33 protein-coding genes and 5 pseudogenes (1 of these 38 running past the window's edge) are annotated in these 57,671 nt (G+C 61.7%); 17 read left to right on the top strand and 21 right to left on the bottom strand.

Annotated features, from left to right (window positions below):
- From G3572_RS10100 to G3572_RS10090, 3 genes are all read right to left on the bottom strand, one after another.
- Positions 1–21,543, bottom strand: the 5' portion of a protein-coding gene (locus G3572_RS10100) for a calcium-binding protein (protein ID WP_164611401.1). The gene continues 7,734 nt to the left of window position 1, outside the view; 21,543 of the gene's 29,277 nt are visible here — the first part of the coding sequence; the start codon lies at positions 21,541–21,543; the stop codon falls past the left edge of the window.
- A 219-nt stretch (positions 21,544–21,762) separates the two neighbouring features.
- Positions 21,763–22,323: an AAA family ATPase gene (locus tag G3572_RS10095; protein ID WP_164611398.1), complete on the bottom strand. Its 561-nt coding sequence runs from the start codon at positions 22,321–22,323 to the stop codon at positions 21,763–21,765.
- Positions 22,320–23,345 (bottom strand): methyltransferase, encoded by a 1,026-nt coding sequence (locus G3572_RS10090; protein ID WP_164611396.1) that lies wholly within the window; start codon positions 23,343–23,345, stop codon positions 22,320–22,322. Before G3572_RS10090 ends, G3572_RS10095 begins: the two co-directional genes overlap by 4 nt.
- A 117-nt stretch (positions 23,346–23,462) precedes the next feature.
- Between G3572_RS10090 and G3572_RS10085 the strand changes: the two genes are divergently transcribed.
- A complete protein-coding gene (locus G3572_RS10085; RefSeq protein ID WP_164611394.1) occupies positions 23,463–24,269 on the top strand; it encodes an efflux RND transporter periplasmic adaptor subunit in 807 nt (268 codons plus the stop codon).
- 20 nt (positions 24,270–24,289) lie between these two features.
- A pseudogene (locus G3572_RS10080) lies at positions 24,290–24,382 on the top strand (integrase core domain-containing protein); the annotation flags it as partial.
- A gap of 25 nt (positions 24,383–24,407) precedes the next feature.
- On the opposite strand, the gene G3572_RS10075 reads toward G3572_RS10080, so the two are convergent.
- From G3572_RS10075 to G3572_RS10055, 5 genes are all read right to left on the bottom strand, one after another.
- A complete protein-coding gene (locus tag G3572_RS10075) occupies positions 24,408–24,869 on the bottom strand; it encodes a 3-hydroxyacyl-CoA dehydrogenase family protein (protein ID WP_164611392.1) in 462 nt (153 codons plus the stop codon).
- Positions 24,870–25,210: 341 nt separating this feature from the next.
- Positions 25,211–25,705: a hypothetical protein gene (locus tag G3572_RS10070; protein WP_164611390.1), complete on the bottom strand. Its 495-nt coding sequence runs from the start codon at positions 25,703–25,705 to the stop codon at positions 25,211–25,213.
- Positions 25,706–25,837: 132 nt separating this feature from the next.
- On the bottom strand, positions 25,838–26,545 hold the full coding sequence (locus G3572_RS10065) for a DUF6065 family protein (protein WP_164611388.1): 708 nt from the start codon (positions 26,543–26,545) through the stop codon (positions 25,838–25,840).
- Positions 26,546–26,596: 51 nt separating this feature from the next.
- Positions 26,597–27,325 carry a zf-HC2 domain-containing protein gene (locus G3572_RS10060; RefSeq protein WP_164611386.1) on the bottom strand — a complete coding sequence of 243 codons (729 nt, stop codon included), beginning with the start codon at positions 27,323–27,325 and terminating at the stop codon, positions 26,597–26,599.
- 8 nt (positions 27,326–27,333) lie between these two features.
- Positions 27,334–27,840, bottom strand: coding sequence for an RNA polymerase sigma factor (locus tag G3572_RS10055; RefSeq protein WP_205518683.1), 507 nt, complete (start codon positions 27,838–27,840; stop codon positions 27,334–27,336).
- Positions 27,841–28,048: 208 nt separating this feature from the next.
- Between G3572_RS10055 and G3572_RS10050 the strand changes: the two genes are divergently transcribed.
- The 7 genes from G3572_RS10050 to G3572_RS10020 all read left to right on the top strand — a co-directional run bounded on the left by G3572_RS10050 (position 28,049) and on the right by G3572_RS10020 (position 36,852).
- Entirely contained in the window at positions 28,049–29,467 is a 1,419-nt protein-coding gene (locus tag G3572_RS10050; RefSeq protein WP_164611381.1) for a S8 family serine peptidase, read from the top strand.
- A gap of 212 nt (positions 29,468–29,679) precedes the next feature.
- A complete protein-coding gene (locus tag G3572_RS22285; RefSeq protein WP_164611379.1) occupies positions 29,680–30,684 on the top strand; it encodes a calcium-binding protein in 1,005 nt (334 codons plus the stop codon).
- A 353-nt stretch (positions 30,685–31,037) separates the two neighbouring features.
- Complete coding sequence (locus tag G3572_RS10040; protein ID WP_164611377.1) at positions 31,038–31,340, top strand: tryptophan synthase subunit beta; 303 nt, start codon at positions 31,038–31,040, stop codon at positions 31,338–31,340.
- A 36-nt stretch (positions 31,341–31,376) separates the two neighbouring features.
- On the top strand, positions 31,377–32,294 hold the full coding sequence (locus G3572_RS10035; protein ID WP_164611375.1) for a calcium/sodium antiporter: 918 nt from the start codon (positions 31,377–31,379) through the stop codon (positions 32,292–32,294).
- Between the two features lie 98 nt (positions 32,295–32,392).
- Positions 32,393–32,758, top strand: coding sequence for a hypothetical protein (locus G3572_RS10030; RefSeq protein WP_164611373.1), 366 nt, complete (start codon positions 32,393–32,395; stop codon positions 32,756–32,758).
- Between the two features lie 174 nt (positions 32,759–32,932).
- Positions 32,933–35,563, top strand: coding sequence for a protein translocase subunit SecD (gene secD / locus G3572_RS10025; protein ID WP_164611371.1), 2,631 nt, complete (start codon positions 32,933–32,935; stop codon positions 35,561–35,563).
- A 111-nt stretch (positions 35,564–35,674) separates the two neighbouring features.
- Positions 35,675–36,852, top strand: a protein-coding gene (locus tag G3572_RS10020) for an IS3 family transposase (protein ID WP_240335502.1) whose coding sequence is annotated in 2 segments (ribosomal slippage) — positions 35,675–35,930 and positions 35,930–36,852 — 1,179 coding nt in all. Because the reading frame shifts where the segments join, the coding sequence is not laid out codon by codon here.
- A gap of 24 nt (positions 36,853–36,876) precedes the next feature.
- Here the strand turns inward: G3572_RS10020 and G3572_RS10015 are convergent.
- The 8 genes from G3572_RS10015 to G3572_RS09980 form a co-directional block, all read right to left on the bottom strand.
- A complete protein-coding gene (locus G3572_RS10015; RefSeq protein ID WP_164611369.1) occupies positions 36,877–37,620 on the bottom strand; it encodes a ribonuclease activity regulator RraA in 744 nt (247 codons plus the stop codon).
- Between the two features lie 73 nt (positions 37,621–37,693).
- Positions 37,694–38,437 (bottom strand): SDR family NAD(P)-dependent oxidoreductase, encoded by a 744-nt coding sequence (locus G3572_RS10010; RefSeq protein WP_164611367.1) that lies wholly within the window; start codon positions 38,435–38,437, stop codon positions 37,694–37,696.
- Positions 38,438–38,560: 123 nt separating this feature from the next.
- The gene (locus tag G3572_RS10005) at positions 38,561–38,893 is read right to left on the bottom strand and encodes a cupin domain-containing protein (RefSeq protein WP_240335501.1); all 333 of its coding nucleotides are present in this window, start codon (positions 38,891–38,893) and stop codon (positions 38,561–38,563) included.
- Positions 38,894–38,930: 37 nt separating this feature from the next.
- Entirely contained in the window at positions 38,931–41,273 is a 2,343-nt protein-coding gene (locus tag G3572_RS10000; RefSeq protein ID WP_164611365.1) for a heparinase II/III domain-containing protein, read from the bottom strand.
- An 87-nt stretch (positions 41,274–41,360) separates the two neighbouring features.
- Positions 41,361–42,929 (bottom strand): extracellular solute-binding protein, encoded by a 1,569-nt coding sequence (locus G3572_RS09995; RefSeq protein ID WP_164611363.1) that lies wholly within the window; start codon positions 42,927–42,929, stop codon positions 41,361–41,363.
- Positions 42,930–42,961: 32 nt separating this feature from the next.
- On the bottom strand, positions 42,962–43,843 hold the full coding sequence (locus G3572_RS09990) for a carbohydrate ABC transporter permease (RefSeq protein WP_164611361.1): 882 nt from the start codon (positions 43,841–43,843) through the stop codon (positions 42,962–42,964).
- 12 nt (positions 43,844–43,855) lie between these two features.
- Positions 43,856–44,851, bottom strand: coding sequence for an ABC transporter permease (locus G3572_RS09985; protein ID WP_164611359.1), 996 nt, complete (start codon positions 44,849–44,851; stop codon positions 43,856–43,858).
- Positions 44,848–45,990, bottom strand: coding sequence for an ABC transporter ATP-binding protein (locus tag G3572_RS09980; protein ID WP_354004029.1), 1,143 nt, complete (start codon positions 45,988–45,990; stop codon positions 44,848–44,850). Before G3572_RS09980 ends, G3572_RS09985 begins: the two co-directional genes overlap by 4 nt.
- Positions 45,991–46,109: 119 nt before the next feature.
- Here G3572_RS09980 and G3572_RS09975 point away from each other — a divergent pair, with 119 nt between their 5' ends.
- The 3 genes from G3572_RS09975 to G3572_RS09965 all read left to right on the top strand — a co-directional run bounded on the left by G3572_RS09975 (position 46,110) and on the right by G3572_RS09965 (position 49,667).
- Positions 46,110–47,360, top strand: a complete 1,251-nt coding sequence (locus tag G3572_RS09975) for an enolase C-terminal domain-like protein (RefSeq protein WP_164611357.1) — start codon at positions 46,110–46,112, stop codon at positions 47,358–47,360.
- Between the two features lie 155 nt (positions 47,361–47,515).
- Positions 47,516–48,169 (top strand): GntR family transcriptional regulator, encoded by a 654-nt coding sequence (locus G3572_RS09970; protein WP_240335500.1) that lies wholly within the window; start codon positions 47,516–47,518, stop codon positions 48,167–48,169.
- 160 nt (positions 48,170–48,329) lie between these two features.
- Positions 48,330–49,667: an MATE family efflux transporter gene (locus tag G3572_RS09965; RefSeq protein WP_164611354.1), complete on the top strand. Its 1,338-nt coding sequence runs from the start codon at positions 48,330–48,332 to the stop codon at positions 49,665–49,667.
- A 38-nt stretch (positions 49,668–49,705) separates the two neighbouring features.
- On the opposite strand, the pseudogene scpB reads toward G3572_RS09965, so the two are convergent.
- The 4 genes and pseudogenes from scpB to G3572_RS09950 form a co-directional block, all read right to left on the bottom strand.
- Positions 49,706–50,307: pseudogene (scpB, locus tag G3572_RS09960) on the bottom strand (SMC-Scp complex subunit ScpB).
- A 2-nt stretch (positions 50,308–50,309) separates the two neighbouring features.
- Positions 50,310–50,779 (bottom strand): annotated as a pseudogene (locus G3572_RS09955) (DUF1403 family protein).
- A 73-nt stretch (positions 50,780–50,852) separates the two neighbouring features.
- Positions 50,853–51,005: pseudogene (locus G3572_RS22420) on the bottom strand (Mu transposase domain-containing protein); the annotation flags it as partial.
- Between the two features lie 191 nt (positions 51,006–51,196).
- Positions 51,197–51,976 (bottom strand): FadR/GntR family transcriptional regulator, encoded by a 780-nt coding sequence (locus G3572_RS09950; protein WP_164611352.1) that lies wholly within the window; start codon positions 51,974–51,976, stop codon positions 51,197–51,199.
- Positions 51,977–52,202: 226 nt separating this feature from the next.
- Here G3572_RS09950 and G3572_RS09945 point away from each other — a divergent pair, with 226 nt between their 5' ends.
- The 5 genes from G3572_RS09945 to G3572_RS09925 all read left to right on the top strand — a co-directional run bounded on the left by G3572_RS09945 (position 52,203) and on the right by G3572_RS09925 (position 57,304).
- Entirely contained in the window at positions 52,203–53,147 is a 945-nt protein-coding gene (locus tag G3572_RS09945; RefSeq protein WP_240335499.1) for a TRAP transporter substrate-binding protein, read from the top strand.
- A gap of 150 nt (positions 53,148–53,297) precedes the next feature.
- The gene (locus G3572_RS09940; RefSeq protein ID WP_205518682.1) at positions 53,298–53,756 is read left to right on the top strand and encodes a TRAP transporter small permease; all 459 of its coding nucleotides are present in this window, start codon (positions 53,298–53,300) and stop codon (positions 53,754–53,756) included.
- Positions 53,756–55,030, top strand: a complete 1,275-nt coding sequence (locus G3572_RS09935) for a TRAP transporter large permease (RefSeq protein WP_164611350.1) — start codon at positions 53,756–53,758, stop codon at positions 55,028–55,030. The genes G3572_RS09940 and G3572_RS09935 overlap by 1 nt, the downstream gene beginning before the upstream one ends.
- A gap of 13 nt (positions 55,031–55,043) precedes the next feature.
- The gene (gene dgoD / locus G3572_RS09930) at positions 55,044–56,216 is read left to right on the top strand and encodes a galactonate dehydratase (protein WP_164611348.1); all 1,173 of its coding nucleotides are present in this window, start codon (positions 55,044–55,046) and stop codon (positions 56,214–56,216) included.
- 365 nt (positions 56,217–56,581) lie between these two features.
- Positions 56,582–57,304 carry a transporter substrate-binding protein gene (locus G3572_RS09925; RefSeq protein WP_205518681.1) on the top strand — a complete coding sequence of 241 codons (723 nt, stop codon included), beginning with the start codon at positions 56,582–56,584 and terminating at the stop codon, positions 57,302–57,304.
- Here the strand turns inward: G3572_RS09925 and G3572_RS09920 are convergent.
- A pseudogene (locus tag G3572_RS09920) lies at positions 57,232–57,671 on the bottom strand (integrase core domain-containing protein); the annotation flags it as partial. The gene G3572_RS09925 and the pseudogene G3572_RS09920 sit on opposite strands and share 73 nt — an antisense overlap.

Below are 57,671 nucleotides of genomic sequence, written 5' to 3'. Positions count from 1 at the left end.
CCCCGCCACGGCCTGCACGGTCCTCCCGGACAGGATGGTGATGGTGTCGTAATCCGGGGCTGCGCTTTCGGTCGCAAGCAGCGTGATGTTGGACGTCGCAATGATGTTCGATGACACGGTGATCGGGCTGCTGGCGGTGGTGTTCACCTCTCCGCCTGCAAACTGCCCGTCGCCCGGCCCGCCATCCAGCACCTCGACCAGCAAGGCGCCATCGTTTACCACGTAGGTCGATCCAGTGGTGGAAATCGACTGGATGGTGCCGATGCGGGTGTAGATCGGGTTCAGCGCGGTGCCGATGTTGTCGCGCGCGATCAGGAAGGCGCGGCCCCCCGTCACGTTCGACGCGCCCGCCGCAGCACCGTTCAGGATGCCACCCGCAACCGCCGTCAGGTAGGCGGTCGCGGTCAAACCGGCCAGATCGACGCCGACCCGGTTGATATGCATGTCGCCCGCCGTTTCGATGATGAAGGCGTTTTCGCGGCTTTGGCTGTTCACCACGCCCGACCCGCCACGACGGCTGTCGATGTCAAGTTCGTTGCCGAAAGCCCCGATATACCCCAGCCGCGCGATCAGCGTGATGCTTCCCGCCGCCAGAACATCGGCCTGCAATTGCGAGGTTCCGGTGGGCAGGTTGGCGCTGAGCGGGTTTGTGGGATCGGCGATATCGACCGCATCCAGAATCGACAGCGCCGCCTCCAAGGTCACGTCACCGCTGCGCGACAGGACGTTGCGGATGTTCATGTCGCCGAACTGTTCCGCCAGAACGATGCTGCCTTCGGCGGTGGCCGTGACGAGGCCAAGGGTCGCGCCAGTGTCGCCGCGCGCCTCGATGTCAAGGGCGTTACCGTCGACGCCGATTGTTCCGGTCTGGGCGGTGAGCGTGATGCTGTTGGCCTCGATGTTCACGAAGGCGGTGTTGAGGGCATCCAGAATGGAGCCCTGCGCCACCAGATCCACATCGCCGCTTTGCGAGTAGATCGTGGCCACGTTCATGTTGCCCTGCCGCTCGGTGACAAAGATGCTGCCGCCGCTGCGCGCGGTCAGCGTCGCATCGGGCGACAGGTTGACGTAGATACGGTTGGCACTTCCCGCTCCGCCGATTGCGCCGCTGCCGGCTTCCAGAAGCAGGTTGTCGCTGACCACGTTGGTGGCGGAAGACCCGGTTGCATTGGTGATATTGCCCTGTGCCCGGATACGCAGATCACCCGTGACCGTTGCCTGACCCAGCGCGAGCGGAGACTCAGACCCGATGAAGCTGTCGGCTCCCGCCACGATGTTGAGCGTGCCCGAGGCGATGAGGTCGAAATCCTCGCGCAGCTGGACCTGAAGCGCGGCCAGTTCGACGTAATGTGCCAGCGTCACCGACGCTGCGGTTTCCGCCAGCAGACCCGGCGCTCCGGCCAGCACAATCGACGCACCGTTGACCGACTGGATGGTAAAGAGCGACGAAGCGTCGTTGCCGCTCAGCGTGACTCCGCGCAGGATCAGTTTCATCCCGGCGCGGAAATCTGCAAAATCCCCGCCGTCGGTGCGGGTAATGGTGTTGCCGCCGCTGACGGTGACAACTGCGGGAACCTCCACGCCGCGCGGGCTGAGCGCAAGGCCCGACACGAAGACCGCAACTCCGGCTTCGCTTTGCGTTAGCGGCACGCGGTCCTGATCGATGTAGATGGTGCTGCCGATCACGTTCAGGACCGTAAAGAATGGCCCTTCTTCGGTGGCGTTGGCCGAGTTGCCCTCGACCTGGATCACCTGACCGATCAGATCGGCGCTCCAGACCCCCGACGTGCGGGTGATGGTGCCTGCGGCGGCATCAAAATTCACCGTCGCGCCAAAGCGCTCGGTCGTCAGATAGAAGATATCGTCACGTTCGGCCGAACCGATGATCAAGCGCTGTTCATCGGTCAGGCTGACCCCCGGCTGGATCGGGATATAGACCTGCCCGCCGGTCTGGCCGATGCTGCCGGACACGTCCAGCGTTACCGAGGTGCCGACGATGTTGGGGTCCTCGATGCTGAGGTCGGTGTCGGTGATCGGCGCCAGCAGACCGGCGCCGATGGCGTTGATCAACTCGCTTTCGGTCCAGATCTTGATGGACCCTTCGATTGCGGCGCGTTCTTCGGCGCTCAGGGCGACGACATAGGTGGCATCGAATGTGTCGACGTTGCCATCGCTGCCGGGGTTGGCGCCCCAGACGGCATCGAGCGCGCGGAACTGAACGGTCCGGCTTGTGCGCAGGGTTTGCACGGTGGTATTGACATAGGTCGTCAGCGCCGCGCCGGTCAGGCCCAATTCTATCCCTTGCAGGCGATAGAATTCGATCTCGTCCTCGCTTACCGACAACAGAGCGTTCGCGTCATACGTCGTGCTGCCGGGCCGGAAGATCAGGTGCCGGTTGGCGGCATCGGCCTCAATCTGGGCTTCGGTCAGACGGTTCGCTTCCGGCAGGGTCGGGTTAAGCGCGCGCAGGTAGATCTTGCGCAGTTCGGCCTCTTGCGTGCGCACGGTCCAGTAGGCGCGGTATTCGGCGGTCTTTGCGGTTTCCAGCGTGATGATGGCGTCTTGCACCTTGGCGGTGGCACGGCCTGTAAACACGCCATCTTCGAAATCGGTCAGGCTGAGGTCTGACCAGACCCCCGCGCGCAGTTCCGACACAGCGCGTTCATCGCGCACCTCGGTCGTGTTGGCGTCGACAAGATTGCCCGCCACCACCTGCACCGAAACCGCTCCCCCGGCCAGGATTTCGAACACGCGCAGGTTGCCCGCAGTTTCGGACACATGCACTTCGCCCGCTTCTGCATAGGCGCGCAGCACGTCGCGGGCCGTGGTGCCGGTATCGAGCCGGATTTTGTCGGCCAAGGTGCCGATGTTGCCTGCTTGCGCTGTAAGCGTGATCGCGCCGCCGGTGATCAGATGCGCGCCCGATGCGCGCAGGATGCCGGAGTGGGACGTAAGCGAAACGTCGCGGCCACCGCCTGCGGTGATGGTGCCGACGGTCATGGTGCCGAAGACTTCCCGCAGATGGACTGCCCCGCCCGAAGACGTGGCATCCAGCCGGTTCGACGTGGTCACAAGGTTCGAGAGATCGACCCGGACCGGGTCAAGCCCGGACCCAATGTCGCCGCCCGCGGTGATGCTGATGGTGCGCCCACCGATCACCCCGTTGATCGCACCCGTGGTGGTGCGGATGGTGCCGGTGGTGGAAATGGCGGTATGCCCGGTCGGGTTCTGGATCGCCTGATCCACCACCACATTGGCAGCCCCGCCGTTGATCGTGACACGGCCCGTGGCATGGCCGATAAACTCGACTCCGATGGGCCGGTCAGCCTTGATCGTGTGGGTAACGAAGGTCGTGGTATCGGTGATGGTCGTATACTGGAACCACGTATGGTTGGTGCCATACCACGAAGACCACGTCTTGTAGCCGGTGCGGTTGGGGCCGTCCACGTTGTTGGTCACCGACGTGCGGTTGTAGGTGTAGGTGTCGCCCACCTTGGTCGCATCAAGGTAGAAATAGTTGCTGTCGGGCAATAGAACGCCGGGGAAGGGTAGCACGGTGGTCTTGTCGGGCGAACGGCTGTCGGGCGCGAAAGCGTCGATGCCCAGCCAGTCGCTTTCCCGCCACTCCTCTATCAGCGTGGTGCGGATGGCCTGCGCCAGCGTCCAGCCATAGCGGTAGCCTGTCTGCGGGTTGTAGGTATCGGTCCGCCCGGCAAGCGCGCCGGAGACGCCGTTCACGCTGCGGGTGACAACACCGTTGTCGCCAACGGTGTAGATGACCGTATGCGGAACCTGTGCGCCGACGAGGCCGACAGGGGCCTTGGCCTTGTCCTTGATGATGAGCAGACCTTCGCCGCGCTGCGAGGCGTCCATCCGCTGCACCACCAGTTCCGGCTGTCCGCCGGTGGCGAACACCATCGAATTCGTGATGCGGATATCCGGGTAGCCGCCATTCACGATGATCTTCCCGTTACGGGTGTTCATCACATGGCCGGTGATGTCGACATAACCGCCCGCCGGGCGCAGTTCCGTCACGATGACGCGGCCCTGCCCGTTGTTGCCGGTCGGGTCATAGAAAATCTGGAAATCCGGGTTGTCGGTGGTCAGCGCCGTGATCCGCGTGGCCCCGGCGTTGCGCAGCGCGATGATCTGGTCACGCACGCTGTTGCCGAGCGTGACATGGTAATCCTGCTTGCCGCTCTGGATGATGCCATTCACGTTGACGAATTCGGAATCGATGATGACGCGCCGCGCGTAGATCGAGGGCGTTGTCGGCTGCAGGGCAAGGAAGGCGTCGATCGCGGCCTGACCCAACCGCTCGGCATCCAGCATCCCGGCGTCAGTGGCACCCGCACCGGTCAGCGCCGCGGTTTTCCACTGGCTGTAGGGTTCGCCCGCGACATGGACGATGGTGCCGTCTGCTGCGGGCGGCGCGATGATCGCCGTACCGCCGGTGCGAATGGTCACGGTCTGACCATTGACCTCGGCGGTCGAGATGAAATCGCCGGTGGACCCGCCATATGCGCTGTTGTTGTCGAACAGGATGTTGCCGCCCAGATTCAGCACATTGCCGCGCACAAAGATGTCGGGCCAGATCGGGGTCGTCAGAATCCCGCCGCTCAGTGCCCCCAGAACGATGTTGAAATCGTTGCGTATGGTGATTTCCGGACGACCGTCGTTGGTCAGCAAGGTCTGCGGTGAGAAAGTCAGGGTGGGAACACGCAGCGCAACGGGGGGCAATACGGTTTGCCCGTTGTCGCGAGTCACTGCACTCTGGTTCAGCTCAAGGATCTTGCCCAGCGGGTCGGACTGCACCGAAATGTCGGTGCCGTTGAACAGAATCCCCCCGTTGGTTTCGGGAATCTCGGCGCCATTGATCACAAGGAAGGCGTGGGTCTGGTTCGTGATCTCGATCCGCGCATCACGGGGCGTGTCGTAGGTGCCCGCACCGGCCATCTGGTCGGCCACCACGATCACCCGACCGGCCTGCGCCGTCACCGGATCGACCGTCAGCACCACGACTTCGTTGAGCAACGGCACCACGACACCGGCGACGATATGCGCTTCGCCGTTCGCAAGCATCTCGTCCAGCAGACGCGCCATCTGCGCGTCATAGAAGGCAACCAGATCGGGGTTTACGAATGCCCCGTCTTTTCTGATGGCATAGCGGTTGCGGTTTTCGCGCGCTTCCTCGTATTGCGTGAAGCGCGAGGATTGCAGTTCCTGATCCGACACAGACCAGCCGATGTTTCCCGTACCGGAAGAGTAGAACGTGTTCGTGGCCGGGTCATAGGTGACCGTAAGCGTTTTCACGCGCTGTGCGCCGGTGCGGATGGTGCCATCGTTGATGACATCGGCATAGGCGGTCGCCAGCCCCTTGCCCGCACCGATCTTGGTGTTGTTGCCACCAAGCAGCGAGTCGATGGCGTTGGTGACCGATGAAATCCAGTTCGTCGCCTTCGCGACGGCATCAAGGTTGGCAAGGCCGGACTGTTCGGCGAACAGATTGATGTTGGCATAGCTTTCCAGCAGGCCGCCAGCCATCACGCGGATGGTATTGTCGACCTGATAGATCGCCTCGGTTTCCAGACTGCTGATTGGAATGAGCGAGCCTGCGAAATTGTCGACCCGCGCCTTGATGCTGTTGACGGGAATCCGCAGATCCTTGTCCGTGCCGGCGCTCAGGAACACGTCGCGTTCACCCAGCACAGTGCCGGCGATGTTGATGATGTTGTCGGGACGCAGGTTTGCCTTGGCATAGCCCAAGGCCACGGTGCCCAGACCATATGTCTCGGAGTAGGACTGCAGCGAGATATTGTTGGTGCCCATCGCCTCGAATTCGACCGTGCCGGCCGAGCGCACCCGCGCCCCGGTGCCAACATCGACACGTGCGACAAGATTGTTGGCGTTCAGGGTCACAAAGGCCCCGGCCCCCGAGACGGCGCCAGCGGTGAACAGCGCAACCTCGTCAACCGCCCTGATGTCGTTGAACGCACGCGCAAAGACCTTGCCCGCGCTGTCGGTCACCGTGACAGTCGATCCGTTGTCGAAATCGACAAGCGTCAGCAGGTCGATCGTGATGGTGCTTGTTGCAGAGGCACCGCTGGCAAGACCACCGGCGTCGCCATCGAGGTTTTTGCCGGCGACCGCGGGCTTGTCGACGGTGTTGGTGGCCGTCAACGCGATGTCGCGTGCCGTGACGGTGGCACCTTGGGTGTCATTGTCCTCGCTGCCGATACGGGTGATAACATCGGCATCGACCAGCGTGTTCGCCTCGGCGCCCGTTCCGGCGATCAGGCCATAACCTTCGGTTTTGACCAGAGTGTTGGGCCGCGCGACATGCGAAGCACCCATGTCCAGCCGTCCGGCAGGTCCGTTCAGCGTTACAATGGCTCCGTCGGCGATCAACGCCACGATCTGGGCGCGGGTGGTGCTGGTGGGCGTTGCGCCTGCGCCCGCAACCAATCCGCCCGACCCGGCGGTGGTGTCAGCGATGTTCGACGCTTCGCCATTGGCAGTCACGGCCAGCCGGTTGCCTGTCAGCACCACGTTTTCGTCGACCACGGCGCGCACGGTTGCATTGGATTGCGCAATCGCAACGGAAGACCCCGCGCCGATCAGCCCGACCGCTGCCGAATTGGCATCGGCCTTTTGCGCGATGCGCCCGACAGCCGAAACGTTGACCAGCCCCGAAGACGAAATGTTCGCCCCCGACAGAAGACGCGCCTGCACCGTTTCGTTGTTCGTAACCGTCGCACGGGTCGAGGTGGCGCCCAGCAACAGACCACCGGCCGAAGACGCGGCATAGGCGTCGCCCGTCAGGCGGCCCGCGTTGCGTTCGGTCCGCGCGGTCACGTCCAGATTGCGCACGGTGAAGCTGGAACTGGACCCGCCCACCCCGGCGTTGATCACCGGCGATGTGGTCACATTGACCACGTTCGCCCCCATCGACAACCCTGTCGACACCGACATGCCATAGGCGATGCCGCGGCCATGCACCTGCCCGCGCGCGGTGACGGATACCTCATCCGCGACAACCCGTACATTCCGGACATAGGCATCGACAACCGGAGTTGCCGTGACCTGCACCACGCCGCCCCCCGCGGCCAGTGAGGCAAGGCCAAGCGATACCGACGCGACGCCTGTGCTCGCGGTCAGGCTGGGGGTGGCCGTGGCCGAAACCCGCAGAGATCCGGTCAGGTTGATGAAATTGCCCAAGCCCGAGCCAGACACCTCGGCCGACACCCGGTTGGTGTTGCTTGCTACGGTGCGCGCGCCAGAACCGGACACAGTGACGCCGATGCTGAGCGAAACCGCCACGGCGGCAGCCTCGGCGGCAGCCGTGATGGTTGATGTATCTTGCGCCGTCACCGACACGTCACGGGCCGAAACGCTGGAACCTGTGATGCGGGCCACAACATCGTTGCTGACGCGGTTTTCCGAAAGCGACACCGCAACGGAAGCCGATCCGCCAAACGCGCCGACCGACCCCGCGATGGCCGCGGCCCCAACATAGCTGGAAATCACGCTGGTATCATAGGCATCGACAATCACACGGTCGTCCGCCGCATTGACCGTGCTGCCCGCGATTTCCGCGATCACCGCGTAGCCCAGAGTATTCTTTGCATCTGCGCCTGCGCCTGCGCCCGAAACGGCCACCGCACCGCCCGCCAGAGCGACAGAGAGCGCCACGACGGTCGCATCGATCTGCGCCCGGTCCATGCGGGCGTCCACGATCACGTCGCGCCCGGCTGTGACCGTGCTGCCAGTTATGCGGGCAAAGACACCCTTGCCCGGCCCGTTGCCGACACGGTTTTCTGCCACCGAAACACCGATGGACACGCCCACACCGACTGCACCACCGCCAATCGCGGCCGAGGCGGCAATGATCAGCGCGTTGATCCGTGCATCACCGGTCGCACGCACGATGACGTCGCCCGTCGGGCCCAGCGTCCGCACCGTCGAGGTGGTGATCGCGGCAACGGTCACGGTTTCGACAATGTTGCGGGCGAAGGCGCCTGCTCCGGCAAAACTGATGCCGGCCACGCCAAAACCAATCGCCACCGAAGCCGCCGCCGTGATCGAGTTGATCACTGCAGCATTCGCCGCGCGCACCTCGACATGTCCGATCCGGGCCTCGACAAAGTTGGTCACACCAAGAATTTCCGACCGCACGGTGCTGGTGATGGTGTTCTGGCCGATGGCCACGCCGACCGATACGCCCACGCCCACTGCGCCGGCAGCAAAAGCGATGGCGACTGCCCCGCCAACCGCGTCTATGGATGACACGTCATTCGCCAGCACGGTGACCGATGTGGCCGACACGGTTGTCGATCCACCCTGGATGAACGCCTCGGTCGTGGCATTGATGCGGTTTTCCGCATAGACGCCCGCCCCCGAGATGCCGACACCCACCTTGCCCGCCGCAAGGGCGACGGCACCTGCCACAGTGATCGCACGGATGGACTGGGCGCTGTTCGCCTCGACCACCAGCGCGCCGCCGGACAGGATGGAGGTGTTGCGCGCAAAGGCCGAAACCTTGCCGGAATCCGTGATGATGGTGCCGGTCAGATCGCGACCGATGAAGTTCATCGCAACCGAAACGCCGATGCCGACGCCGATGCCCACGGCACCGGCCCCCACCGCCAGCGAGACCGACAGAACCGCCGCGCTGATCTGGGTGGCCGAGCGTGCGTCAATCACGACATTGCCACCGCCATTGGTGACGATCGTCGCGCCGTCGGCGCGGGCGGTCACGTTGGTGCGGATAGAGTTGAGCGCAATCGCCCCTGCCCCGGCCACGCCGAGCCCCAGAGAGCCGAAGCCCGCTCCGATGGCCGCCGCAGCCGACAGCGCATTGATGCCCGCCCGCTGCACAGCGTAATTGTCGCCATTGCGCTGAAGCGCAAAGGCAGTGCCCTCGGCGTCGATCACCGTCCAGGCCTGGCCTTCGCGGACCACGCTGATGCGCAAATCGCCCACCACGGTCAGCCCCGCGGCAATCATCCGGCTCCGCAGATTGTTCAGGATGTTGCGGTCTCCGGTGACATCGGCGGCGATGGGATTGCCATCTTCATCGGTGTCTACAGCCGCCGCGTCGTTCAGGTTTGCCGCGCTCAGACCGGTCAATACAATGGGTGCCGGTCCGCCAGACAACGGCAGTTCGGGGGTGGAGGCCGAAACCGTCACGCCTGCGCCACGCTCGTTCGTGCCGATGGTGGTGACGGTCGCGCCCGGATCGATTGCGGCGACGACGTTGTTGACGATTTCGTTGATCGCAATCGACACTCCGACCGCAACGCTGATGCCGGTCGCCCCGAAGGCTGCCGAAATGCTGAAGGCGGCGGCGACGGCGTCAATGGTCGATATATCGTCGGCATTCACCACGACATGATGCGCGGTGGTCGTCCCCGGCCCTGCGATACGGGCGGTGACGTTGGTGGCGATACGGTTCTCGATGCCCGCGCCGCTGCCCGAAACCGCGACGCCAACCGAGCCTGCCGCAATGGCGACCGACCCGGCCACCGTGGCGGCCTTGATCGATTGCGCAGCCCTGGCATCGACCGTGACCGCCCCCTGCGCCGTGACTGTAGATCCGACGATTTCGGCCGCGATCACGGCCCGGCTTTCGCCAAGGTTGATCAACCGCCACGCGTTGACGTCGGAATAATCCTGACTGTTCAGCGCATAAGCCCGCCCGTCATTGTCCGACAAGCCGACCGTGTCGCCGATGTAGCGATAGACATCGCCTTTGCGCGCGCCTTCCAGAATCCGGACCGTGGTTACATTCTTGGTCAGCCCGTCCACCGATTGCTCGGTGGTGTTCACAGCGGCAACGTTGGTCTGCTGATATCCGATCAGGTTGCGCGCGACGGCCACGCCGATGGACGCGCCGACACCGGTCGAGCCTGCCGCGATGGCTGCCGAAGCCGCCAGCACCAGCGCACGAATTTCGCCTGTCGCGTCAGCCTCGACCGTCACGGCACCCGCCGGAGCGCGGAGGTCACTGCCGGTGACATGGGCCCGTGTGGTTGTGTTGATGCGGTTGGTGGCTTCCGCGCCTGCACCGCTGATGGCGACGCCGGTTGATCCGAAGCCGGCGGCCAGCGACGCGGCGGCAGACAGAACCGAGATCTTGGCGGCATCTTCGGCAGCAACCGAAATCCCGCCGTTACGCGCGCGTACCCCGCCGTTGGCATTGAGCACCCGCGCCTCGACCGCACCACCGATCCGGTTCTGTGCCAGCCCCAGCCCCACAGACACCGCGATGCCGGTGGACCCAAGCGCCACTCCGATCGAGGCCGCTCCTGCAAGAGCCGTAATCTCGGATGCGTTGCGGGCCGATACGGTGATCAGGCTCGCATCCACGTTCAGGCCCGGTGCCGATGGCAACGCGCCATCAATGGCCGCAAGCACGTTAACATTTACCGCATTTTCGTTCCAAACGCCCGACCCGCTGACGGCCACGCCGGTCGATCCGGCAGCAATCGCAGCCGAACCGGCAAAGGTAAGCGAGGTGATGTCCTGCGCCGCGTCGGCGGTGATGGACAGGCCCCCTCCGCTGCTGACCACACGGGAATTCGACGTATAGGCTTGCACAAGCATCGCATCGGGCGCGCCGGTCCGGGTCTGCCCGATGAAGTTGCGCGCAATGGCCACCCCGATGGACACGCCGACGCCGGTAGAGCCGGACACCGACAGTGCCAGCGAGGCGGCAACGACAGCGGCATTGATGGTGGACTGGTTCTCTGCCTCTACGACCACATCCCCGACAGCCGTCACGTCAGAGCCGGTGATGCGCGCAACCGCGCCGCCGGTGATGACGTTTTCGGCATAGGCGCCCGCACCGCTGACCGCCACCGCACTTTGCGGCGAGAACGACGCCCCGATCGACGCTGCAAAGGCTATCGAGTTGATCGACGCGCGCTCGGCGACGAGACGCCCGCCTTCGAACCGCAGGTTGAAGCTGCGGCCGTCCTCGGTAACCGCGACCCATGCGCCGAACCGCGATTTCGACAGCTTGAGCTGGCCTGTAATCTGTTCGGCCGCCCCGAGTTGTCCGTTCAGAAGCCCGCGCAGGGTGTTGAGAATGTTCACGTCCCCGATCAGATCCGCGGAATCGCGGATCACGGTTCTGTTCGGACCTTCCAGCATCGCCTCTTCGGCGGCATCATCAAGCTGCGCGGCGGTGACGGTGGGGGAGTTGATCTGCAGACGCACGCCGCCCGCGACATAGGCGCCGACATGCACCGAGGACGGGGTCGGTGTTCCGCCCGTCCCTCCGCCTGTGCCGGTGCCGGTCGCGGCCAGCGTAGCGTTGGTGATATGGGCCGTCGCCAGATTGGAAATCTCGTTCAGCGCTATGCCAACGCCCAAGGAGATAGACGTTGCCGCACTGCCGCCGCCGATCTGTCCGGCGACCGAGGCCGCGCCGGTCAGCGCGTCGATGGACGAGCGGTCAAACGCCTCGATCCGCGCGCTGTTCACTGTAAGCGCGGCGGGACCCTGCCCGGTGATCGATGCGGTCGTATCCGACGCGATGCGGTTGCGCGCAAACGCGCCCGCGCCGCCGAACGACACGCCCCCCTTGCCCGCAGCCAGCGCCACCGCACCGGCCAGCACGGTTGCCACGATGCGCTGTTCGGTCAGCGCCTGCACCACGACATCGGGTGCCCCCGAAGCGGGGGCGAGGATGGAACTGTTGTCGATATGGGCCGAGGTCAGCATGCCCTCGCGCGACAACCCGACTTGCTGCCACGCCTGCGTATCGCCAAAATCGGCAACCGACAGATCGGTCGGCTGGGTCTGGGTCTGGCCGATATAGCGGAAGGAGCGCCCGCTATGCGCGCCCTCCACCGCCCGCACTATGGTGCCATTTGTCAGCGTTGCGGTCTGGGTATTGGTAAAACTGGCCGAGACCGGCGCATCCTGCCAGCCGATCAGGTTGTCGGCGACCGAAACGCCCACGGCGACTGCCGTGCTGTCGCCGCCCAGCGACACCGAGGCGCTGGCCGCTACGGCAACGACCTTGGCGTCAAGCAGATCGGTGCTGCGCGCGTCGACCGTCACCGCACCCGCCCGCACGACCGACCCTTCGATGCTGGCATCCGCCGCGCCGAAGATGCGGTTGACTGCCACAGCGCCGCCCACCGAAACACCGATGGACCGCCCGCCCGAGGCTGATACGGAAAGGCTGGCCGCGACCGCAGCCGAGGTCGCCTCGATGCTGGCTTGACGCAGAGCACTGACCGTAAGACCGCCGCCCGCCGTAAGCGGGTTGACCAGCGTGCCGGTGGCATGGATGCCCGCGTCCACCACCGACCGCAGCGTGTTGCGGGCAAAGGTCGTCGCCACCGCAACCGACAGCGCCTTGCCGGTGCCGACCGAGAGCGATGCTGCCGCCGAAACCACTTCGGCCAGAATCCGGCTGGTGTCGGCAGCGGTCACACCGATGGCGCCCCCCGCCGTGACGTTGCCGGCGTTGCGGATTTCGGCGTAGGCACCGCTGCTGCCCCGGTTCAGGGCCACGATGGGCGCGACCGAAACCGAGGTGTTGTCGTCCAGCGAGACCGAGGTTGCCAGAGCCGCGTTCAGGATCTGCGCGTGCAGGTCCATGTCGGAACGGGCGTCGACCGTGATGGTGCCCGACGCCTCGACATCGCTGCCCGTGATGCGCGCCCGCGCCTCGCTGGGGATTTCCTGTGCGGGCAACAGCCCGAACAGCGCGTCGACCGTGTTGAACAGGAAGTTCTGGCTGGCCGTGCCGATAGAGTTGAACGCCAGCGTCACCCCGATGCCAATCGACGAGCCACCACCTTCGGCGATGGTTTCCATGTCGATGGTGCTGTGAATGCGGGCAAGATTTTCGGCTGTCACCGCCACGTTGCCGGCATCGGCGTCAAGGCTGCTGCCTTCGACGGTCGCGGTCGCGCGGGCTTGCACGAGATTGGTGGCAATCAGGGCGTTTACGGCAAGCGTGGTGCCTTTGCCGCTAAAGAAACTGCCGCCGTCAGCCTTGACCGTGCCGATGTTCGAGACATCGATCTCGGCCTGCTCGACGGCGCGGACGATGATATCGCCGGTCCTTGATGTCACATCCGCATCATTGACGCGGGCCTCGACGCGGCCCCGCACATCGTTCAACGCCACCATGCCGCCGCCTGCCGTGGCATCGCTGTCGGACACGTTCAGATTTATGCCCGGAGGCAGCATCGAGGCAAAATCAAGCGGATCGATCTTCAGCCAGTCCGCACTGGTGGCATAATCGATGGTGCCAAGGTCCACCGGCGTGCCCGTGCGCGGAGCGCCGACATAGATGTACATCGCCCCGATCTCGCCCCGGTCAGGGTCGTAGTCAGAGGCGATCAGCACCTTTTCCCCGGTCAGCAGGTTGCGCTGCTCGCCCGATTTCGTGGTATAGGCATAATCGTTCGCCAAGGTATTCAGCGTCGACAGCACGATGCTGAGGCCGCCGTCATTCTTGACCGTGGTCACGACCTCGTTCAGGTTTTCGGCATCGATCTTGTTGACATCGCGCGCCGTCACGGCAACGCCGCGCCCGGCATTCACGCTGTTCACATAGCCCGACGTGCCTTGCACCGCCGTCCAGCCGGCGCCGCTGTAATTCTGGGCGGCAAGGTTCAGAATCCCGCCACCTCCTGTGCGCTGATAGACGGTTCCATTGGCCGCAAGCACACGGTCCCCCGTGGCGACGCGGACCTGTCCGTCGGTGCTGCGATGTTGCGCCACATCGATATAGGCGCGGGCCGCGCCCGACAGCTTGTTCATCGCCACCACGGCACCCACCGCGGTGCCCGAGGCATCGGTGAACGCGCTGGCCGCTGACGTCGTCTGGTTCGAGGTCGTCGCGCTGATGGTGCCGTCGTTCTCTGCGTTCACCGTGACCTGCCCGGCGGCAGCAAGCGTGCTGTTGAGCACATAGGCGTCGGCGTTGACCGGCGTCTCGCCGTTGAAGGCGCCCGAGATCAGCGGATCACCCAGCAGGGCGTCAATGGTATTGAACAGAATGTTGGACGGTTGCCACCCGACCGAGTTGAAGGCGAGGAATACGCCGACGCCAGTATCGCCAGTTGCGACCAGCGCGGTGTTGTCGGCCAGCATGTCGGCGGTGTTCCGCGCCGCGACGGTGATGTTGCCCTTGCCAGAGGCGGCCTGCTCGCCTGCGGTCAGCGTGCTATCGATCACCCGCGCGGTGGCACCGCCCAGCATCAGGTTAGTGGCAATGATCGCCCCCACAGCCACCGAAGTGCCGGTCCCCTGCACCGACCCGCCCGAAGAACTGGTGGCGGCATCGACCAGAGCGTTCATCGTCGCGTTTTCGACCGCCGTGACAGTGATGTCGCCATCCGTGGTCGTGACTGGCGTGTTGACGATCTGTGCCAGCACCTGCGAGCGCAGATCGTTATAGACCAGCATCGTGCCGACGCCGATGGAATCGCTGTCAGTCACGTTGTAGCCCGTCGGCACGAGCTGGCTTTCGGTCGCCAGTTTCCACAGGTCGGTGTTGGTATAATCCTGCGCGTTGATGTCCATGCCGGCACCCAGCGCGTCGGCCCCCATGAACACATAGATCGACCCGGCATCGCCGTCGCCGTCAAAGTCTGGCGCCAGCCGGACACGATGGCCGAACTTCACGTCGACTTGCTGGATGGCCCCCGGCCGGGCGACCCAATCCACCGGTATGGCAGAGTTGATGCCTTGTTGCAGAACGGCTGCGCCGCCATCGTTGCTGGTGGTCGATTCCGACACGATCTTGGAATTGGCATGCAGCAGGATGTTGTCTTCGGCGCGCACCGACACATCGCCACCCGCGATGACCACCTGGCCCGCGTTGACGATTTCCGCGGTTGCCCGCCCGCTGACCTTGTTCGACGCCAGCACCACACCGACGCTTTTGCCCGACGCGTCCTTCAGCGCCCCGGCAGCGGAAACGGTCGCATTCGAGACCGTCGCGTTCAGCAGTTCCAGCGACTGCGCCTCGACCTCGATCGACTCTGCGGCCTCAAGGCGGGTGTTTTCCACTGTTGCCTTGGCCTGAGCCGGGTTTTCGCCGTTCAGCGCCTCGGAAATCAGCGGATCGGCAAGGATGCTGTCGATGATGTTGAACAGAAGGTTCGACGCTTTCCAGCCAAGCGTGTTGAAGGCCAACGTCACACCCACGCCGGTATCGCCGGTGTTCGTCGTGCTCAGCACCTTGGAATCCAGCACGGCGGAATTGTCGGCGCGCACCACGATGTCGCCCGCTTCGGCCAGCAGCGTGGCATTGCGCACCTGTGTGGTGGCCGATGCCTGCACCATGTTGGTGGCAATCTGCGCATTGACGGCCAGCGAGACGCCCGATCCCCACGCGCTGCCCCCCGACGAGGTGACGGTGGACGACAGGCCCGCGATCAGTGTCGCGGCCTCGGCGGCGGAAATGCTGATGTCCCCGCCCGTCGCGGTGATCGCCACGTTCTCGACGCGCGCCGTGGCAAGGCCACGCACGTCGTTGGTAACGATAATCCCGCCGATTGCACGGGAATCGCTGTTGGCAAGATTGCCGAAGTTCGGGAAGGCGTCTGCAATTGTGGTGTTGCCCGAGGTATCCTGCCACGCGATGCTTTGCAGCGCCGCTGCGTCCAGCCCGCCCAGATTCACCAGCCCGCCAAGGCCCAGATAGCGGAACACCTTGCCCTGGAATCCGGCGGGTCCGTCGGTGGCAATGCGCACCAGATCGCCGGTGTTCAGGAACTGGGTGCCGGATTTGGTGGTATAGCTGTAGCTGCTTTCGATGACCTGCGCCGCGATGTCACGGAACGCGTTCATGTTGTTCTCGACGATGGCCGACACCTCGAGCGAGGTTGCCGCCCGGATGTTGGCGCTGTCATCTGCGCGCACAGTGACGCCATTACCTGCCGTCACCACGCCCGCCGGCATGTTCGGCGTGCGCAGGGCCCAGTTGGCCGACGTCGCATAAGACTGGCTCGCATTTGACAGGTTGATCGCCAACGCGGGGTTGACCACGCTGAACTGCGCAGGGTTCGAGGCAAGCAGCGCGCTGATGCTGGCGTCGGTCCGGTTGGCGCCCGACCATTCCAGAATCGTGCCTTCGGCATAGCCGCCCATCGCCGCGTGCAGGCGGATGCGGTCGCCGGTTTCCAGTTGCGGAACTGCGAAACGGCTGGTGTAGTCGAATTCGGTCACACGCAAGAGGTCGGGGCCGATGTATTCGTAGACATCGCTGCCCACCTGCACACGCGTTCCGGCGCGCAGGCCCGATACGGTTTGTTCGCTGGTATGGTCGGCGGTGCGGTTGGAAATCCACGCCTTGGTTTCCGAAGCCATGCGGTTGGTGGCAAGAACGCCTCCGCCCGCGGCACCGGTGGCGCCATATTTGAGGTCCTTGAGTTCCTTGCCCTCGTTGCCCTTCTTGTCGCCCTCGACCACCGCGTCGAACAGGGCGCGGTCGTTCTTGGCGACCGAGTTGGATTCGTTCCCGACAGTCGCGTCCAGAAGATTGACACGCGCCACTTCCAGCGCGCCGCTGCCCGGTGCCGCCCGCACCTGCCATACGCGCCCGGAACTGTCGGTCACATACCAGAGGTTTTGCAGGGCAATCGTCTCGACCGAAAGGCTGCCTTCGAATTCGATGCCGGCGGCGGCGAACTCGTCTTCCAGCAGGGCGATTGCGGCGGCGTCATCGGCGATGTCATCTTCATCGTCCGAGACATCGCCGATGTCATCAAGCAGTTGCGCGTCGACAGCGGTAAGCTCGGTCAGAACTTCCCGCGCCTCGGCCACCACGGCAACGGCACCGCCGGCGGAAACGTCGGAATCCTCGATATAGGCGACGGCACCGACCGGGTCCTTTTCGATCAGATAATCCGATCCCAACAGCGCATCGACCAGTTGGAACGCCAGATTGCTCCCGTCAAACCCGACCGAGTTGAAAGCGATCAGCACACCGACTGTTTCCGCCGAGCCGCTCATCTTGGTAACGGTGGTGGCATCAAGCACGGCCAGATTGAACGCCTGCACGGTCACATCGCCGGCTGCGGCGCGCACGGTGCTGTCGGTGATGGAGGCTGCGGCACGGCTGTTAAGCTCGTTCGTCGCCATGATGCCGCCATAGCTGTTGGCGGCATTGACAGTCGAGGATTCCAGAGCCGTCAAGGTTGCCGCTTCGCGCGCGCTGACGCTCACGCCCGTGCGGCCCGTGACCGTGTAATCGTCGATGAAGGCGATGGCGCCGCCTTCTGCCTCGTTGCGGGTGATGACGACGGAATAGGCCTTGGCCGATCCGTTATCCATTCCCATGCCCTTGACCAGCATCTTGCCGATCGCATCGGGAATGACGTTGGTTTCGTCGACTTCCTTCCAGAAATCCAGCGCCTGCGCGGTGTCAAAATTGACAGTGCCCAGATTGACCGGCGTCGGACCGGCACCCATGTACTGGAACACCTTGCCTGCGGACGCGCCCGAATAATCCGATGCGACATAAACCTTGTCGCCAAAGTTCAGCGTCTTGGTGCCGGATTTGGTGGTGTATTGGTAGCTGTCCAGAAGGGTCTGGGCAAAGCTGTTGACAAACCCGACGCCCGCATCGTTGTTGCGCTTGGCACCGGTGGCCAGACGCGTTTCGGAATTCAGAAGAACCACATCATCCGCATTGACGGTAACGCTGCCGGACCCAGACAGCACCTGATGGTCGGAGGCCGTGGTGTCGGTATCGTCAATATAGGCGCGCGCGGCCCCCGCCAGCATGTTGGACGACAGGATGCCCTGGCCTGTCTTGGCCGCCGCCCCTTGGACCGCCTCTGAAAAGGCGGAAACATCGGTGTTGACCGTGGCGAACAGGCTGGCCTTGTTCACCGCAGAAACCTCGACACCCTCCTGACCGGCCACATCGGAATCGATGATGCGGGCCGTCGTGTCAGACGGGGTCTTGGGGCCGATATCGGTGCCGATCAGTGCATCAAGGGTCTGGAACAGCAGATTTGTCGGCGCATAGCCCAAGGTGTTGAAGGCCAGCAGCACGCCGACGGTATCGCCCGCAGACACCATCATCGCGCTCAGGTCCGCCGTGACCTTGGCAGTGTTCTGCGCGTCAACCGTGACCTTGCCCGCCGACGATGTCACATCCGCGCCCCGCGCGATTTCAGCCAGCGCCGAGGCATTCGCGGTGTTCACAGCGATTGCGCCACCCACGGCAATGGAATCGCCTTCACCGTCAATCGAACTGCCGCCCGAACTTTCGACGCTGACTTCGGAATTGGCTTCCAGCGTCAGGGCCTGAAGCGCCTTCACAATGACGTCGCCTGCGGCGGTAACGTCGATGTCTGCGATGCGGGCAACCGTATGGCTGCCGACCTCGTTGCGCACGGCAAGGCCGCCGACACCGACACTGCCGCCATCGGTCAGGCTGATGCCCGTCGGCACGATTTCGGTTTCCAGCACCGGCTTCCAGAAATCCAGATTGGTGAAGTCGACCTGCGTCAGGTCCAGCACGGTCGGGCTGCCGCCCATGAACCGGTAGACGGTTCCCGCCACGCCGTCGGCGTCGCCTGTCGCCTCATACCCCGGTGCAAGACCGATCCGGTCGCCAAAACTGATGGTCTGCGATGCGGCCACCGTCTGGCCCGAGGCATTGGTGACCGTCGCGCCATCGGTGCGAAAGCGCGCGGGTGCCAGAATGCCCAGTGCGGTGTCGATCTGCGTGGCGCCGCCATCGTTGGTGGTGACCGAGGAATTGAGCAGTTTGGTATTGGCCCAGATCCCGCTTTCATCCTTGGCTTCCACCCGGACGGTTCCGCCAGCCGAAATGGCATCGGCCGACGGGCCATCAATGATTTCCGCCGTGGTCTTCGACGATACCTTGTTGCTGGCGAAGATGAAGGCAAAGGCCTTGCCGCTGGCATCGTTGGTAAACCCGCCGAGCGCGTCGGATTTGGTGACATTCGACACCGTGGCGTTCATCAGGCTGCGGTTGGTCGCCGCAACGGCAATGGCACCGCCCGCCGACAGCACTGCGCCCGTCACATGGGCGCGCGCCTCGGACGGGCGTTCGGTGGCCCCCAGCCCCAGACCAAGCAGCGTGTCGATCCCCAACAGGAAAATGTTGTCGACATCGAAGCCGACCAGGTTGAAGGCGACCGCCACACCGACCGCCAGATTGTCCCCGCCCGAAGCGGTGGTGGTGGCAACGGTGCGGCTGTCCATCAATGCGGCATTCGTGGCATCGACGGTGATCGCGCCGCCCGCCGTCACATTTGCACCGCCGGTGATTGCAGCCACGGTGCTGCCCATCATCTCGTTCGACGAAATCGCGCCGCCCACACCAAGCCGGTAGGTGTTGAGGTCCGCAAGGCCGTAAAGCAGCACCATCGCTTCGGCGCTCGACAGAAGGACCTGTTCGTTCTCGGCCTCGACGCCCACCGCGCCCGTGGCACTGACGACCGTGCCGCTGATCTCCGCGGTCACATCCTTGTCCATCTGGTTCACAGCGACCGCGATGCCCAGATCGATGCCGAGGAAGCTGTCAAGCGCAGCAGCAAAATCGGACGAGGTGGCCGAAAGCAAGGTCGAATCCACCGCCCTGACCGACAGCGCGCCAACAGATGCAGAGCCGCCCGACAAGCGGGCAATGGTTTCGCCCGAGACGGTGTTGATGGCGACCTTTGCAGCGCTTTCATAGCGGCTGGTGTTCTGTGCCAGCAAGGAAAGCGCTGCGCCTTGCACGGTGCTGCCGCTCACCGATGCCCGCACATCGTCGGTCGCATTGATGTAGGTCACGCCCACCAAGCCGGAATTCACGCGGTTGACGATCACCCCGTCATTCAGCGCCTCGACCGCAAGTGCGCCCGATCCGGCCCGCCCGAACACGCTGCCCTGCACCAGCGCCTGCGTGTTGCGCGTCACGTCGACGACGGCGAAAGACAGGCCGTAGTCATCCAGCAACCGTCCGGCTGCGGCCAGACCCGAAGTCAGCGCCGTATCATTCGTCGTCAGGTCAACGCGGATGTTGGTGGTATCGGCGGCGCGCACCACCGCGCTGGCAGTTTCGCCCGGCGCAGTGCCGGTGCCCACGCGCACGTTTGCCCCCGAGGACACAAGCGCTTGCGTAGAGCTGCGGGCAAACACCGTCTGCATCAGGCCCGTGAAGGCAGAATCCGACGCGTCGATGTCAATCTCCAGATGCGTCGCGGCCTCCAGCAGAAAGGCCGCTGCATCGATGACGGCGGTGCCCGACAGCGCGGCGAGCGCCGTCAGGCGGGGCAGTTGCAGGGCCGACGCAGGCGCGCCCGGCGCAGGGATAACCCCGGCCGCATCGCCGATCCGCGTCGCCGCGGCGGTCAGCGCCACCACGCCTGACGAAAAGATGCTGCCCGCCACCTGCACCGTGCTTTGCACGTCGACAATGCCCAGCATGGCAGACAGGCCGACGGACCCGAGGTTGGAGACATCGGCGGCCGCGAGGGTAACATTCCCCACCCGTCCCGCCGCGGTGCCGATCTGCACCCCGCTGGCAACCGAAATGTTTTCGGTCTGGACCGTCAGGTTGCCACGAAAGTTCTGCGAGAATCCGGCAATGGTCAGCGACACATCCGCCGTTGGTGCAGAGCTCAGGATGGTCAGGCTGGTCGTGGGCGCGCGGAATTCCAGAGACTCGAAGGCCGGGCCGGACAACAGAAAATCCAGCGTGCTGCCGGTTGTCAGAAGCGCGGTCGTCGGCGTGGACACGGACGGCGAGATGTCGACGATCCGGTTTGCAGTCACCGTGTTGTCGATGATCGGCTCCAGCCCCGTGAAATACAGGGCGTTGGCATTGCGCAGGATGACGCCGGAATGTTCGTCAATGGTGTTGTAGCGCACCGATTTGTAAGTGCCTTCGCCCAATACAAGCGTATCGAAGCCGCCGGCCCCCCCGTCGATGCCGCCACTCAGACGGCCCGTTGCAGTAACGTGGAATTCATCCTGGTTTCCGGCATCGCCCTCCAGCCATTCGACACGCGAGAAGTTCACGGTCGCAAAGCCGTCTGTCGCGCTCCCTGCATTGGCTGCGTTGACCGTCCAGGTCACGTCATTATCCGTCAGAAACGTCAGGCGATCCGTGCCGCGACGACCGTCGAACGACAACGAGATCGTGCTATCCGGCCCAAAGCTGCGGGCGTCGAAAATGACGTTGTTGGCGCCCGCGTTGCCGCTGATGGAAATGGCCGAGATTTCGGACAGGTCGCCGAAGGCCAGTATCCGCCGGTTCGAGGCATCAAGGATTTGCACCTGCCGCACCTGGGTTTCGCCTTCGGCAGCCTGCTGGGTTTCCGTGTACAGTTGCACGAGCAGATCGCGGTCGCGCTGGTCCGAGAAGGTTGCCGCCAGATCGAACGCCAGCACATCGGCGTTCAACAGGATGCGTTGTTCCATCGGGTCCAGTTGCAAGTGCCGCGCAACATCCTCGCGCGTCCCCACCCGCTTGAACCCGGATCGCCGCTCGATGCTCCGCGCGCGGCGCCGGTCGTGCCGGTTGCGCGGCAAGTGTGGCAAGGTCCCTGATCCGGGGCTTACGGAAACTGGCGACATGGACGAACCTCGCGAAGAAAATTTCCCGACACCGGGAAAAAGCTCTCCGCGGTGCCGGCATGAACTTTCAAGAAGACGAAAACCAGATCAGAGCATGAGTATTTGGCAACTCTAGGGGGCAAAACTATCCTAAATCAAGTCTTGCAATCTGACTAAAGTATGTTCCATGACGAATCAGGGGCGTTATGCACCCTTCAGAAAATCGCATTTTGCAACGAGCGTTTCCAAAATCGTATCAATTCCCGCCGTTCCGTCGATTGTCATATCACATAGCGGAACAACGCGCTCGATCTGCACATGGCAGGCGGGCCGCGTGATGGTCGGATAAAGCGCAAGATAGCCCGACAACCACTCCACGAATCGTGCCGAGTCTGCATCCGGCACCTCGCGAGAGAGTTGTGCCACTTTTCGGGCCAGAGCCAGATCGGCGGGGCAATCAAGCCAGAAACAGCGGTCAATCAGCCCGCCGGTCTGCGGATGGGCGCGCCCAAGGGGCGTATCGAACACCACCGCGCCGCCCCGCGCTGCAAGCCGCAGCGCCTCCTCCAGCCCCGGCGCTTGCAACTGGGCATAGGGCGCACCTGCGGCCAGCCAGTCCAGCACTTCGGGCAAAGGACGGCGGGTGAAAGTCTCGAAGCGGTCATATTCGACCAACCCCGCGCCCAGCCGCTGCGCCAGCCTGCGCGCAAGCGTGGTCTTGCCGGAACCGGGAAAGCCGCAGAGCGCGATGACGGGGCCGCTCATGCCGGCTTCTCCGCGCCGATGATGTGAAACGTCATGTCGAGCACGGTGCTTTGCGGGGGCAAGGGCACAAGGCCAAGCCCTGCCAGAAGATCGGCGTAAACGGCCGGAGCACGGTAGAACGGTGCGAACACCAGGTTCGTAGCTGCAGACAGCCCGCTGATGAGGGGCTCGGCCTGCAACGGTCCGCGTTCAATGATGATGATCCGTCCACCGGGGGCCAGATGACGTGCGGCGCGGGTCAGGATTTCCGGCACGCGCGCAAGATCCCAGTCATGCAGGACGGATTTGAAGATGATGGCGTCCGGCTTGCCATCGCCAATCAATGGCCAGTCGTCCGACCGGATATCGCCCGGCACAAACTTCAGCCGCGCTGCGGCCGGATGCGTGGCGCTTGCCCGCGTCCCGATATGGCAGACAGCAGGCAAATCCAGGACCGCGGCCTGCAAGCCGGGATGCAGCTCCAGCAATGCCAGTGCAAACCCCCCGACGTTACCGCCAATCTCCAGCAGCCGCCGACACCCGGCCAAAGGCACCAGAGGCGCAAGCTCCGGCGCTTCGGTCTGGTTCAGCGCCGCGACATAGCGCACCCAAGGTTCGGTATCCTCGATCTGCGCTGCTCCGCTGCCAAGGGCGCGTGCGTAACGGAAGAAACCGTAAGTCGCCGCGCGCCCGAAGAAACTCCGGTCGTCGGAGAACAGCGCCTCTCCATGCAGGATCAGGTCAGCCGCTGCCATCAGCCCGAAGCGTAGCCGCGCTTCAAGCGCGGGGCCGTCCCGCCGCCACAAGTCCGCCGCTTCCGGGGTCAAGCGCCAGTGCTGCCCATCACCTTGCGCCACCACGCCCGCCCCGCGCAGCACCGAAAGAGCCAGATCACCCGCTGGTGCGGCGAGCCTGCCGTCCAGCAGCGCACGCATGTCGCCGCGGTCAATCGCTGCACGCAGAGCCACCATGACGGGCAAATCTTCGGTCATCCGCCGGGTCAATTCGGTTTCGCTGGGGGATGCTCCATCGGCATCGGACATCGAAAGCTCCCTGATTGAGAGCCAAAACTGGACCGCTGCACACCGCTTTGCAAGCTGTCGCTTGACCTGTGTAGTCACTTAGCGTTTGCTTTCCCCACAGGCCAGACCGGAGATGCCATGACTTTCCGTGCCACCACAGCGGTGCTCGCAGCCTGTCTGGCTGCCTCGGCAGCAGGGGCGCAGCAGGCGCATGATTGTCTGATGGACCCCGCCGAAATCGTGTCGGTCGGAACAACCGCGACCGGAATCCTCGAAACCATGTCGGTTCGCCGCGGGGACAAGGTGCGCAAGGGCGACCAGATCGGGCGACTGGAATCGACACTCGAGGAATCTTCTATCGACATCCTGCGCACCCGCGCGGCTTCGACCCGTCTGATAGATACCCAGAAAAAGCAGGTCGCCATGTATGACCGCCGGCTGGAGCGCGCGCGCGCCCTGCGAGAGCGGGCGGTCGTGACGGAAGAGGCGCTGGAGATGATCGAGGCAGAGCGTTTGGCGGCGGAAAGCCTTTTGGTGCAGGCCGAAATCAACCGCGAGATTGCCGAACTCGAAGCGGCGCGGGCCGAAATCGTATTGCGCCAGCGTGTGATCCGCAGCCCGCTGGACGGCGTGGTGATTGAGCTTGGCAGGTTTGCCGGGGAGTATGTCGATACGCGTGACCACGTTGCCAAGGTGGCCCGGTTGGATCCGCTGCATGTCGAGGTGTTTTTGCCCGTCAGCCTTTTTGGCACCGTCCGGATCGGCGACACGGCACAGGTCCAGCCGGCGGCGCCGGTGGGCGGCGTGCATGACGCGCGGGTCATCTCCGTCGACCCGGTGTTCGATGCGGCCAGCGGCACATTCGGGTTGCAGCTGGAATTGTCCAACCCGGACCTTGCCCTGCCGGGAGGCCACCGCTGCACGGTGGTTTTCCCCGAAAATTGACGCTTGGCCAGTGTTGAACCGATGCGGCCGAAAAGTCAAAGGCTTGGCGCAGAGACTACAATGACGAACGGCCACATAGCGCGACCGGCAAGAAGGTCCCGATTAGCTTATGAAAGCACGCCCCTTCACCAGCCCGCGTCACCCTGCATGAATCCGGAAGACTCTGCCTTTCGTGCGTCCAGTGTTAAGGGTCAGACCAAACAGGCCCATCGCAGAGGCAAAGAAGTGCAGGCCCAGAATACGCGAGGGATCGCGGGTCTGCGCGGCCAACACGTTCACATCAAGATACGAGGTGTTGCTGGCCGGCACCGCGTCTGGGGGCATCACCTCGTCCAGCCGGGCAAAGACCTGCTGCTTGACGGTCATATCCTCAAACACGGCTTCGATCACCAAAGGGCAATCAGCCAAAGTTGCGTAGTCATCGCCGGCGGTCAGGCGCGAGAGGGCCGTATCGGCCTTCTCCGGCGCAATCGCCCCGCGCTTGACGCTGACAGCGAGCGTGTCAGCGTCAAGCGCAGCAGCGGCGATGTCGGCAGTGCGCTCGATCAGATGGACCTGCGACCCCAACAACAACAGCGCAGTGGCAATGCCCGCCCCCATGGTGCCACGGCGGCCGAGAAAGTGTCAGGGTTGGTCTATGCCGCGTTCACTGATTTGCTGTGCCGCAGGTACGCGCGCCGCGGCGGGAAGGCACACAGGCGCAGGATCACTACGTCTTGATAGGCTGTCGTGCAGCGATCACGCGCGCACCGAGGCTTTCATATGGGCGACTCTCTTTCGTCATCCTCGCGACTTCGGGTGCAGTCTCGTGCTGACATTGCCCCCTGCGCCTGATCCAGTTTGAGGTGGACTTTGGCCCAACCTGATCCGGCCCCCGACTTCGGACCGGCCGGAGGCAGAGGTTTCCGGCTTCGCTCGGGGTGACATGCTGCTGACAGAAATCAGTACGGAATAGAAGGCTGCCACGTGCGTTGTTCTGGGGAAGACAAAGAGGCTTCTTCAAAACCACGAGGAGATATGCAGATGTTCAAGACGATCCTGACCGCCGCCGTTCTGGCCGCCACCGCCTTCGTGCCCGCCGCCGAGGCAGGCGATACCAAGGGCAAGGGCCTGATGGGCTGGCTTACCGGAACCACCGCCCAAGCCGAAAATCTGTTCGAGGTGAAGTTCAAGTCGAAGAAGGCAAAGCGCGGCAAACATGACCACCGCGGAAGTTCCAACTCGAACAGCAACTCGAACAGTTCCTCGAACTCCAACTCGAACAGTTCCTCCAACTCGAACAGCAACTCGAATTCGAACAGTTCGTCCAACAGCAGCTCTAACAGCAGCTCCAACAGTTCCTCGAATTCGAGCTCCAACTCCAGTTCGAATTCCTCGTCGAACTCCTCTTCCAACAGCAGTTCCAACTCCGACGACTGAAACGCGGTCTCAGGCAAAGCGAAAGCCGGTCCTGAAAAGGACCGGCTTTATGCTTGGTGTCCCCGGTCTCCCTCACCCGAAGACGACAAAACCCATGACCTTGGGCAAACGGCTCAAGGTCATGGGTTTTTCCGGAGGGAAATGCGCGATCAGCGGCTGGCACGGGCCTCGGTGCGGTACCAGCCTTCGGTGGAGGATGTGTTGCGCAACACTTTCTCGCGCTCGGCGCGCTCTTCTGGCCTCTCGGCCCGAATCTCGGCTGCAATCTCGCTGCTGTCGCGACGGAATGGGATCACCTGCACCATCGGCGATCCCTTTTCGATGATGTGCAGCCCATCGGACCCCGTGGCGAAAAACGGGAAATGCACAGGCGCACGGTAGGTGTCCGTATCGACGATGCCCGCCAGCACCTCGAACACGCCATTGGGTCGGTTCAGGGGGTTGATGAACAGGCAACTCCATCCGGGAGGTGTCTCGATGGACCAATAGTTGTGAAACTTCATCGGCGGCTTTCCGGACCACGGGTTGCCGCGGACCTGATGCATGCCGTGGTTGCTTACCATCGTGCGGTCAAAATCCCAGCCCGCCTCGACCGTGCTTCCGTTATCCAGAATGTCCAGCCGGACAGTTGCTGCCAGCGGAATGATCCAGCCGGTGGTCATCGCATCCAGAAACGGCATGCACCGCTTGATGGTCAGGCCGGTGTTGGTGGCGGACAGCACAGTTTCGTCCACGGCGGGCAACTTGCGGAACCAATCGGGGACATAGGCCTTGGCCGGGACCGGAGGGGCGATGACGCCAATGTCGTCCGGCTGGCAGGTAAATCGGATTGTGGGTGCAGGTTTTCTGCGCAGCATCGGAAGGCTCCTCGATTTCGTGCAGACAGACATTCTGGTGGGCTAAACGATCTAGCGGTCTGACCAGCCCTTGCTGATCACATCGGCCTCGGCGGCAGCGTCAAGCATGACGGGCGCACCGCCACGTTCCAGAAACTGCGTAAGAAGATTGGCCTCATCCCCGCTTGCCGTGACAAAACCTTGCCCGAGATCTTCGACTGCTGCTTCGGCAATCGTGGCCTCGATCGTCCAGGTCTCACCGGCGCGGCATCCCACTGCATAATCGACGCGCCCTCCGGCGATATCGACCACTTCGAACTCGCGGCAATAGCGCCCGTCGGGCATCCCGAAAGTGGCCAAGACCATGCTTGTGCGCCCGTCGGGCAACTGGACCAGCGCCCCCGAGACGCCGGTATTCAGAACCCCTGCAACCGGATCTATGGCGGCCAGCGGGCCAAGCGCGATGCCGGTGGACTGCGGACCACCCGAAAGACCCGTCAGCAGCACAGCAGCGACGGCAACCGATGCCGCAAGCCCACCCAGCGCAAGTGCAAGCTTCGGCTTCGGGCGAAAGAAAACCACATTCGTAGCTGCTTTCCCCATGATTGCTTCACGGATGGCCTCCGGCACGGGTTCCTGCAGCGGGGCAGAAAAGGCCCGCGCCAAGGCCTCGTTCGCTGCATAAAGCTCGTCGACATAGGCCTGGTCCTGGGGGTTGTCAGCCAGATGCATGACGACCTTGGCCGCCTCTTCGGGCGACAATTCACCATCTGCAAAAGCGGCTAGATGATCCTTGTCCATCACGGTCCTCATTGCCGTCCTCCACGACTTATACCCAAATGAGGCAGCAGCGCCTCACGGGCGCGGGAAAGGCGGCTCATCACGGTGCCGACCGGCACTTCCAGAACATCGGCCGCCTCCTTGTAGCTCAAGCCTTCGATTGCAACCAGCGACAGCACCACGCGCTGCGGATCGGGCAGGCTCGCCATTGCCGTGGTGACACTGGCAAGCATCATGCGATCTTCGGGGAGACTCGCCCCCCTGCCCTCATCACCAAGCTCGATGTCGTCCGGATCCACGGACGGGCCGCGCACCTTGCGCTTGCGCATGTCATCTAGCCAGGCCGTCTGCACGATGCGGTACATCCAGCTGTCCAGCCGCGACCCGGCCTGGAACTGGTCCCGGTTACGCAGAGCCTTTTCGCAGGCCGACTGCACAAGATCATCCCCGTCAGCCGCATTGCACGTCAGGCTGAACGCGAAGCGGCGTAGCTTCGGCACAAGTGCCACAAGATCGCGCTGGAACTGATTTGACACGCAGGCCTCCATTGGCTTTCTGCTGCAACAACGACCTTGCCGGGCATTTATTCCGTCACAGAGCGAAGACGAGCAGGTTTTTCTTGTCCCGTCCGCGTGTTTTTTTTCGATGCTATGAACAACCCGCGGAATAGGTCGGTGGGTCGGAACGTTCACTTGCAGGTAACGGACGACGCGTTATCTGCCCCACAAGCGACGAAAGACCACCATGACCCGCACCCATCTTCCTGCCCTCCTGTTCGCTCTGGCCCTTCTTGCAGCGCTTGAGCACAGCCGGGTATTGCCCGGCAGCCTGTTTGCAGACCCGGCCTATGCCCAGGACGACGACGATGATGATGACGACGATGGGGATGACGACGATGATCGGGATGACGATAACGATGGCGCAGATCAAAGGCCCGATCGGGAACCAAGCGCTTCACCCGGCCGCACATCCCGGTCTGCCCCCGCACCGGGCAGCCGGCGCGCACCGGTTGCCGCTGCGCCCGCAAACCTGCCCGTCCGCGCCGAAGGTGAAATCGTAGTTTCCGGTCTGACCGAAGTTGATCTGGCCGCGTTGCAGGCCGAGGGTTTCGTGGTGATCGAAAACCTTGCAATCACACGAAACGGGCCAGTGTTGTACCGTCTGCGCGTACCAGCAGGCAATACTCTGGAAGATGCCCGCGACCGAGTCAGGACGCGGGCCAGTGGGCGTAATGCGGATTTCAACCATTACTACCGGTCCGGCCAGTCTGTTACCCCTGCTGCCGCACCCGCGGCCTCGGTCGCGCCGGTTACCCCTGCGCCCTGCAACCATCTGAATTGCCGCACATTGGACCAGATTGGCTGGCCCGGTGCCCGCTCGCCGGACTGTCGGGCGGCACTGGACATCGGCCTGATCGACACCAGCGTGAACGTCGATCACGCCGGCCTGTCCGCCGCGCAGGTAGAGCTTGTGCGGGTTGCGGCAGCCGACCTGGCCCCGTCCGGTGAAACGCATGGCACGGCTGTTGTCGCATTGCTGGCAGGGTCAGAGCAGCGGGCGCCGGGACTTTTGCCCGAAGCAAACATCATCGCCGTCGACATCTTTTCGCGCGAGGGTGGCGATGAGAGGACGGATGTGGCGCATCTGGTGCAGGCACTGGATCTTCTGTCGCAGCGCGGAGTGCGGTTGGCGAACCTGTCGCTTGCCGGCCCCGAGAACACCGTTCTGACCGATATGCTGAAAGCCGTCGCCGACGGCGGCATGCTGGTGGTGGCGGCGGCGGGCAATGCGGGGCCAACCGCGCCCCCCGCCTGGCCTGCCGCTGCCGAGACAGTGCTGGCCGTCACGGCGGTGGACGGAGCCGACCGCATCTATCGCCGCGCGCAGCGTGGCGCGCACATCGATGTTGCCGCGCCCGGCGTCGAGGTCTGGTCGGCAGCCTCGGTTAGGGGCGTCAAGCCGCGCACCGGCACATCCTTTGCCGCGCCCTTTGCTACGGCCGCCGCCGCGATCCTGATGTCGCGCGATCCGGCGTTGACACCTGCCGAGGCAATAGAGGCCCTGCGCGGCCTGACGCGCGATGTCGGCGCCGAAGGCAGTGACGAGGTGTTCGGCGCGGGCGTGCTTTCGCTGGCCGGTCTTTGTGACGCTCCGGCGAAATAGACCGCACCGTGTCTTTTCGCGGCCAAAACCTCCGATAGCGACCGGCTTTCGGGATGCCCTGCGCTGGCAGGGCGCTTCATGCTGCAAGCATATGACTAAAGAGAATGTCCTGGCAGTCCTTCGACGTTTTTGCGGAATAAGGTTGGGGGGGTGAGCGTTGTAAAAGCGGGAAGAAAATCCCTTTGAACCGCACCAACTGCAGGATTGAACAAATGACCACCATCACCCTGCGCGGCAACCAGATCGGTGAAGCGCTTCAGTTCCAGGAAAACGGCACCAACGTCACGGTCGAGATTGGCCGTGTCTGGTTTTCGGCCACCGACATCGTTACCCTTACCGCAGCCCCGGGGGCCATAGACCCTGTTACCGGCGCCTTTATCGGCGGCGCGGGTTCGATCATCGGGCTGAGTGTGACCACAGCCACAGGCCAGGTCACGACATTCGGAGTTTCGGCGGCAAACGCCCTCGATGTCGATCCCGATCAGTCCAAGAATGGCGGGGATTTCATGTATATTTCCGAAAGCCCCGCGGCAGGCATGGGCGGTGCCTATGCGGGTCTCAAGCTCGAGAAGATCCTCATCTCGGACGTCCCGCTGATCGGTGGCACGTCGCCCGTCTTTTCGGGTATCGGCAACTGGGTGCCGAACGGCGGCGTCACGTCGCCGTCCCCGTTTCCGCAGCCGCAGCTGAACGGAACGGCCGCCGATGACACTCTCACGGGCACCGCTGATGCAAACACGATGAGCGGCTTTGCCGGCAACGACACGATCCGTTCGAAGGGAGGAAACGACACCGTGAATGGCGGTGACGGAAATGACCGTATCGACGGCGGATCAGGGAACGATCGGCTGAACGGAGGGGCAGGCAATGATCGTCTGGTTGGCGGCGGCGGGACCGATCGCCTGAACGGCGGCCAGGGCAATGACCTGCTTGACGGCGGGACTGGCCGCGACATCCTGACCGGTGGTCTGGGCGGCGACACGTTTGTCTTTGGCAACCTTGACCGTGTGACGGACTTTTCTGCAGGTCAGGGAGACGAGATCGCCTTCTCCGCTTCCTTGGGTCTCGATCTGGCCGATATCGCCGTAACGTTTGACGCCACGGGCGCAACCATCGGATTCGGGACCCAGACGATGCGCCTTGACGGTGTGACCGAGCCCTTCGATCTCGGCAACCACATCAAGTTCGACTACGTCCCGAGCTTCGAGTTCTTCTGATTTTTTACCGTCAGGATGTCGGGACGCGGTTTTTGCCGCGCCCCGATCTGCCATCTGCGGTCAGCCGGTTGAAGACCTTGAAGCCCGCGCTGAGCGATTTTTTTTGCTGGCCAGCTTGATCGGCTGAACCGCATCTCCATCTTCCATTGGCGGTCCGGGCCCCTCTGACAGCAGTGTGCTGTGATGTCGGTCTGCATCGAGTGTAATTGAAATCGGCCGTTCTACGGTCGGCGACAGGTGCAGTCGCTTTTTCCCGGACATATCGTCATGCCGCTGGCATTATCGCATACCCCATCGAAAACACATGACCGGAGCGCGCAGGATTTCATTCTTGCCGCCAACGCCCACGTATCATGAGCGGGCGTCACACGCGCAGATTTGACCGTCAGCTTGCCGCCCTGACGCGCCGCTTTCCACAGCTTGGCCGCTTTGCGGCAATCCTTCAGGGAAGGCCTTGGGTCCTCGTGCGCCTGCCCTTGGGGCTGCTCCTGATCGGCGGAGGCTTTCTGGCCATCCTGCCCGTCTTCGGGCTTTGGATGATTCCGCTCGGACTGGTCATTCTGGCGATAGACCTGCCTGTGCTGCGGCCGTTCGTCTCCAACATCATCATTCGCCTGCGCCGCAAATGGGCGGTCTGGCAACACAAGGGCCGTTGACACGGTCAAGCCTGAACAATCATCAAGGTGGTCGAATTGGACTGGATTTTCCTGTTAATCGGACTGGTCGGGCTGTTCTTCGGGGGCGAGTTCCTGGTTCGAGGGTCTGTGGGCATCGCGCGCAGACTTGCCATTCCGCCCCTGCTGATCGGGTTGACAGTCGTAGGCTTTGGCACCTCGACGCCGGAACTGCTCGTTTCGGTCGATGCGGCGCTGAATGGCGTGCCCGACATAGCTATCGGCAACATCGTCGGGTCGAACATTGGCAACATCCTGCTGATCGTCGGTCTGTCAGCCCTTGTCTGGCCGATCCTTGTTCTGGGTGACACATTGCGCCGTGACACGGCGGTGATGATGGCGGCAACGCTGATACTGATCCCGATCTTCTGGATGGGCGTGATGGGGCGCTTGTCCGGCCTCGTTCTGGTGGCGGGTCTGATCGGCTATCTGGTCTGGGCCTATCTGAAGCCAGGAACCGACACGGCCGAAGAGAACGCCTCGCCGATGCTGCCGCTCTGGCATGCGGTGGCTTGGGTGGCCGTCGGTCTGGTTGGTCTGATCTTCGGCGCGCGGTTTCTGGTCGATGGTGCGGTCAACATCGCGCGCGGCTACGGCGTTTCCGAAGCCTTCATCGGATTGACCATCGTCGCGATTGGCACGTCGTTGCCCGAGCTTGCCACTTCGCTGATCGCCGCGTTCCGGAAACAGTCCGAAATAGCCATTGGCAATATCGTCGGTTCCAACATTTTCAACGTGCTGGGTATCCTTGGTGTGACCGCCCTGATCGCGCCAATCCCGGTTGCCGATCGCTTCCTTGGCTTTGATCTGCCGGTGATGATCACAGCTTCAATGGCTTTGACGGCATTGCTGTTGATGCGCCCACAGATCGGCCGGGTGACGGGCGCGATCTTGCTGGTGGCCTATGCGGCCTATGTCTGGGCAGCCCAAGGTTAGGCAGGCGCGCAGCCAGACACGAGACTCGGCTCCTTCCGGCGCATGAGCAGCCGGATGGAGGCCTTGTGTTCCCTAAACCGCCGGTGCAAGAACGCGTCATGCGCAAGCACATTTCCTCAGGCAAGTTTCTTCAGGCAGTCCTTGTCTGGACGATGGTCCTGTCTCTGCTGCTTGTCTGGATCGGCGCGCAACCGCGACCTTCCGATTTTCCGCGGCATGCAGCCTTTGACGGCTTTTCTGCGGTTCTGGCACCGGATCATGCTGCAACCCTGACCACTGCCAGCAAGGTAAACCGATCTGCCGAGTATCGTCACAGCAACGATACCGATGTTCCGCCCCTTGTGTCCGATGCTGTCTATGGCCCGACCGGACTTGAGCTTGCGGCGGAATTGACCAGCGTCGATCAACCGGGTGGCAAGACCTGCTGCACGGTTCCCGAAGCGCGGGCTCCCCCTCAGATCTGATTGAAGGTTTCGGCAGCGATGCGCGTGTCGCGCTCGCCGCTTGCATCCCCGACCATAAAGCCATCGCCACAACGGCTACCGCGTTGGGCAAGGCTGCACGTGTCGGTTTCGCGATCACATCATTTCCGAGCCTTGCCGCGCCGATCTGGCGGGCAGCCGGATCAGGGAAACATTATGCAACGCACCCTTCTCTGGAAACGCCTCCTGATATGGAGCGTCTGTCTCTGGGGCATCCTCTTCGCCCTACCCAATGCCTTCTATCCGATTGTAGAACGGCACAACGATGCCACCGCCGTCCTTGCCGAAACTGGTGCCTTGTCTGCGATGGACGAGGCCGATCTCGAAGGCTGGCCTTCTTGGCTGCCCTCCAGCCTCGTTGCTCTCGGTCTTGACCTGCGCGGCGGCGCCCATCTTCTGGCCGAGGTCCATGTCGAGGACGTTCATGCCGCGAGGATGGAAGTGCTCTGGCCGCGGGTCCGCGATTCCTTGCGCGCCTTGCGCGATCAGGTGGGCACAATCCGTCGACTGGATGCGCCCAGCGGCGAGTTACGGGTGACGATCAGCAACCCTGATGGCCTGTCGGCAGCCCTTTCAGCCCTCCGCGCCCTTGCCACTCCGGTCGTCAGCATGACGGGCATCGGGCAATCGGATATCGAGGTTTCGGGGGCCCGCGACACCCTGACCATCCGTCTGTCCGAGGCCGAACAGCAGGCATCCAATGAGCGCACGATCCAGCAATCACTGGAAATCATTCGCCGTCGGGTGGACGAGGTAGGGACCCGTGAACCCACGATCATGCGGCAGGGCGAGGACCGTATCCTGATTCAGGTTCCGGGACTCGGATCAGCCGCCGAACTGAAGGCACTGATCGGCACGACAGCGCAGTTGACCTTCCACCCGGTCCTTGGCCGCGCAGCCAGTGCCGAGGACGCGGGCAGCCCGGGCGACCTCGTCCTCCCCGCGTCGGATGAGCCGGGCGTGGTCTACATCCTTGACCGCAGCCCTGTCGTCAGCGGCGAAAACCTTGTCGATGCGCAGCCCGCCTTTGACCAGAATAACCGGCCAGCGGTCAGCTTTCGCTTTGATGCGCCGGGCGCGCGCGCCTTTGGCGACTATACGGCGGCAAACATCGGTGCCCCCTTTGCCATCGTGCTTGATGGCGAGGTGATCTCGGCCCCCGTCATCCAGAGCCATATCGCTGGCGGGTCCGGCATAATTACCGGCCAGTTCACTGTGGAGAAGACGACTGAGCTGGCCGTTCTGCTGCGGGCGGGCGCCCTACCTGCCGGCATGACCTTCCTTGAAGAACGCACCATCGGCCCTGAACTCGGGTCTGACAGCATCGAGGCCGGCCAACGCGCCGCGGTGATCGGAATGGCGGCTGTCGTGGTGTTCATGATTGCCTGCTATGGTGGCTTTGGCGTTATGGCGAACATGGCACTGGCGCTGAACATGGGGCTGTTGTTTGCGGCCTTGTCCGTCATCGGAGCGACACTGACGTTGCCGGGGATCGCGGGGATCGTGCTGACAATGGGCATGGCGGTCGATGCCAACGTCCTGATCTTCGAGCGCATCCGGGAAGAGTTGCGCCAGGGCCGTCCCGCGGGCCGCGCCATAGAGGTCGGATTCGAAAAAGCGCTTTCCGCGATCATGGACAGTAACATCACCGGCCTTTTGACCGCGCTGATCATGTTCGCGGTTGGCTCTGGCCCGGTGAAGGGCTTTGCGGTGACACTGGGGCTCGGCATTCTGACCTCGATGTTCACGGCCGTCTATGTGACGCGACTGATCATCGAGACATGGATGCGGTGGAAACGTCCAAAGACCATCACTCTCAACGGGTTCATCAAGCTCGCGCCGGACAGGACCACGATCGATTTCTTCCGCGCCCAATGGCTGACCTTCGGGGTCTCGGTGGCGGCGGTCGTGGCATCCCTTCTTCTGGTTGCGACCCTTGGCCTGAACTTCGGGATCGACTTCAAGGGCGGGACCACGATCCGGGCAGAAACGCCTCAAGCCGTCGATATTGGCAGTTACCGCGAGGCCCTGTCAGATCTGTCGCTCGGCGACATTTCGATCACCGAGGTCTTTGATCCCGCCTTCCGGGCGGATCAGCATGTCGTGACCATCCGGATTGAAGCCCAGCAAGGCGTAGAAGCCTTGTCACCGGAGAGTGTGGCGCAGGTCGAGGCGGCCATCAAGGCCGTCGATCCTGCCGTTGCCTTCACGGCCGTGGAGTCGGTCGGCCCCAAGGTTTCGGCGGAACTGATCTGGCTGGCATTGGCCGCGGTCGGCGCAGGGGCGGCGGGCATTCTGATCTACGTCTGGCTGCGGTTCGAATGGCAGTTCGCGCTAGGCACAGTGGCGGCACTCGTCCATGACGTGGTCGTCACGGTCGGGGTCTTCGCAGCTTTGGGATTGAAGTTCGATCTGACGATCGTGGCCGCGCTTCTCACCATCCTCGGCTATTCGGTGAACGACACGGTGGTGATCTTCGACCGCCTGCGGGAGAACTTTGCAAAGTACAAGGCCATGCCGCTGCGCGACCTGATGAACGTGTCGGCCAACGAAACGCTTAGCCGCACGCTGATGACCGCATCGACCACGCTGATCGCCCTGCTCGTGCTCTTGGTCTTCGGCGGGGATGTTATCCGTGGCTTCGTTTTCGCCATGGTGCTGGGGGTCATCTTGGGCACTTGGTCCACGCTCTACGTCGCCAAGAACATCGTGCTGTTCCTTGGCATCAACAGGTCTGAAAAGACCAAGCGTGGCGCAGATCACGAGTTCGCCAACATCGACGCGTGACGACATCGGCACCGGCCTGATCTGGCCGGTGCCACTGAATTCAACAGAAGAGTGAGGTGCCCCTAGATTTGTAGACGCTTTGCGCCCTAACTTTGAGGCTAGGAGGCCGTTATGGGGACAAGCAATTACAGCGACGAGTTCAAGCGAGACGCGGTGCATCAGATCATGGTGCGAGGATATGCTGTTCGGGAGGTTTCCGGGCGTTTGGGCGTCAGCACGCATTCGCTCTATAAGTGGATCAAGCTTTTTGGCGGTCCTGAGCCGAAGAAGCCTGGCGTCGACCATGAGGCCGAGAACCGTCGGCTGAAGCGCGAGCTTGCCCGGGTGACCGGGAAGCGCGACATCCTGAAAAAGGGCCTGCCAGTGGACGCCATCGGTTCAAGACCGCTGGCAGGCGCGTACTTCGCGCAGAATGCAAAGTGAAGTACGCCTTCATGCAGGCGCATCGGGCCGAGTTCGGCGTCCGGGCCATGTGCCGGGTGCTGCGGATCCACGTCTCCGGCTTCTACGCATGGCTTAAGGAACCGTTAAGTCGCCGCGCGCAGGACGATGCGCGGCAGACAGCCCTGATACGGCAGGCCTGGTCCGATAGCGGCAAGGTCTATGGCTATCTCAAGCTGGCTTACGATCTGCGCGATCAGGTCTCCGAGAACCGGGTCGCCCGGCTGGCCAGTCTTGCAGGCATCATTGCCCAGATTGGCTACAAGCGCCGTCCGGGACGATATGGCGGCAAGCCTGCTGTTGTCGCGTCCAACACCCTGGACCGGCAATTCGAGGTCGATGCGCCCGACAAGGTCTGGGTGACCGATATCACCTACATCAAGACACATGAGGGGTGGCTGTATCTGGCGGTCGTCATTGACCTGTTCTCGCGCCGTGTGGTCGGCTGGTCCGCCCAGCCTCGCAAGGCGACCGACTTGGCGCTGCAGGCTCTGCTCGCGGCCGTCTGGCGGCGCAAACCCAAGGCCAAGGTGATGATCCATTCCGACCAGGGATCGCAGTTCACCAGCCGTGAGTGGCAGCGCTTCCTCAGCCAGCACAATCTGGATGCCAGCATGAGCCGCCGCGGCAACTGCCACGACAATGCGGTAGCGGAAAGCTTCTTCCAACTCCTCAAGCGAGAGCGCATCCGCCGACGCACATACCAGACCCGGGAAACCGCAAGGCAGGACGTGTTCGATTACATCGAGATGTTCTACAACCCAAAACGCAAGCACACAAACAACGGCATGCTGTCGCCCGTTGACTTCGAAATCAGGCAGCAGAAACTGAACGAGGCAGGTCCCTAGGAAACTAGGGGCACCTCACTGAGCCTAAAACTGCGGTGACGATCGCCATTTGCCAAAGCGCACCAAGGCTTCGGGGTCGGTCGGCGGATAAAGCCCGATGATGCGTCTGCCGAGATTCACTTCTTCCAGAACAAAGGCCTCGAACAACTCCATTTCTACCGTCTCCGCTGCAATCGCGTCAGCAAGATGCCGGGGGATGATCATCACACCGTCACCATCTCCCATCACGATGTCCCCGGGATAGACCGCAACTCCACCACAGGCGATCGGCAGGCCTATATCCACCGCATGGTGTTTCGTAAGATTGGTAGGGGCCGATGGCCCGGCGGCATAAATCGGCATCCGGAGAGACGCCGCTCCGGTCGCATCTCGTATACCGCCATCGGTGACGACACCTGCGGCACCCCGCACCTGCAGTCGCGTGAGCAAGATCGAACCTGCGGATGCCGCAGAGGCATCCTGCCTACAGTCCATGACCAGCACCGCCCCCTCTGGGCAGTCTTCTACGGCAACACGCTGGGGATGATCCGGTTCGCGAAAGGCATCCAGCGGATCGGTGTCGGGCCGGGATGGAATGTGGCGCAGCGTAAAGGCGGGGCCGACCATCGTGGCCCTTTCTGTCGAAAGCGCGGAAACGCCCTGCACATAGGCGTTGTGAAACCCGCGTTTGAACAGCAGCGTCGCGACCGTCGCCGTGCTGGCCTGAGACAGCAGCGCAAGGGTATCGGGACGCAGGGGGATGGACTCGGCCGGCAGGGGATTTGGCATTTCAGGGTCCTTATTGGCAAGTGCGCTGTGACGCGCGGCGATGCAAAGCCTTGGCTCAACGCGACTATGCGTCTCAGGAAAACAACATGCCGCCGTTGATGTCGACATTGGTGCCCGTGATGAAGGCCGAGTCTTCGCAGGCCAGAAACAGAACCAAGTTCGCGGCATCCTCCGGCACGCCCTGCCGTCTGACGGGTGCGGCCGCTTCAAAGCCGCGGCGGGCAGCGTCGGGGGTGTGGATGTTGTGGAAGTCAGTATCAATCATCCCCGGGCACAGACCGTTCACCCGGATCGTGGGCCCCAGTTCCTTGGCAAGCCCGCGGGTCATGGTCATCACCGCGCCCTTCGACGTCGCATAAGCGATCGCCCCCGCACCGCCACCATCGCGTCCAGCCTGGCTTGCGATGTTTATGATGGCCCCTGATATCATATGCGGCAGGCAGGCCTTGATGGTCAGGAAGGTGCTGGTCAGGTTCAGGTCCATTACCGCCTGCCAATGCTCCAGCGGCATTTCGGCAATGGTCTTGCGCGCAATCAAGCCACCAGCATTGTTGACAAGCACATCGATCGCACCAAAGGTTTCGACTGTCTTGGCCACAAGGTGCTCCACATCGGCAGGCCTGTTAAGATCCCCCTGCACCGCAATGGCATTGCCCCCCAAGGCATTGATGCGCGCAACCGTTTCTTCCGCGCCTGCACTGCTGGCGAAATAGTTGATCACCACATTTGCACCTTCCGACGCCAGCTTGATCGCACAAGCCCGCCCAATGTCGCGACCGCCTCCGGTTACAATCGCCGTTTTTCCGCGAAGTTTCATGATCTATCCTTGTTTTTGGAGAACGCGCATCACGCGATCAGGTAAAGCTCTGCCCGGCGGTGACCGCGATGATCCCGCCAAGGATGATGGTATCTGTGCGCAGTCTTGCGGCGGCGCTTGGCGCTAGCCGAGAAAATCTGCACGGCAGGGCGTAAAGATATCCAGCAGCACCCCCGCCTCGAGACAGACGGCGCCGTGCTCAACGTGAGGCTGCTTGTAGGTCGAATCCCCGGCCGTCAGCACCTGCGTAGTGTCACCAATCGTGAACTCGAAACGGCCCGACAGGATGTAGGTGATCTGCTCGTGCGGATGGCTGTGCAGGGCTCCGACAGCACCTGTGTCGAAGTGAACCTCCACACACATCAGGTTGTCACTGTACGCGGTGACCTTTCGCTGGATGCCACCGCCAAGGTCCACAAGCCCGGTCTCGGTCCCGGCGAAAAAATTCATGACCATCTTAATTCTCCTTGATGTCTTTTCAGTTCAGGGCGCGTCAGATGGTCGTGCCTGCCAGCTTCTTCAGAACAACCTTGAACGTATTTTCTTCGGCATCGGTGAAATAGAAGTCGGCGTCGTAGCCCTGATCGTCGATGAAGTGAAAAATCCGGCGCGGCGCGTCCTTCGGATAGGGCACCAGCAAGGTCACGATCCGTTGGCGCGCGGTTTTTGGAAACCGCGCGGTCAGGCAAGTGCTGACTGGCAACCCCTCGAAATCAGCCGGATCGACACCGGGGAACCCGGTCTCTTGTTCAAGTGTCGGCGCGCCACCTTCGGACCACAGGATCTCGCCATAGAAGCCTGCCTTTTCGCCCAGGTTGCGGAACGACGACCGGGCAAGCTGAAAGGGTTGATTGGCGTGCAAACGCCAGTCGACCGCGACAGGCTCGGTCGCGTCGATCGAGTCGACGAATACAAGGAAACTGTTGTTGAAGAAGTAAACTTCCCGCTCAACCAAGGTGACTTCCGGCGAAAGCAACGCATAGGCGGCCGTTGCATCGCCCTTGATATAGATGTGGTCATCCCGCTGTTCTGCCGCCAGAATCCTGCCGGTGGACTGCATCTGCAGGGCTTTGTTGCGATCTGCATACTGGCCCTTGCCGTTTATCAGGATGGCATTCTTGGAACGTGTCTGGCGACGCCACGCCTGATGCATGGTGCTGTTGAAGGCAACGTAATGGCCGGACTGAATGGCCAGATCCTCTCCAAAGGCGGACAGACAGAAAGCGTTCTGGTCCCCGTGGCTGTGGCTGATCGAGCCGAAGGGGGAGGATTTGAACACAAACTGGATGTGCTTGTCCGGATCGTCCATCTTGTGCTGGACGCCGACCCAACCGATCCCCTTGAACCACCGCAATCCGCCCTTGGGAGGCACAGGATCGACAAAGGGATAATCGGTCCGATAGGTCATTTCATCGAAATTGGTATCCCACCAGCCGTAATTGTAGAAAGCCATCTCTGTGCCAGGGTTCAGCTCAAGCAGGGCATCGCAATACCACTGGTATTCACCATCGCCCGTCACACCGGCAAACTGCCGCATATTCAGCGCCGTCTTGATGCCGGGCAGATCACCCATGGTGCTGTCGTCCCCGAACGAGGCGCGGCGGGTATTGGGAGCCTTGCAATACAGCGGGAAGTCGGCGGTTTGCTGGAGAAATGGCCGTTGATAGAGGTCAAGGCCGGTGAAGGATCTGAGCTGGTTTGCAGCGTCGATCAGATAAGCCATGCCCATCATCCAGTAATGCGTGCCCTCTGCCCAGCCGCCATCACTGTCGCCCCAGGGAGAATAGACGGTGAACAGGAACTCGACACAGTAATCAAGCCATTCGCGGACTTCGCGCCCGCCCTCCTCGGCATCATCCAGCAAAGCGATGCAGGCCGGAATCAATGTCAGGGAAATGGATCTGACGGCGTGGCTGTCATAGGGGAAAAGGTGGATATTCGCGCTCTTGATGGCATGGTGGGCGATGTCCCGCGTGCGCGCCAGCAGCGCAGCGCGGACCTTTGCCCGCTCATCGGCATCCAACACCTCATAAAGCCAGTCATATCCCCAGGCCAGCCCGTTGGTGACACGATAAGCCCATTCGTCGGTGTAGGCCCGCGAAGTGACGCCGAAGGGATCCCATGACGCAGCTTCAAGCAGCCACTCCTTGGCTCGGGCCAGCATCTCTGCGTTTCCCGTCACCGTGCCGCCGATGGCAAGATGACGAATGGCATACCAGTGCTCTTGCAGATCGATATAGGTCTGACGCCAGATCGCGGCGACGCGCTGGTGGTTTGGATAGCCCTGCGGCTCGCGCATCACGTCGCGGTCCATCCACGGCAAGACCGACCGATCATAAAAGGTAGACCATGTGCAATGCGTGGGGTCGGCGGCCACCGCGGCACGGAATGCCTCCAGTCGTTTCGGGCCAAGCCACAGGCGCGGATGGGCCGTGTCAGCATTGGCATAACGGGTCTTGCGCGAAGGCAAAGGCGTCGCGGGCAAATCTGCAGGCAGCACAAAGCTGCGGCTCACACTCCATTCGGTCGCAGGAGCGCCCGTCTTGACGTCCCAGACTGCATAGGACCAGTGATAGGTGCCGGGCCGAAGGACCGAGTCCGGTGTGAAGAAATTGAGCGGAATGTCCGTGAAAAGCTGTGTCGCCTTCGTCGGATATTCTGGATCGGCAGATAGGCGCAGCACATAGGTCGCCTCGTCCTCGACCACCGGCAACCAAGTGAACCGGGGCGGATTCTCGACCGGCGCATCATCCGGGCCGGGAGCATACTGGATGTTAAGACGTCCGGCCGTCGGCTGGTCGAGATAGGCTTTTGCGGTATGGGAGGCGATTGGCATCAAAGTGGTTCCTCGTGCCCTGTCTTGCAGTCATGAATGGGGAGGGTGCCGCTTGCCGATACTCGGCATGCGGCGGTTTTGCCGGGCTCAGCCGCCGTATTGACGCTCGTGGGCCGAGTTCATCACTTCAATGACCTGCGCATAGCCCATTCGGTCGAGGGTCGCGATGTAGGCATCCCAATCCGCTTCGACATTGCCGCTGCCAAGGATCCAGGCCTGCTGACGTTCCAGCATGTAGGTCAGAAGCGTGGGCCAGTATCTGTCGTAGACCGCTTGCTCTTCCTTGTTGAAGGCGACGCCAAGGAACTGGTCGATCAGCAGGTCATTTGCCTCGTAAAGCTCGATGCCCGCACGGGCTTCTTCCGACGTCCACTGCCATTCATAGCGGTAATCCTGTGGATAGCCCCGGAAGATCTGCGCGCCTTCCAAATACATCTGGCTGTTCACGGGCTGATCGCTGTTCAACACCTCCGGTTTGTAAACCGGCTCACCGTCCACCATGTCCCAGGTTTTGCCCTCGACTCCGAAATTGGCAAGGTTGCGGCCCTCAGGGGTGAAGAAGAAGTCAAAATACTTGACCGTCTCGACCGGGTGTCGGTTCGCATAACTGATCGCCCAGCCATCTGGCTTGATCGGGATACGGCGATGTTCTTCCATCCGCACCCCATTCGCCGAGGCGGGTGGCAGGAAGGGAATGAAGTTCATGCCCGGCACCTTTTCCGCCAGTGCGATGTTGTATCCGGAGGTCGAGGCGAACCAGTCATGGGTCGAGCCGCCAAGGTTCTCCGACAGCAGATAATCCCGCGAAGACGCACCACGGGTAAAGATCTCGGGGTCAATCAGACCTTCGGCATACCACTGCGCGATGTTGGCCAGACCGACGCGGTAGGCCTCCTGTGCGTAGGGATGCACCACCTGCCCGTCCTCATTGACATAGCAGTCATGATAGGTGTCCGATCCCGATGACCTCGCATCCCACAGGTTCAGCAGGCGCAGCACTTCTTCCCACTGGCGGGCGAAATACGGAATCTCATCCTTGCGGCCATTGCCGTTCGGGTCCTGCTCACGGAAGGCCTTAAGCACCTGGTAATATTCATCGACGTTCTGCGGTTGCTCCAGCCCCAGCTTGTCAAGCCAGTCCTGACGGATGTACCACGCCCGGCCGAACTTGCCGTCCGGCAGGTAGGGAATGTAGTAGTAATTGCCGTCAGCGGCCGAAATCGCTTCCATCAGGCCCGGGTTGTTATCCCAGAACGCCTGGATATTCGGGGCATGCTCCCTGACCAGATCATTCAGCGGCACGAAAGCGCCCTCCGGCCCGTACTGGTTGACCGGCTGCTGGATGGAGTTGCCGCCAACGATGTCGGGCAGATTGCCGGTGGCAAGCAGCAGGTTCATCGCCTCGCTGTTGTTTGTGGTGTTGCGACCCGAAGTCCGGTCGATCAGGTGAATGCCCGTCATTTCACGCGCCGCCTGTTCCACCGGATAGATCTTGCTGGTATCGCCCCCCACCCCATAACCCTGCGCACGGGGCCAATGCATGTGGATGGTCAACTCCAGCGGCGTGTCGACGATCCTGAGGTGATCATCGGCGAAAGCCGGGGCCGTCATGGCGGTGGAGCCGAGAATGGCCAGTGCTGCATATAGTCTTCGCATTTTGGTTTCCTCCCTTGATACGAACTTTCGCGTCATTCCTTGACCCCGCCCAGCAGGATCCCCTTGGAAAAATACTTCTGTAGAAACGGGTAGATGAGCAGGATCGGAATGATCGAGCAGACCATGATGGCTGCGCTGACCGTCTCGAAAGAATAGCTGGCGGTCATAAGCGAATTGGCGAACTGCTCGTCGTCGCTCAGCTCTGCAATGACCTTGCGCAGATAAACCTGAAGCGGGATCTTGCTCTCGTCCTGCAAAAGGACCATGGCCCAGAAAAACCCGTTCCAGCGCGAAACGATGCAGAACAGCGCGACGGTGGCGATGGCGGGCTTCGACAGTGGCATGTAGACCTTCCAGAGCACCTGGAACTCGCTTGCCCCGTCCATCCTCGCAGCCTCTTCGAAACTCTGCGGAATGCCTTCGAAGAAATTGCGCAAAAGGATGATGTTGAAGCCGTTTACGGCAAAACCGATGATGATGCCAAAGTAACTGTCCAGCAGGCCCAGATCCCGCATATTCAGGAAAAACGGGATCATGCCGGCGTGAAACCACATGGTGAAAGCAACCATCAGGTTCCAGAACCGTCGTCCGTATAGCTGCGGGCGCGACAGGGCATAGGCCCCGGGAATGATGAATGCGAGGCTCATCAACGTCCCGCCCACCGTGTAAATCAGCGTATTCCGGTAGGACGACCAGAAAAGAGGCTCGGCCAGCACACGCTTGTAGGCTTCCAGCGTAAAGCCCACCGGGGTCAGAATGACATTACCGGCCCGCGCCTCAAACCCGCTGCTGAGCGAGAGAGACGCGATGTAGATAAAGGGGTAGAGGGTAGAGATCGTGAATAGACCGATCAGCACCATGTTGAGGATGACAAAGGCTCGGTCGCCGCGGGAATAGAGGTTCATGTTGATCATGGCTATGTCCCCTCACCAAAGTGATGTGCGCGAATAACGCTTCGCGATCGTGTTGGCGGTCATCACCAGAACAAAGGCCACAGCCGCATTGAACAGGCCGGCAGCAGCTGCAAGATCGTATTGGCCGCCCTGAATCCCCTGGCGGTAGATAAAGGTGTTCACGACATCGGCAGTCTGGTAGGTGGCGGGCTGATACAGGAGGATGATCATCTCGAAGGAAACTTCGAGCATGTTCCCGATCCTGATGATCAGCATGATGATGATCGTCGGCAGGATCGAAGGAAGGGTGATTTTCCACATCATCTGCCAGCGGCTGGCCCCATCCACGACCGCACTTTCGTAGAGCGTCGGAGAGACCCCGGCGATGGCTGCCAGATAGACGATGGACTGGAATCCCGCCTCTTGCCAGATGCTGGTGCCGACGAAGATCGGACGAAACCACTCTGCTCGGGTCAGGAAATAGATCGGCTCGATCCCGAACCATCCCATTACGGTATTAACGATCCCCGCCGACGGCGAAAATGCTGTGATCACGATTCCGGCGATGATCACGGACGAGATGAAATGCGGCAGATACACAATGGTCTGCGCTGTCTTCTTGAAAGTCTGATGCAGGATCTCGTTGAACATCAGCGCGAGCAGGATTGGCATCGGAAAGCCGAAGATCAGGCTGTAAAAGCTGATGATCACCGTATTCTTCAGCGCGCGCAGAAACTGCTCATTGCCGAAAAGCGTCTGGAAATGCTCCAGCCCGACCCAGGGACTGCCCGCGACCCCGCGAAAGATTGAGTAATCCTTGAACGCGATCTGGAGTCCATACATCGGCTTGTAAAGGAAGATCAGCAGCCAAAGGATCGTCGGGATCAGCATGACATAAAGCTGCCATTCCCGCTTCAGGTGGTCACCCACCCGCTGAACACGACCCCCCTTGCGCCGCCGCAGCGCCTCACTTGCGTCTGCGACAAGCGCTTCGGTGCGCGGACCTGTGACATTGGGATCGCTGCTCATTGCGTCATCACCTGCCCGGGTAGCGCCAACCCAGTCTTGGCGTCGAAGACGCGCACCAGATGCGGCGCGATGGTAAAGCCCGATACCGCGTCCAGAACGGTTTTCTGTCCCACCGTCTCGGTGCGGATGACAAAGGGCTGGCCCTGCAACAGCGCATGGATCAGCGCCTCCGATCCCAGCGTTTCCACGATGTCGACCTCAAGCTGCACCCGGTCTGTCACGCTCTGATCGGCCAGGGTTACGAACTCCGGACGGATGCCCAGCATCACCTCCCGCCCCACCGCATCGCGCAAAGATTGCAAGGGTTGCAGCGTGACCTGCTGGTCGCCGAACACCGCGACCGGCGCAGCGCCTCCTGCCTCGATCCGCGCCCGAACCATGTTCATGGGGGGCGAACCGAGGAAGCTTGCGACAAAAATATTGGCGGGATTCAGGAACAGATCCATTGGGGTGCCAATCTGCTCGATCCGCCCGTCATGCATGACGACAATGCGGTCGGCCAATGTCATGGCCTCAACCTGATCATGGGTGACATAGATCGACGTGGCACCCAGCCGCTTGTGCAACCGTTTGATTTCGGCGCGCATCTGGGTCCGAAGCTTTGCATCGAGGTTCGAAAGCGGTTCATCAAAGAGAAAAACCTTCGGCTGCCGCACGATGGCGCGCCCCATGGCTACCCGTTGGCGCTGTCCGCCAGAAAGATCTGCAGGCCGCCTGTCAAGATGATCAGTCAAACCGAGAATGCCGCTGACTTCTTTTACCGCGGCGGCAATCTTCTCTTTGCTTTCCTTGCGGATGCGCAGGCCAAAGGCGATGTTGTCGGCAACATTCAGATGTGGGTAAAGCGCGTAGTTCTGAAAGACCATCGCCACGTCACGATCCTTCGGCGCGACGCGATTCACATGTCGACCGTCGATCTCAAGGGTGCCGTCGGAAATCTCTTCCAACCCTGCGATCATGCGCAGCGTCGTCGACTTGCCGCATCCCGAGGGGCCGACAAGGACAACGAATTCCTTTTCCTGGACTTCCAGGTCGATGCCATGGACGACACGATGCGCCCCATAGGCTTTCACGATCCCAGTAAGACTGACGCCCGCCATATTCCCTCCCCTTGGACACTGCCGCCGCCGCGCCAGCACACCGGGCAAGCGATTCGCCTGTCCCGTTAAACTGGTATACTAGTAATTTATCTGGTATACTAGTATGGAGTGCGGTAAGAGACTCGCAGGCCGTCCTCTGGAGCAACGGAAAGCACCCAATGAAAATCCTCGATGTCACCGTCACACCCGTTGCGATTCCGGACGTCCCGATACTGAACACCAAGGGCGTGCATTCTTCTGTTTTCCTGCGCTCTGTCATTCAGGTGCACACCGACATCGGCCTGGTCGGGCTTGCCGAAACCTATGGCGCGAAGCGCACCCTCGCAGGGCTGAACGCCGCCGCCCGGGGTCTCGAAGGGCTTGATGCCTACGATCTGCAGGACCTGCGCCGGCGGGTCGAACGAGCCCTGCCGGATGCGGGCGGAGTGAATGCCCCCACCGCTCTGGCGGATCACAAGCTGGTGGATGTCGTATACAGTGCCTTTGAACTTGCTTGTCTTGATCTTCAGGGCAAGCATGTCGGACGTCCCCTGTATGACCTGTTGGGTGGCGCGGTGCGCAAAACCATTCCCTTTGGCGGATATCTGTTCTTCAAGTTCGCCAAGCAGGATCTAACCTTCGGCCCCGACATGATGGGCGAAGTCATGACGCCGGATGCCCTCGTGGCACAGGCCCGCGACTTTGTCGGCCGGTTCGGATTCCGCTCCCTCAAGCTCAAGGGCGGTGTGCTCGAACCCGATCTCGAGGTTGAAACCATGCTCAAGTTGCGGGAGGCCTTTCCGCACCATCCCTTGCGCATCGATCCGATGGGGGCATGGACGGTGCCGACGGCCAAGCGTGTCGTGGACCAGTTGGAAGGTGTACTGGAATATCTGGAAGACCCGTGCCGCGGCATGGATGCGATGGCAGAACTCTCAGCGCAGATCGCCCTTCCGCTTGCGACAAATCTGGTCGTGGTAGAGTTCGAGCAGATTATCGAAGCGGTTAGGAAAGACGCAGTTCAGATCATCCTGTCCGATCACCACTACTGGCGGGGTCCAAGGGGCTGCATCCACTTAGGCGAGATCTGCCGGGCTGCCGGCTTGGGCGTATCCATGCATTCAAACTCGCATCTGGGAATCTCGCTTGCCGCAATGTGCCATGTGGCTGCTGCGACGCCGAATCTGACTTACGACTGCGACACGCATTATCCTTGGTCTACCAAGGAGATTGTCCGCTCCGGTCGGCCGGTTTTCAGGGATGGAGCCCTTCAGGTGCCTGAAGGACCAGGATTGGGTGTGGACCTCGATCATGAGGCGGTTGCTGAACTGCACGCGCTTTACAACCGCGCGATGGTCAAAGATCGGGACGACACCGATGAAATGCTGAAATACATACCCGATTATGTGCGCAAGGTGCCACGTTGGTAAGCAATGAAATGAACCTGGGAATTGTCTTGCGATCGTTCGACCATTGCACGGCAATTCGCGGCGGCCAGTCAGGCGCGGCCCCGGACATCCCATCACACACGAGGCGAATGTGACCCATGGCACTAGCACCGCAATCAAACGAGCGTCGGCCATGCATGGACGATATCTATGACTACCTGCACGGCGAAATCCTATCGCTCCGCCTTAAACCGGGTGACAAAATTTCCGAGGCCGAAGTCGCTGCCCGCTTCGGTGTTTCGCGCCAGCCCGTGCGCGATGCCTTCAACCGTCTTGCAAATCTCGATTTGCTGGTCATCCGCCCGCAAAGAGCCACAGAAGTCAGGCGCTTTTCTATGCGGGAAATCGAAAAGGCACGGTTCGTACGCGCCGCGATCGAAAGCGAAGTGCTGCGTCAGGCTGCCCGACACTGCGATGCGGTTGGCGCGGCCTTGCTGGATGCGGCCATCGGCGCCCAAGAGCGCGCCATTGCCGAAAACAATGTCGATGGATTTGGCGCGCTCGACTACCAGTTTCACGAAACGCTCTGTCACATCGCCAAGGCAGAATTCGCTTTTGATGTGATCCTGACCGAAAAATCAAAGGTCGACCGGCTGTGCATGCTAGGGCTTTCGAAAGAGGACCGCATGCCGGAGTTGGTCGAAGATCATCGGGCCATCGCTGCCGCAGTGAAGGCGAATGACCCGGCGCGGGCGGTAGAGCTCGGAATGCTGCACCTGTCCCGTCTCGACAAGACGATTGAGCGCATCTCGGTGACCAACGCGAATTACTTCGAACCGCCGGAAAGCTGATCCTCGAACGGTGTCTGCCGACACCTGACACCCGCGACAGCCATTCAAACACCGGGCGCTTGGAAAAGTCCCGCCGCGCCCCGCGGCGTGCCCTCGACGCCCATTGGAACCCTGCCCGATGCCTATTGGTTCACCCGAACACGCCCCCAAAACCCGCGCCATGCCGAGCTCGCGACATGTGCTTGCCTTGGCATGGCCCATGACCGTGAAGGCGATCTTCCTGCACGGAACCGTCGTGATTGACGCCTATCTCGTCTCATCCCTTGGCGAAGCTGGCCTGGCAGCGATGGGTCTGGCGGCGGCGCTCGCGGGCTTTGTCCTCGGTGCGATTCTGGCGTTCGCAAACGCGATGCAGATCCGCACTGCGCAGGCTGTCGGGACCCGAGATCCCGTCTTTCTCAAATCGGCCCTCGCCTCCGGCATGGCGGTCAGTCTGGCCGTCGGCCTTGCCGGGCTCACCATCATCTGGGTCTTTGGCGCAGCCTTGATCGGATGGCTGGCACCCACTGGCGAGATTGCACAGCAGGCCCAGCAGTATCTGTCCGTATTCTCTCTGGTGATCCTTGGCGAAGCGGTCGGCCAATGTCTTTCCAGCTATTTCAACGGCTGCGGCGAAACAAAGATCCCGCTCTACAGCTTCTGCCTGTCGCTCCCGGTCAATGTCGCGTGCAGCATCGTGCTGATTCACGGCTATTGGGGCCTGCCGGCCTTCGGCGTCGCAGGCGCGGCAATGGGCAGCGTCATTGCCGTCTTTGTGCAGGTGGGTTTTCTTGCCTTTCGCTTCTTCAGAAACAGCGGCCATATCCTCCGCATACCCGGCTGGCATCAACCCGGCTTTGCCGCCACGTTAAACCGCCATCTGGCGTTTTCGCTGCCGATCGCCGCAACCTTCCTGAGCGCGACCGTGGCGGCGCATGTCTGCACACTGATCTATGCCAAACTGAGCGTGAATGAATTTGCCGCGATGACCCTGATCGCGCCGTGGATCATGGTGACAGGGACAGTTGGGATGCAATGGGCTCAGGCGACGGGCATCATCGTGGCGCAACTCTTGGGCCAGAAGGAAGAGGAAGCGGTGCTAGACCACTTTCTGGCGAGCGCGTGGCGTGGTGCCTTCGTAGCTGCCGGTCTGGTATCGGCGCTGCTGCTTGCGGTCTGCCTGTCTGCAAATGTCCTCTATGCCGACCTGAGCACAGAGACTCGTTCGCTACTGCTGGTTTTTCTGCCCGTCCTGCTGATCTTGCCCTTTCCGAAGCAGTCCAACGCGATTTGCGGCAACACCCTGCGGGCCAGTGGCGACACGATCTATGTGATGCACATCTTTATCTGGGCCCAATGGTTGTTCCGCGTTCCGGCAACAGCGGTGGCCGTGCTTTACCTTGACCTTTCCGCTGTCTGGGTCCTGTCGTTTCTGCTGTGGGAAGAGTTGATCAAGTTCCCCGCGTTTCATCGGCGTCTTTGGCGGGGGGACTGGAAGCGGTCGGACATTTCAGACTGAGCGTGGCATTTTTCGCGCCCATACGGACGACCGGAGTTCTAAAAGCCGTGAAGCCCGGACAAGCCTGTATCGTCCAGCTGTTCCGGGTCGGGCAGGTCACGCAGCGATTGCAGGCCGAAGGCGATTAGAAAAGTGTCTGTGGTGACGAAGGTGTAGGGCGCTCCACGGTGGGGGGGCGCGGGGGCCGGTGCCGATCAGGTTTTGCTCGGCCAGACGTCCGATCAGGTCGCGGCTGATCTCTTTCCCGAAGATCTCCTTCAGGCCGTCGCGGCTGATCGGCTGGTGGAAGGCGATTGCGGCCTGCACGGCGAGGTCGAAGTCCGAGAAGTTCAGGCTCTGGTTCGTCACATTTGCCGCCGCGCGGATCATCGGGGGCATAGGCGGGCCGTGTGCGTAGCATCCAGCCGGTGCCGACCGGCGCCACCTAATAGCAGCGGCCCTCCATCGCCGCCGCCAGATCCCCGATCAGCACGTCGACCGAAACCCCCTCCCCCACCAGACGGGCTAGATGGTCACGCGGGACGGGCGTGGCAGCGGGAAACGGCACGGCTTCGATCCGGCGCAACCATTCGCGCCAGCGCAGATCGGCGGGCAGGTCGGCAAGCTCCCGATCCTGCTGTGGTTCTGGCCGTTGCGCCATGATCAGAGCCCGTAGAGGCGAAAGGTGTCCCGCCCGGTCAATTCGCGCAAGGCCCTTAAGGTGACCAGACGGTCACAGAGCCGCCGTGCCGCCCGGTCCGACATGAGCACGACAGGAACAGATCGACCGCCCGGCCCGCCGCCTTGGCGCGCAGCGTCGGGGCGACCGCCCGAAGGCGGGCCGCCGCCCGGGCCAGATCGCTGGCCAGCGGCAGCGCTTGACCGACGGCAGAGACAACGGCGCGGTGACAAGCCAGCCGCAGATCATCGCCTTGCAAGCGTAGATCGCGGGGCTTGAGCGTCAGCGCCAGAAGCGACAGCACATGAGTTGCCGCCAACGCTTTTGCCAACGCGGCATCGGCCAGGATCAGGGCGGCGGCCTCCGCTCGCGGACTATCGGTCAGCACCGCCTCGATGACCTGCGCCGCGCGGTCCACTGGGGGCCGTCCGGTGGCATCAAGGCAAAGCGCGATCCGCTCTGCCGCTATTCCTTCCAGCGCATTGACCAGATGCGCGACCGCAACCGGCCGCGCCGCCGCGCGTGTTGCCCTCGGCCGCCACGACCAATCGGTCTGGATTTATCGGCAGGCTGACAGGCCGGTTGGCAAACGAGGCCGGCACGCTGAAATGATTGCGCTCGAAGCTGATCAGGCACGTGGGCGAGACGCGTTTCCTCAGTTCGACAAAGCAGACAAATGCAACGGGCTCTGGTAATGAGTGGGCCAGAGCACCGAGATGCGTGACGTAACCCGAGGGCGGTCTAGCCCGCGGCAACTGGGCTAAACGTGGGACACGCAGAAATGCCAACACATGCGGAATCCTGATCTCTGCTTCTTGCACGATACTTAATAAAATCATGGGTCGCCAACGCAGAGGCTTTGGGCAGAATACTATCGTGCAAGCCAATAATCATTCACTAGGGACCTATTGAGTTCAAGCATCGCTGACATGGCCATTTTCGCGCCATTTGCGTCCCTTGCGGCGATAGCTTCGGCGACGGCCAGATGCCCTTCGCGACTGACCGTCTCGTTATCAGGGTTCAAGACCCCGAATTCGTAGGAGACGCGCAACATCGTGAGGATGATCTGCCGCATCTGACGCATGACCGTGTTCCGCGTCATGTCGAGCAAGGTGACGTGGAACTGGCAGTCGGCTGCGAACAGGCGTTCCACATCGTCCTGATCCGGATGGATGTCGTTGGCGGCGGCAAGAAGGATGCGCGCCTGCTCTGGCGTTCCACGCCGCGCCGCAAGTTCGGCAGCAGCAGGTTCCAGGATGGCGCGTAGCTCTGTCGTCTCGGCAAAAATCCTCTTTATCCTTGGATGTGTCGATTCGTGCCACGCCACGACATCACCATCCAGAAGGTTCCACTCCTCAATCGGACGCACTCGCGTTCCGTAGCGACGCGCCGTCCGTACCAGTCCTTTGCCGGAAAGCACCTTTATCGCATCGCGCACGGTGGCGCGGCTGACCCCGAGCGACAGGGCGAGTTCCTCTTCTGTCGGCATCACCATATCTTGCGGGTAGACGTCGTTAGCAATCCGCCGCCCCAGCATCTCCACGGCCTGTTTGGCAGCCCCGGTTGGCAGCGACGTCCCGAATTCGGTTGGAATACGAAACTCGGGCACCCGTTTCGGCGGGACATGAACTTTCGAGGAACTGGCTTTCACGCAGCAAACTTTCCTTTACATATGATCTAAAGATCATCATTCTACATCGTATGTAGAGCCAGATGGCCTGCACTGGCAATGCCCGGTAGCATGCAGCAAGACCTTCCGCCCGCACAGCCAGCTTTATGGAGGAGGAAAACCCATGACCTTAAGACGTGTGCTGTGTGCCGCCGCATTTGTAACGGCGTCCTTTACCGGCAGTTTGGCTATTGCCTAGACAACGGAGATGAAGTTCGGAATCGGTATGCCCGAAGGGCCGAGCCCTGAGTATCAGGCGCTGTCGCGATTCAAGGACTATGTCGAGTTCAAGAGTGGCGGGGAAATTTCGGTTCGCCTGTTCCCGGGAAACCAGTTGGGAAGCGAGCGCGAGATGCTCGAAATGATCCAGCAGGGCAGTCTTGAAATGAGCTTTCCGGCTGACGGGGCGATGGGCGGTTTCTACCCGCCGATGCAGGTCTGGTCGATTCCCTACGTCTTCGAGTCTGCGCCGATCGCGTGGCACGTCATGCAAAGCGACTTCGCCGAGCGTATGAAGGAAGATATCCTTAAGACCACCGGTATCCGCGCGCTGGCGTTTTCGCAAAACGGGTTCCGGTCTTTCACCAACAATGTCCGTCCGGTGGTCAGCCCGCAAGACCTGGCTGGTCTCAAGATACGTACGATGGAAAGCCCGGTCTACATGACCATGGTGAATGCCATGGGCGCGACGGCAGTTCCGATCGCCGGGTCCGAAGTCGTTATGGCCTTGAAGCAGGGCGTTGTGGATGGTCAGGAAAACCCGCCCGCAGTTGTGTCCAACGGCGGCCATGGTGAGGTGCAAGACTACTATACCCTCAACGAGCATACATTTGGCCTGCATGTGGTGGTTGCCAACAACGATTGGTTCAGTGCGTTGCCAGAGGGGCATCAGCAGATCATTGCAGACGGGGCGCAGATGATGGCGGCCACCGAGAACCTTCTCAAGACTGAGGGGGATTGGCTTTACAGTCGCCGTCTGGTCGAGGAAATGGGTATGAAGATCCACGTATCGACCCCCGAGGAAAAGGCCGCGTTCAAGGCTGTGGCGCAACCGCCGGTGCTTGCCTTCATCCGCGAGAATGTCGGGGCCGAAGTCGTTGATGGTCTGATCGCAGCGGTCGAAGCCGCGAAAGCCGATCTTTACGGCAACTGAGCGCTCAGGCTGCGGCTCCTCTTGTTCGGGCCGCAGCCTTCCTTTGCCGGTCTTATCGATGAATTGCGGGGGGGGGCACCGATGAACCATGCTGCCAAACGGGCTGCGCGCACGCTTGCACGCACAACTGAAATTTTGGCCTGTCTGCTTATGATCTTCGTAACAGTGCTGAATCTGACGCAGGTGGGCGGGCGCTATTTTTTCAGCGTTGGCTTCAGCTGGACCGAAGAGGTGATGCGCTACTCGATGATCTGGCTGATGATGATGGGCAGCGTAGCCTGCATCTTTCGCGCCGAGCACATGGGGATCGAGGCCTTGGAGGCAAAGGTTCCGCCGCATTTGTCCCGCTATGTAAAATCGGCGCTTTATTCTGTGGGGGGCGTGTTTTGTATCGTTATCCTCGTCTATAGTTACCCGCTTGCCCTGCGGAATGCGGCGCAGACGGCACCTGCCTCCGGTATCTCGATGATCTTGCCCTATGCTGCGCTTCCGGTCGGGGCCGCCCTGATGCTCTTGCAGATCGCGCTGAGTTGGTTTTCGGGGTTCGAACGCGACGGACCCGGGCCCGTCGAGCTGGCGGTGTCACCCGTGAATAAGGAAATGCGCTGATGTTTGCAGTCGCTGCTCTGGGAATCGTCCTTTTGCTTCTGGGCGTGCCTGTAGCGTTTTCGTTGGGTCTGGCGGGGATGTTGGGTGTGTGGATGTCGGGTCTGCCGCTGAGCGTCACGGCCACGCGGCTATTTACCGGCGTCGACAGCTTTGTGTTTCTTGCCGTGCCTTTCTACATCCTTGCCGCAGAGATCATGAGCACGGGCGGCATTACCGCGCGGTTGATCGCCATCGGGTCCGCCCTGACAAGCTGGCTGCGGGGTGGGACGGCTTTTGCCAATATCGGGACATCGGTGATGTTTGCCGGCATCTCGGGTTCAGCCGTGGCCGATGCGGCAGCCTTGGGCCGCGTGTTCATTGAAGAAATGCCCAAAGAGGGATATTCCAAGGAGTATTCTGCGGCAGTTACGGCCGCGTCGTCCATCGTCGGGCCGATCATCCCGCCGTCCGGTCTGGCGATCCTGATGGCTGCTGTAACCGGCCTGTCGGTGATCGACCTCTTTCTGGCGGGTATCCTGCCGGGCCTGCTGCTTGCGGGGGCCTGCGCGGCGGTGGTCGCAATTGGCGCCCTTCGCGGAAAACTGCCCAAACCCCAGCGGATGACGCTGCAACGGGAAGGCCTGGGCCGGATGTTGCTGGAAACGTTTGCCGTCCTGACGTTGCCGGCGATCATCCTTGGTGGCATGATTGCCGGGATCTACACGGCCACCGAGGGCGGCGGTATTGCGGTCGCCTACGCGATTTTTCTGTCCACGGTCGTTTTTCGTGTGATGACGCTGCGGGGCTTGTGGCTGGCGTTCATGCGGGCGGCACGAACCTCGGCCAGCATCTATCTGTTGGTGGCAGCTGCGACAATCCTGTCTTATGCACTTAACATCCTCGGAATTTCTTCTTGGGTCTCCGGCACCGCCAGCCTGTTTCAGGACAGCCCTGTCCTGTTCCTATTCGCAGTAGCCGGGCTGATGCTGATACTGGGCACATTTCTGGACATCGGCGCTGCAATCCTGATCTTTGCGCCGCTGATCACGCCGGTGGTCAACACCTTGGGCATCGACCCGATGCAGGCGTGCATCGTCATCATGCTGACCCTCGCCATGGGACTTCTGACACCGCCTGTCGGGGTTGTGCTTTTTGTCGTGATGCGGGTGGGCGGCATCGGGATGCTGCCGCTTTTGCGCGAACTGCTGCCTTTCTTGTTGGCCCAGTTGGCGGCTATCGCGCTTTTGTGCCTAGTTCCGGAAATCTCCAGCACCCTTCCGCGTTTGCTGAACTGAAGCGAGAGACGATATGAAAATCACTGCTATACGCACTGTTGTCGTGAATGCAATCCATCGCAATTGGGTCTTCGTAAAGGTCGAAACCGATCAGCCCGGGCTTTACGGCTGGGGCGAGGCGACCCTTGAATGGAAGACGCGCGCGGTCATCGGTGCGGTGGAAGATTTGGAGCAATTTGTTCTGGGACAGGATCCCCGGAGGATCGAGCATATCTTTGCCCGGATGACAAAGTTCAGCTTTTGGCCGCTTGGGTCAATAGGCTTGACGGCTGTTTCGGCAATCGATCAGGCCCTGTGGGACATCAAGGCAAAGGATTTGGGGGTTCCGGTCTGGCAGTTGCTGGGTGGGCAGGTGCGGGATCGCGTCCGTGTCTACACCCATTTGCGCCGTGCAAGGATCGGCGCGCAGGTTGGGACGAATGATATCGGCGCCTTCTGCGCGGCTGTCGAGGAAACAATTGCCATGGGGTATAACGCGATCAAGCTGGGGTTTGTGCCCTATTGTGCCTATGAGGCGACGGTGCCCGATCTGCTGCATGTCGAAAAGACCGCTATGGCCGTTCGGGAACGGGTTGGTCCTGATGTAGCAATCATGACTGATTTCCACGGCCGTCCGGCCTCACCCGAGGTAGCAAAAGCTTTTATCGACGTAATTGCACCGATCCGGCCGCTTTTTGTCGAAGAGCCGATCCAGCCGGGCCACGCCTCTGCAATGGCGGGTTTGGCCCGCCGCGTGGACTGCCCTCTGGCCACCGGCGAACGTCTGTTCACCCTTCGGGAGTTCGCAGAACTCGCCGAGCTTCAGGCCGTCGCCCATATCCAGCCCGACCTGAGCCATTGCGGTGGGCTGACAGGAGGCAAAAAGATCGCAGCAATTGCCGAAGCTGGACAGATGGGTATTGCGCCCCATAACCCGATGGGCCCAGTGGCCGGGGCGGTCGCTCTCCATTTTGACGTGGCCACCCCCAACTTCCTGATCCAGGAAGAAGCGGTCGGACTGGTGCCCTGGTTTGATGAGGTTTTTGACCATCCGATGCGTCTGAAGGATGGCTGCTGGGAGGTCCCGACAGGTCCCGGTTTCGGCATCGAGATCAATGAGGAAGCTGCCGCGCGACATCCGTTTGCGCCAGAAATAGTTCCCGCACTTGAAGCGGTTCTGGGCGATGGAACCATTGCAAGCTGGTAAAACTGGATTGGTCTGGCAAATCCTCGAACTGTGGAGCGAGCATCCCCACGTATGCGGGTGCGATTAGCGTGACCGGCGTTCACTTAAAGGGGACAATTGCTGAACTCGAATCAAAGTTGCTTCAGGGCGCATCAATGCCCCATCTGATTGCCGTTTATTTTAGCAAACTCCGATCACCAAGACGCGGAGCGTAATCGCTCAGAAGAATTCTTGACTGAACCCTCTGGCTGTGTATCTTCGATCGTGTGGCGTTTGATCTCAATGGCGAGAGAGCCACAGCCTCAGGACACTGATACCGACTCGGCCGGATGGCAACGTAGCCCCAAGCGTTTTGCGCATGGGGTTTGTTTGTTTTGGAGACGCTATTGGGAAAGACCTCGATTCCGCTTGGGCTCATGTTTTCGCAAGAAGGGCCTTATGCTGCCGTTGGCGAAAATATGTCTCGTGGGGCGCATCTCGCGGTCGGCGAGATCACAGAAGACTGTGCGTATGACTTTTCGTTTGAGTTGCACTGCGCTGAACCAGGCGGGCGCAACGAGGGCTATGTCGCATCTGCGCAAGCGTTGCTTGCCCATCCAAGCCTTTGGCATGTGATCGGATGCTACACTTCCTCCAGCCGCAAAGAAGTGTTGCCAGTCTTTGAAAAAATGGACGCGCTGCTTTGGTATCCGTCACATTACGAAGGATTTGAGACGAGCGAAAACATTGTCTACACTGGCGCTGCGCCCAACCAGCACGTGGTGCCGCTAACCCATTATGTCCTGTCTGAAGGCGGGCGCCGCGCATTTATGGTTGGATCCAACTATATCTGGGCTTGGGAAAATAACCGGGTTATGCGTGAAATTCTTGCACGCAATGGCGGCCAAGTGCTTGGGGAACGTTATCTTCCAATTGATGAAGTGAACGTTGGCGAGCTTGTTGACTTGATCCTTCGGCATTGTCCAGATTTCGTTTTTTCTACCCTGATTGGTGAATCGGTAATCCTCCCCGTTTTAACGGGGCGCGACCGTAGAACTCACGCGGCCATTTTCAGCTTCATGGCGGGTGTGACGCCGCCGATGCCCATGTTGGGGCGTTCGTTGTTGTAGGTCCACAGCCATTCGGTGGCGATCTGCTGCACCTCCTCGATGGTTTCAAAGATGTAGAGGTCCAGCCATTCGTGCCGGACCGTCCGGTTGTAGCGCTCGACATAAGCGTTCTGCTGCGGCTTGCCGGGCTGGATGTAGGTCAGGGCGATGCCCTGCTTCTCAGCCCAGATCGTCAGCGTTGAACTGACATATTCGGGGCCGTTGTCGACCCTGATCGCCAAGGGCTTCCCGCGCCATTCGATGTGGAGGAGGATCAGGAAACGGTCCAGTGGACCGTTTCCCCGACGACAGGTTCAGGGAGCGGACGACCCGTTCGGCGGGCAGCGAAAAATCGACCTCGATCCCCAGGCCCTCGCGATTGAAGTCG

Source organism: Pseudotabrizicola algicola (genome assembly GCF_010915705.1).
Taxonomy (GTDB): Bacteria; Pseudomonadota; Alphaproteobacteria; order Rhodobacterales; family Rhodobacteraceae; genus Pseudotabrizicola; species Pseudotabrizicola algicola.
Note: the sequence above shows the minus strand (reverse complement) of the source record. Positions and strands in the feature narration are given on the sequence as shown.

What these genes read in the sequence shown, in the direction of transcription:
- G3572_RS10090 (WP_164611396.1), bottom strand. Translation starts at nt 23,345, where the DNA reads ATGTCCGATGCCGATGGAGCATCCCCCAGCGAAACCGAATTGACCCGG.
- dgoD (WP_164611348.1), top strand. Translation starts at nt 55,044, where the DNA reads ATGAAAATCACTGCTATACGCACTGTTGTCGTGAATGCAATCCATCGC.
- G3572_RS09965 (WP_164611354.1), top strand. Translation starts at nt 48,330, where the DNA reads ATGCCGAGCTCGCGACATGTGCTTGCCTTGGCATGGCCCATGACCGTG.
- G3572_RS10050 (WP_164611381.1), top strand. Translation starts at nt 28,049, where the DNA reads ATGACCCGCACCCATCTTCCTGCCCTCCTGTTCGCTCTGGCCCTTCTT.
- G3572_RS10065 (WP_164611388.1), bottom strand. Translation starts at nt 26,545, where the DNA reads ATGCTGCGCAGAAAACCTGCACCCACAATCCGATTTACCTGCCAGCCG.
- G3572_RS10005 (WP_240335501.1), bottom strand. Translation starts at nt 38,893, where the DNA reads ATGGTCATGAATTTTTTCGCCGGGACCGAGACCGGGCTTGTGGACCTT.
- G3572_RS09975 (WP_164611357.1), top strand. Translation starts at nt 46,110, where the DNA reads ATGAAAATCCTCGATGTCACCGTCACACCCGTTGCGATTCCGGACGTC.
- G3572_RS10015 (WP_164611369.1), bottom strand. Translation starts at nt 37,620, where the DNA reads ATGCCAAATCCCCTGCCGGCCGAGTCCATCCCCCTGCGTCCCGATACC.
- G3572_RS09945 (WP_240335499.1), top strand. Translation starts at nt 52,203, where the DNA reads ATGAAGTTCGGAATCGGTATGCCCGAAGGGCCGAGCCCTGAGTATCAG.
- G3572_RS09995 (WP_164611363.1), bottom strand. Translation starts at nt 42,929, where the DNA reads ATGCGAAGACTATATGCAGCACTGGCCATTCTCGGCTCCACCGCCATG.
- G3572_RS10075 (WP_164611392.1), bottom strand. Translation starts at nt 24,869, where the DNA reads ATGGGGGCGGGCATTGCCACTGCGCTGTTGTTGTTGGGGTCGCAGGTC.
- G3572_RS10085 (WP_164611394.1), top strand. Translation starts at nt 23,463, where the DNA reads ATGACTTTCCGTGCCACCACAGCGGTGCTCGCAGCCTGTCTGGCTGCC.
- G3572_RS10060 (WP_164611386.1), bottom strand. Translation starts at nt 27,325, where the DNA reads ATGGACAAGGATCATCTAGCCGCTTTTGCAGATGGTGAATTGTCGCCC.
- G3572_RS10040 (WP_164611377.1), top strand. Translation starts at nt 31,038, where the DNA reads ATGAGCGGGCGTCACACGCGCAGATTTGACCGTCAGCTTGCCGCCCTG.
- G3572_RS09985 (WP_164611359.1), bottom strand. Translation starts at nt 44,851, where the DNA reads ATGAGCAGCGATCCCAATGTCACAGGTCCGCGCACCGAAGCGCTTGTC.
- G3572_RS22285 (WP_164611379.1), top strand. Translation starts at nt 29,680, where the DNA reads ATGACCACCATCACCCTGCGCGGCAACCAGATCGGTGAAGCGCTTCAG.
- G3572_RS10000 (WP_164611365.1), bottom strand. Translation starts at nt 41,273, where the DNA reads ATGCCAATCGCCTCCCATACCGCAAAAGCCTATCTCGACCAGCCGACG.
- G3572_RS10010 (WP_164611367.1), bottom strand. Translation starts at nt 38,437, where the DNA reads ATGAAACTTCGCGGAAAAACGGCGATTGTAACCGGAGGCGGTCGCGAC.
- G3572_RS10030 (WP_164611373.1), top strand. Translation starts at nt 32,393, where the DNA reads ATGCGCAAGCACATTTCCTCAGGCAAGTTTCTTCAGGCAGTCCTTGTC.
- G3572_RS09940 (WP_205518682.1), top strand. Translation starts at nt 53,298, where the DNA reads ATGATCTTCGTAACAGTGCTGAATCTGACGCAGGTGGGCGGGCGCTAT.
- G3572_RS09990 (WP_164611361.1), bottom strand. Translation starts at nt 43,843, where the DNA reads ATGATCAACATGAACCTCTATTCCCGCGGCGACCGAGCCTTTGTCATC.
- G3572_RS10095 (WP_164611398.1), bottom strand. Translation starts at nt 22,323, where the DNA reads ATGAGCGGCCCCGTCATCGCGCTCTGCGGCTTTCCCGGTTCCGGCAAG.
- G3572_RS09935 (WP_164611350.1), top strand. Translation starts at nt 53,756, where the DNA reads ATGTTTGCAGTCGCTGCTCTGGGAATCGTCCTTTTGCTTCTGGGCGTG.
- G3572_RS09970 (WP_240335500.1), top strand. Translation starts at nt 47,516, where the DNA reads ATGGACGATATCTATGACTACCTGCACGGCGAAATCCTATCGCTCCGC.
- secD (WP_164611371.1), top strand. Translation starts at nt 32,933, where the DNA reads ATGCAACGCACCCTTCTCTGGAAACGCCTCCTGATATGGAGCGTCTGT.